We start from the raw sequence: 57,671 nt of genomic DNA, 5'->3' as shown, positions 1-57,671 counted from the left end.
CACCGGGTCGCGCGCGCCGCGGATGGGCACCGCGAGGTCGTGCTGCCGAGGCAGCGACTCGAAATCGGTGCCCAGCATCGTCGTCCCCGTCAGCGCGCCGTTTCCCGGCAAGCGGTTGACGTCGACTTGCGCGGGCGCATTGAGGATCGCGTCCGGCACTGCGTCGCCGGCCGGCGGATCCGCTGCCTGCGCATGGCCGAGCGGCGCCGCTGCGACACCGAGGGCCCAGATGAATCCTGTGCGGAACTTAGCGAGAACCGGCATCGTCGGGTCGCAGATAGGACAGGTAGCCGCGTTGATACCAGTTCTCTGGAATCTCGGTCGCGACGTATTCGCTGAAGTCCATCTTCGTAATCACGTTCGTGTCGACCTCGTCGAGGATGATCGCCTCGGCGAGACGCATGCCGCCCAGCGCGTTCACGTACTTGCGGTAGTACACGACCTTCAGCGGGCGCCCGCTGTCCGCGTAGAAGCGCCCCTTCACGGCGACCGTCTGCGCTTTGTCGATCCAGTAGTCGGCCTTCTGATAGATTGCTTCGCCATCCTTCGCGACGAGCAGCAGGTGCCAACACGCGCGTTCGTGTTGGTCGGCGTCCTTGATCGTTTCCTCGCCGACCAACGTCGCCGAGAACTCCTTGGCGAAGTTGAGCGTCAGCACGTCGGCGTTCGACGCCTGGCCCAGCAGCCGCTGCTGCGGCGAGATGCGCACGCTCGCCGACGAGACCGGGTCGTAGAACCACATCGCGTGGCCCGTCTGGAGCAGGATCTTGCCGGCGTCGCGCGCGGGCCTGACGTACTGGACGAGATTGCGGAACTGCCCCGTTTTCGGCTCTATCTTCGAGTAGACGTGCAGGAACATCGCGCTCTTGGCGACGCCGTGGTCGTATTCGACGAGTTGGTCGGAAACGCGGAACGCGACCTCGGGATTGCGGACCTGATCGGCGTGCGCGAGGATGTCCTGCGCGGCTTCGCCCTGGGGCGGAGATGCCGGCGCAGCGCCGGCTACGGTCAGGACAACGCATCCGACGAGCGCGAGCGCGCGTGCGACGACGATGGTTTTAGACATGGCGCAGTGCATCCACGATGGTTTTGCGGCCCGAGCGGCTCGCGGGCGCGAACGAGGCGATCGTCGCGACCACGACGAGCACGCCCCACGTGCCGGCGATCAGCGGCCAGTTGCCGTCGAGATAGAGGCGGAACGGCACCTTGTCCACGTTCGACGGCGGGGTCCACATCAGTCCGCTCGCATTGATGAGCCCGACGATCAGCGCGGCAGCGAGCACGCTCAGCGTGGCACCCGTCAGCCCCAGAATCAGTCCTTCGACAACAAACTGCGCCCAGATCTCGCTGCGCTGCACGCCTAGCGCACGGCAGGTGCCGATCTCGCTGGTGCGCTCCATCACGCTCATGCTCATCGTGTTGACGATCGTGAACAGCACGATCACGGAGATGATGATTGCGATGAACGTGAAGATGAACGCGAAGAAGTTGATGACCTGCTTGTAGAACGGCGTCAGTTGCTCGTAGTCGCGGATCTCGAGGTCGAGCCCGTGATCCTGGAACAGCCGGTTCAGACCGGCGCGGGCACGCAGCACGTCGGCCGTGTGGTGCAACTGGATGACAATGCCGGTCACCTTGTGCTCGCCGCGCCCATACAGCAGATCCTGCGCAAGCTTGAGCTGCATCACGAGGTAGTTGTCGTCGAGCTCCTTGATGCCCTCTGAATCGGCCCGGTCCACCGTCACGCTGACGACGTTGGGCGCGCCGCCCGCCGTCGCCGCGAGCACGTCGATGCGCGGTGACGCGTGCGCCGGCGCGGGGGCGGTCCTGCCACCGGCCTGCGCCTCCTGCGCGATGAGCGCGCTGAAGTCCTGCGGCGGCGCAATCGGCGCCGATGCGTTGCGCTCCGGCGGCGGCACGGGCCGGCAGCGCGGAATGTGCAGTTCCTTGCACAGGCCGAGCATCCGGCCGAGCCCCATGCCGACGATCGCGCTGTCGGCCGCCCTGAGCGGGGCACCGGGCGGCAGGTAGCGGAAGCCATAGTCGTTCCACGCCTGCATGCGGGTCCGGTCGGCTGGGACGATGCCCTCTCCGAAGAAGGTCTTCGACACGTCCTTGTCGTAGTTGCCGGCGATGCCGAACACGACCTGCATCGGCGTGGCGACCGCAATCATCGGAGCGAGCTCGGGATCGCTCTCGATCAGCTTCTGCACGCCCGCGTAGTTGCCTATGCCGTAGGCCACGGGATTCCCGGAACCGAAATCGGTGTAGCCCTTCTTGTAGACGGTCAGGTGGCCGACACGCTTGACGGTCGATGTCTGGAAATCGAGCACGATATAGCCGAGCAAGGCACCCAGCAGCAGCACGGCAATCCCGCCCATCGCCACCGTCATCAGCGTCATCAGCGATCGGCGCCGGTTGCGGAACACGTTTCGGAAGGCAATCCTTACCACTCTCATGACATCACCGTTTCGTCGATTTGATGGATCGCCCCGTCGAGAATCGTGATCGTCTTGTCCGCATGACTCATCAGTTTCGGATCGTGCGTCGAGAACACGAAGGTCGTCGAGAACGTGTGCTGCATGTCGCGCATCAGCGCGACGATGCTGTCGCCGGTGCGTGAGTCGAGATTCGCGGTCGGCTCGTCGGCGAGGATCAGCGACGGTTGCTTGACGAGCGCGCGGGCAATCGCGACGCGCTGCTTCTGCCCGCCGCTGAGCTGGTTGGGGCGTTGGCCGCGCTGCTCGTAGAGCCCGACCGCGTCGAGCATCGCCAGCGTGCGGCGCCTGCGCTCGGCCGCCGGCGTGCGGTGCAGCAGCAGCGCGTACTCGACGTTCTCGTAGGCGGTGAGCACCGGGATCAGATTGAAGTTCTGGAAGATGAAGCCGATCTCGCGCGAACGAAACGCGGTCAGCCGGCGATCCGGCCAGGCCGACACGTTCTCGCCGTCGAACGCGATGGTGCCGCCCGAGGGCCGGTCGATGCAGCCGATCAGGTTCAGCAGCGTGGTCTTGCCGCTGCCGGACGGCCCGACCAGCATCGTGAAGCGCCTGGCGGAAATGTCGAGATCGACGTTCTTCAGCGCATGGACCTCGACGTTGCCTTCGCGATACGTCTTCGATACCTGGTTGATTCTCAGAAACATGTCGACTTCCTCGTTGCAGTGACGACGTTGCGCAGGAGCGCGCGAGGTGCCGAGGCGCAACGCGTCGCCGGACTGGTTCACGCGGCCATCAGTTCGAGCAGCGGCGACGGCAAGGGCGGCAGATGGGCTTCCCAGTGCCGCGGGCGATGCCGCATCGAAAAGTTCGGCAGCACGCGCGCGATCTCGTCGCAGAACCGGATCCCGCCCTCGCCCATCTTGCGGATCTCCGCGGCCACCGTGCGCGCCGACGATCTGGCGATCGCCACCGGATCGAGCTGCACCGCCGCCGCGACGACGCGCTCCGCGAGATCGGGCGCGTCGGCGGGGATGACGCGCCCCGCCTGATCCGGCGCGTCGAGCAGATTTCGGATCCGCTCGTCCATCGCGATGCCGATCGACGGCACCTGCCCCGGCATCGCGCCAACCAGCGCGTGGAACCGCGAACTGACGAGCAACGCGCTCATGCGCAAGATGCCGACCATGCAGGCCGCGGGATGCTCGCAGGACATCAGCACGAGCGGTTGCGAGCAGAGCTGCGCGGACAGATCGCGGCAGGCCCGCCAGTCGACGCGTTCCATGCCGATCAGCAACGGCAGCGCGTCCATGCGCCGGCACAGCGTCTCGATCGCGCGCGCGAGGCCCTTGATGTAGTGCCGGTATTTCACGTCGATCTCCGGCGACGACGCGTGATAGAACACCGAGCCGTATCGCAACTCGGCGCACACGCCTGCCGCCGCGAGCGACGGATTGGGCCGCACGGGCCACCAGAACGGATTCATCGGACAGACCGTCAGCAGCGGCTGGCTGCCGTTCCATCCCGCGTCGCGCAAAAGGGCCGCCGACTCGTCCCGCGGCGACGCGGCGAAGCTCCATGCGGTGTCGGCGGCCTCGAATGCGCGCAGTCCAAGCGCCTGCGCGCGACGTTGCGACGGCGCGTTTCTCGTCAGCACCAGCGAGTGTGCGACGTGCTCTGCGACGAAGCGTTCGAGCGGCGTGTCCATGACCCCGATTTCGGCGCCGTACGCGACCGACGGCTTGCCTTGCCGCGCCGCCAACCCGAGTGCGCCCGCCATCGTCGCGGAAAGCACGTCCGAGAATGTGGACTTGAACATCGAGCCCTCGCAGGCGATCGCGGCATCGCTCGCTGCGACGCTCGCGGCCAGCACGTCGGGCAGATATCCATCGGTCGACACGGCATCGACGCCCGGCAGCACGTCGCCCGGCAACACCGCACCGAAATTCAGCGCGCGAAAACGCACCCGCTCCGTGCCGAGAAGATGGCGGATCTGGCGGACGATCTCCCCCGTCCGCATGTCGGCGCCGAGATTGCCCGCCCCGCAATAGCCGGCCAGCAGCAGCGACAGCGGCGCGCCGGGGCGCCATGGCGTGCCGCGCGCCGCCTGCGCATCCATTGCCGCGGGCGCGAGATGCGCCATCAGCATGGCCTCGGGATCCGGGGCCCGCAGGAATGCGATTTCACGTTGGTTCATACGATCCTCGATTCGCCGATATCGTGCGGCCCTGCCCGGGCCGTTCAACCCTTCATCGCCAGTGCCTGCGCCAGGCGGTCCGCGACGACGTCGATCGCTGGCGGCAGCAGGATCGAGTAGTGATTCGCCGCGACCGGCACGACCTCGACGCCGCGATGGGTCCGCGGGCGCCAGCCGTCGACGGGACTGACGCGGCGCGCCGGCTCCTCGGTGGCGAGGAAGAACAGGATCCCGACGTCGCCAGGCAGGCCGACATAGCGCTTGCGCGCGAGATGGTTGCGCCGGTAGACCTTGAACTGCTCGCGAATCTCGTCCTCGGTGTAAGCCGTCTCGGCAAAATCGCCGGTCTTCGTCTTCGTATAGGTCTGCCGGCACAGCCACTCGATCCTCTGCTGCTCGTCGAGCGCCATGATCGCTTCGTCGTCCTGCTTGACTGCCTGCTTCATGCGTCGCCGCATGTGCAGCAGGAAGTAGCGCCAGCAGGCTGCCGCGTCGACGTCGCGCCCCGGCTCGAACGGTGGGGATTCCGCATCGATCATGCCGAGCAGGCCGACCTCGCACCCCGACAGGCGCAGCAGCCGCGCAGTCTCGAACGCGAGCATGCCGCCGGCTGAATAGCCCGCCAGCCGGTACGGCCCCTCCGGCTGAACGCGGCGAATCTCGCGCGCGTGCAGGTGTGCCATCTCCTCGACCGACGCATCCCGGGCGCCGAAGCCGTCGTGATAGGCGTGGATGCCGAACACGGTCTGGCGCGGGCCGAGCCGTTCGACGAGCGGATGGAAGCTGCCCAACCCACCGCCGATCGGATGAAACAGGAAGAGCGGCGCGGCGGTGCCCATTTGCAGCAGCACCAGCGCGTCGCGGCCCGTCTCGTCGCGGCATCCGTCACCGGTCTCGTCCGCGGCCGACGGCGCCGGCTCGCTCCATTCCGGATGGCGGCCGATCAGTTCCGCGATCGTCGGACACGCGAAAAGCGACAGCAGTGGCATCTCGCTGCCGAACGCGTCGCGAATCCGTGCCACGAGCCTGACCGCCAGCAGCGAATGGCCGCCGATCTGGAAAAAGTTGTCGTGGACGCCTATCCGCGGGAGACCGAGAATCTCGGACCACATTTGCGCGAGACGCAGCTCCACGGCGGATACCGGCGCCACATAGGTCTGCGGCCGGATCCGATGCGCGGCGTCCGGCTGTGGCAGCGCGCCGCGATCGAGCTTGCCGTTCGCGGTGACGGGCATCCGTGCCAATTGCACATAGCTGCCCGGCCGCATGTAGTCCGGCAGGCGCCGCGCGAGCGTCGCGTCGATCTGCCGGAAATCGAGCCGCGCGGCACCGCGTTCGTCGAAGCCCTGAGCCGCTCCCGTGCGGGCCGGCACCACGTAGGCGACGATCTCGGCGCCCTGTCCCGCGTCGAGCGCCGTGATATGGCAACGCCCGACGCCGTCGCATGCCGCGAGATGGCGCTCGATCTCCCCGGACTCGACGCGATGACCGCGGATCTTGAGCTGGCCGTCGCGGCGGCCGACGAATTCGATGCTGCCGTCCGCCAGATAGCGGCCCATGTCGCCGGTGCGATAACAGCGGCCGCCGTCGCCGAGCGGAGACGGCACGAAGCGCTCGGCGGTCGCGGCCGGCATCCGGTAATAGCCGTCCGCCAAATAGCGCGTGATCACGCAGATTTCGCCGATCTCGCCGAACGCGACGGAGTGGCCGGTCACCGAGCGCAGCACCAGCCGCACGCCGTCGATCCCCTTGCCGATGCCGATCGGCCCCGCTTCGTCGATGCCGGTCGTCGCGATCCTGGCGTAGCTGGCGATCTGCGGCGTCTCGGTTGTCCCGTAGCAGTTGAGCACCTCGCAGCCGACGGCGAGGCGTGCGAGCCGGCGCGCGACGTCGGAGACGAGCGGCTCCCCGCCGAGGAACGCGTAGCGCAGGCTCAGGAGCACGTCGTCGACGTCTGAGAACTGCATGGTGTCCGCCAGCGACGGGGTCATGTGCGCGACCGTAATGCCCGTCTCGACGAACCAGCGCAGCAGCTCGCCGCCGATCCGCTCGTGCTCGCCCGGCATCGCGGCCAGCCCGCCGGACCAGAGCGCGGCCTGGATGTCGCGGAACAGCGGGTCGTGGCCGAGCCCGGACAGGACGCTGAACCGGTCGAAACGGTTGAGATCGAAGCTGCGCGCCTGCCAGTCGAGGAAATGGCTGAGCGCGAGATGCGGCGTCGCGACCGGGCGAGGCATGCCCGTCGTGCCCGAGGTCAGGACGATGTAAGCCAGGTCCCCCGGCTCGATGACGACCTGCGGCGGCGACGCGGAATAGCCGGCCAGCGACGCGTGCACCGCATCGGCCGGTGCGTCCTCGGCGTGCAGGGCGGTCGCGAATTCGCCGACGTAGCGGCACGCGGCCAGCGCGTCGTCAAGCGCGCCGTCGCGCGGCATCGCGGCGAGGTCGAGGCAGCCCGCCGGCCGGATCATCGACAGATAGGCGGTCAGCCGCTCCGGCGGGTGCGACGCATCGAGCACGACGATAGCCGCGCCCGCCTTCTGGACGCCAAGCATGGCCCACGCGAGCCGCGCGCAGCGCGTTGCGAACACCGCGACCACCTCGCCGCGGCCGATCCCCTGCGCGAGCAACAGGTGGGCCAGCCGGTTCGAATCGCGTTCGAGGTCGAGATAGTTCAGTTTCTCGACGCCGTCCGAGACCGCCACCACGTCGGGGATACGCTCCGCCCAGTGCGCAACGCGCCCGGCAACCGTGCCAGGCCAATCCGCGTCGTGCGCGGCAGGCGTGCCGGCGGCGCTCGCCGGCACGAGCGGTCCACGCGCCAGCGGGATCTCGACGATGCGCTGGTCGGCCAGATCGCCGGCCCGTTCGAGCAGGTAATGCAGTTGCGCGAGCAGGCTCTCCATGCGCGGCGCATCGAACAGGTCGGCCGCGTAAGTGATCGCGAGCCTCGTCTCGGGCGCGCGCCGGTCGATATAGAGCGTGAGATCGTATTTCGACGATTCGTCGGGCAAGGCCATGCGTTCGATCCGCAGGCCCGTGTCGATCGCGTCGCGCGCCGGAAAGTCGAGCGAGTTGATCATGACCTGTACGATCGGCTGCCGCGACAGGTCGCGCGGCGGCCGCAACTCTTCGACCAGACGCTCGAACGGCAGGTCCTGGTGCGCATAGGCGCCGAGCGCGACGCGCCTGGCCTCGCGCACCAGCTCGCCGAACGTCATGTCCGGCGAGAGCTTCGCGCGCAGCGCAAGGGTGTTCATGAAGAAGCCGATCAGGTCCTCGGTGCGCGCGTCGTTGCGGCCCGCAATCGGCGTGCCGACCACCAAGTCGTCGCTGCCGGTCCAGCGGAACAGCAGCAGGTAGAACGCGGCCAGCATCACCATGAAGAACGTGGCGTTCTGATCGAGCGCCATCCGCGCGACGACCTGCTCGATGTCCGCCGACAGCGGGATCGAGACCGTGGCGCCGCGGATGCTCTGCACGGGCGGCCGCTCGCGATCGCCCGGCAGGCTCAGGTGGGCCGGCATGTCCGCCAGTTCCTCACGCCAGTAAGCGATCTGCCGGTCAAGCGTGTCGCCTTGCATCCAGCTGCGCTGCCACGACGCGTAGTCGCCGTACTGCACCGCGAGCGGCGCCAACGGCGGATGGGCGCCTCCCGAGCTGCGATGCCGATAGGCGAGCGCGATGTCGCGCATCATCACCTCGACCGACAAGCCGTCGGCCACGATGTGATGAAGGTTGACGAACACGAGACTGTCGGCGTCGCCGAGCAACACCAGCTTCGCGCGGAACAGCACGCCGCTGCCGCCGCGCAGGTCGAACGGCTTGCGCAGCTCGGCCCGCAGCAGGCGCTCGACCTCGTCGCGCTGCCGCGCGTCGTCCGCATGACGCAGGTCGACACGCTCGATGTCGTAATCGGTCGGCGCATCGACGACCTGCGTCGCGCTGCCGCCCAAGGTGACGATCCGCGTGCGCAGCGTCTCGTGACGGGCAACGAGATCGGCGACGCCGAGCCGGAACGCGTCGACGTCGAGCGCGCCACGCAGGCGAAACGCGAGCGGAATCGTATAGGCCGCCCCGCCGACGTCGAGCTGATCGAGCAGCCACAGCCGCTCCTGCGCCAGCGAAAGCGGCAGGCTCGCAGCGCCGCCGGGCACGCGCGGTGCCGGCATGAGCGGCGGCAGCGCCAGGCTCGCGCGCCTGCGGCGCTCGCGGCCGATCGCCTCGGCCTGCGAGCCCAGTGTCTCGTGCTCGAGCAGCACCGACAGCGGCACTTCGACCTCGAGCAGGCGGCGTATCCGCGAGATCACCTGCATCGCTGTCAGCGAATGGCCGCCCAGTTCGAAGAAGTTGTCGAGCGCGCCCACCCTCTCGACCGCGAGCAGCTCGCTCCAGATCTGCGCGAGCGCCTGTTCGTCGGGTGTGCGCGGCGCGACGTAGTCGGCCTTGAAATCCTCGAAGCGCGGTGCCGGCAGCGCGCGCCGGTCGACCTTGCCGTTCGGCAGAAGCGGGATGGCCGGCAACGCGATCAGCGCGGACGGAATCGCGTGGCCCGGCAACTGCGACGCGAGCGCCTTGCGGATTCCCGCGACGGAGATGGGCGCCGTGCCGCCGCCGCGCGACGTGCAGTACGCGACGAGGCGCGGCGGGCCGCCGCCGGTGTCGCCGAGCACGGCCACGGCCTGATCCACACCGTCGCAGCGCTGCAGCGCCGCGACCACCTCGCCGGTATCGATGCGATGGCCTCGTACCTTGATCTGGTCGTCGCGGCGCCCGAGGAATTCCATCGTGCCGTCGCTGCGCCAGCGGCACAGGTCGCCGGTCCGGTAGAGCCGTTCCGCCGCGTCGAATGGTGACGGCACGAAGCGCTCGGCCGTCAGCGCGGGCTGATTCGCATAGCCGTGCGCGAGCCCGTTGCCGCCCGCATACAGCTCACCCGGCAGGCCGATCGCGACGGGCCGCATCTGCGCGTCGAGGAGGTACATGCGCGCGCCGTCGACGACGCGGCCGATCGGAATCGTGCGGCGGTCTGCCAGCGCGCCGCATTCCTGCATCATCGAATCCCAGAACTCGGATGTGCCGTAGACGTTCTTGAGCACGACGCCGGGCAGACGCCGGCCCATCCGCTCGACGAGATCGGGCGTCAGCGGTTCGCCGCTGCACGACCACTCGCGTACGTGGGTCAGCTTCGCGAGCAGGCCGGATTCGTCGTCGAGCAGCGCGCGCAGCAGCGACGGCACCAGTACGACGCGGTCGATCGGATGGTCGCGGACGATCGCCATCAGGCGCGCCGGGTCGTTGCAGGCATCGGCCGGAAACAGCACGACGTGGGCGCCGCGCGTGAGCGGCATGAAGATTTCCCAGAGCGAATCGATTGCGTTAATGGTGGTCTTGCCGGCGTAGACGGTGCCGGGATCGGCGCCGTCCCACATCAGGCGCGAGGCGATCGCGCGGTGTGTGCCCACCACGCCGTTCGGGCGGCCCGTCGATCCGGAGGTATAGAGCACGTAGGCTGGATCATCGAGACGTACGACGAGGTCGGGCGCAGCGGCCGGGTGACGCTCGATTTCCGCCCTGTCGGCATCGAGCCGCACGACGCGGATCCCGGGCACCTCGACGTGCCGCATGCCGCCCGCGTCGGTCACCACCGCGGCCACCCGTGCGTCCGCCATCATGAAGCGCAGCCGCGCGACCGGGTAGTCGGGATCGAGCGGCAGGAACGCGGCACCCGCCGACCAGATGCCCAGCAACGCGACCACCAGCTCGGCGCTGCGTTCGACACAGAGCCCGACCACCGAACCCGGCCCGACGCCGTGCGCGCGCAGATGATGCGCGAGACGGTTCCCGCGCGCGACCAGTTCCGCGTAGCCGAAAACCCGGTCGCCGAACACGACCGCCGGCTCATCGGGACGAAGCCGCGCCTGATCGCGCACCTGAACGTGCGCGCAGGCAGGCGGCTCGACCGGGCGGTCCCGGCCGCTCCAGTGCTCGACGAGCCGCCGCGCCTCGTCTTCCGGCGGCAGCAGCAGGTCGTCCAGCGCGCGCCCGGGTGCGGCGATCACGTCCCCGAGCAGACGCCGCAGCGTGTCGGACCAGATCTGTGCCGTGTCGGCGTCGATCCGGTCGGTGCGGTATTCGAGCGTGACGAGCGTCTGTTGGGGACGAACGTTCGACGCGACGATCAGCGACAGGTCCGCGCTGTTGTGATCGGCCGCGAACACCTCGCGCTCCGCGTACAACCCGTCGAGCGGATAGTGGTGCACCGGCGTGTCGTCCCAGACGAACGACACGTTGGGGCGGCCGATGTGGGCGCTGCTGCGGCCGTCGTCGAGACAGCGCTGCGTCATCTCGAACGGCACCTCGTTGTTGGCGATGCCGTTGAAGACCGCCTCGTGGACCTGTTTGAGCAGCGCGGCAAACGGTTCCGACGCCGTCACGCGCGCGCGGATCAGCACGATCTGCACGAAATTGCCGATCAGGCCGTGCAGCTCCGTGAATTGGCGGTTGGTGGTCGGCGTCGCGATCGTGAGATCGTTCTGGCGGCACAGTGCGCTCAGGAACCCGCAGAACACCGCGAGCACGACGACGTAGGGCGTCGTCGCATGCCGTCGCGCGAAGTCGATCAGCGCGGCCCGCAAGTCCCGGTCGATCCAGAATGCAACCTGCCGCACGTTCTGTCCGCTGCCGCCCCCCACCCGGTCGAGCGGCAGCAGCGTCGTCGCCGACGCGCCGGCGAGCGCTTCGCGCCAGAATTCGAGCGAGCGCCGGAATGAAGCACTCTCGCTGCGCTCGCGCTGCCAGACCGCGTAATCGACATAGGCGAGCGGCGACGCCGGCAACGCGGCCGGGCTGCCGCGGCGATGCGCGTTGTACAGCGCGACGAGATCGGCGAACAGGATGCCGAACGACCATCCGTCGAAGACGATGTGGTGCACGACGAAGAACAGTACGTGCAGTTGCGGTTCGAGCCTCAGCAGCCGGAAGCGCACGGGCGGCACGGCCGAGAGATCGAACGGTCGCGTGATCTCCTCGTGTGCGATGCGCCGCACGTGCGCGTCGCGCTCCGCATAGCCCGCATCCGTGGCGGGATACCGGCCGTCCAGGTCGACGACGGCCAGCTCGACCGGCACCCGCGACAGCACCCGTTGCACCGGCTGGTCGCCCGCCACCGTGAAGGTCGTGCGCAGCGCCGGATGGCGCGTCACGAGCGCCGCCAGCGCCGCGCCGAGGCTGTCGGCATCGAGCTCGCCGGCGAGCCGGATACCCTCGCCGAGATTGAACATGGTGCCGGACGGGTTCAGTTGCTGAAACAGCCATATCCCCTCCTGCGCGAACGACAGCGGGCCCGCGTCCGGATCCTTCGCCCGCCTGATCGGCGGCTCGGACGAATGCGGTTCCGGCACGGCCCGGATACGGCGGTTCAGGCGTTCGCGCAGTTCACTCGGTATGCTGCTCATGGAACGGTTCCTGTTGACTATTCGCGAGAGATGGACGACGTGGCGATCGTGCCGCCGGCACCCGCAGGCGGCTCCTGCGCGGGTGCCCAGTTCGGGGCCGGTATCCCGTCGCGGTCCGGCGCGCCGTCCCGCGTGATGGCGGTCGAGGCGGCGGCGTCGAGCGCGTCGCCCGCTTCGCCGACCTCGAGTTCCTCGAGCAGCTTGATCTCGATCGCCTGCGCCAGCTCGGCGATCGTCGCCGTTCCCTCGGCGCTGAACAGGTCGCGCGGATTGATGTCGATGCCGAAGCGCGCGCGCAGGCGCGGAATCATCTGCAACGCGAGAAGCGAGTGGCCGCCGAGCTCGAAGAAGTCGTCGTGGACGCCAATCCCGTCCACGCTGAGCGCCTCGCCCCAGAACTCGACGAGGATCGTCTCGAGCTCGTTGCGCGGCGCCAGGTATTCGGAGCCGATCGACGGACGCGGGTAGCGGTTGCCGGTCGTCTCGGTCGGCAGCGCGCTCTCGCTGATCTGCTTGGTCGGCGGCACGACACGGACCATGCCCGCCGGCACGCTGTCGTCCGCATAGGACACGCGTCGCGACACCAGCACGCCGTTGCGGCCCGTGGCGAGCAGGCGACGAAAGATCTCGATCCCGTCGGCCGTGCCGATGCCGAACGACGCGAGTTCCTTTTCCCAGATCGCGGCGAGCCGGTCCGGCAGCGGCGTGGTCACGGCCATGCCGATCTCGCCCCACGCGTCCCAGTTGATCGCGACGACGCGCTGCGCGCAACCGTGTGCGCGTTGGCGCGAATAGGCATCCATGTAGGCGTTCGCGGACGTGTAGGCCGCCTGTCCGAGGCCGCCGGTAATCGCGGCGATCGACGAGAACAGGGCCACGAAGTCCAGCGGCGCGTCCGCGAACAGCGTCTCGATGACGTCGATGCCGTGCACCTTCGGCGCCAGTATCGGCATCAGCTCCTGACGATTGCGCAGGATCATCGGCCCGGTGCCGGCCAGCCCCGCGAGATGCAGCACGCCGTGCACGTCGCCGAAGCGCGCGCGGGCGCGCGTGACGAGATCGAGCATCGCGGCGTGATCGGCCGAGTCGGCCTTGCCCACCAGGATCTCGCCGCCGGCCGCCTCGATGTCGCGGAGTCGCGACACGATGCCGGCGAGCCGTGTATCGCCCTGCGCGTCGGCGAGCAGCGCAGGCCAGTGCTCGCGGTCGGGCAGGCCGCTGCGGCCGACCAGGATCAGCTTCGCCTGATAGTCCTTTGCGAGCCAGTGCGCGAACGCGAGACCCAGGTCCCCAAGACCTCCCGTGATCAGGTAGACGCCATTGCGCCGGATCGGCACCGCCGCCGCCGGCACCGGCGCGACGTCGATCGCTTCGTAGGATGGCAGCCACCGATTGCCGCCGCGATAGGCGACGACGTTCGCCTGGGTGCGCGCCACGCACTCGCGCAGCAGCAGATCGATCACGGCGTCGACGCGCCCGGCCGCGATATCCTCCGTCGCGAGGTCGATGAAGCGCGAATTCACGCCGACCAGCTCCAGCGAGGCGACCAGCGCCGGCCCGAATGCGAGTGCCGAGGCCGGCCGCGGCACTTCCGTGCCCAGCACTTCGAGCGCGTCGGCGCCGATCACGAGCAGATCCGTCTGCGTGTCCTTGTCGTGCCGCGCCAGTGCCTGCAGGGCGTGAAGCAGCCCGAAGAACGCGCGATCGAGCATGCCGTCGATGCCGTCCCGTGCGTCCGTCGCGCCGGGCAGGCTCCATGCGTAGACGATGCGGTGCGGCACGCGCCCTTCCGCCTGGAGATCGGCGAGCAGTTTCACGAAATGTTCGGGTACGCCGGGTGAGGCCGTAAAGTTCGATTCGCCGGTTCTCGCATACGCGTCGCCGGGCTCGACAACGGCCACATTCAGCCCGCGCCCGCGCAACGTTTCCGCGAGCCGCGCGCAGAGCGGGCCGCTGTTCGCAAAGACCAGGCACTGCGGACGCTCCGCGAGCATCTCGTCTATCGGGACGTCAACCGGCAGCGCGCGCGTCCAGACCTGGCCGTACAGGCTGTCGAGTGCCTTTGCCGCCATGCCGGCCTTCCTCGGCCGCAGCGTCGCGCCGTCGGACTCGTCACGGATCGCGGCCCAGTAGCGTTCGCGCACGAAGTGCGTCGGCGGCAACACCACCTTGCGCGGCGCCATGTCATCGAACAGGCGCCGCGGATCGAACGGCACACCCGCGAGGATCAGTTGCGCGACGGCCTTCAGCAGCGCGGCGCCCTCCTCCTCGCGGCCGTCGGGGCGCGGCATCGACGACACGACCGTCACCGGCGAGCCGTTCGGCACATTGCGCTGCGCAAGCGACGCGAGCGAGCGCCCCGGCCCGACCTCGAGCAGCAGGTCGATGCCGGCGTCGCGCAGCAGTGTCTCGAAGCCGCGAGCGAAATGAACCGTGCCGCCCAGCTGCCGCCCCCAGTACTCGGGCGAGGTCGCTTCCTCGGCGGTGATCAGCCGGCCCGTCACGTTCGACGCGAACGGAATCGTCGGCGCATGCAGCGTGATGGCGTCGAGCAGCGCGACGAAGTCCGGAATCGCCGGCGCCATCATCGACGAATGGAACGCGTGCGAGGTGCGCAGGTCCGTACAGAACAGGCCCTCGCCGCGCAACCGCCCCTCGGCTGCATCGACGGCTGCGGCGGGTCCCGATATCACGCAGGTATCCTGCGCATTGATCGCGGCGATCGCGACGTCCGGCCCGAGCAGCGGCGCGACCGCGTCGGGACTCGCCGGCACGATCGCCATCCTGCCGGGCGGCATCGCCTGCATCAGCCGGCCGCGCTCGCAGACCACGCGCAGCGCATCGTCGAGCGTGAAAACGCCGGCGACGCAGGCGGCCACGAGCTCGCCGATGCTGTGGCCAAGCATCGCGACAGGCTCGACGCCCCAGGCGCGCCAGAGCGCAGCCAGCGCGTATGAAACCGCGAAGATCGCCGGCTGGGCCAGCGCGGTGTTCCGCAGCGCCTCGTCAGCGGCGGCGAGGCCGGCCTCGTCCGGAAACAACACGGCGCGCAGCGCGACCCCGCCGACGCGCTCGATCTTGTCCAGGCATTCGTCGAGGGCGGCGCGAAACGCGGGTTCCTCGTCGTAGAACCCGAGGCCCATGCGGACATGCTGGGTGCCCTGCCCCGGAAACAGGAACGCGACCTTGCGTTCGCGCGTCTGGCACTCGCCGATCACGAGCCGCTGGCGATCGCCGGTCTCCAGCGCGCTCGCCGCCTCGTCGAGATCCTTGACAACCGCGAAGCCGGCGTAGCGATGCAGGGTCCGCCCCTGCGCGAGCGTCCACGCAACGTCGCGGACGTCAAGGTCGTCATGCTCGCGCAGGAAGGCGGCGTGCTTGCCCTGCATCGCCGTGCGTGCATCGGGACTCTTCGCCGAGACCGGCAGCAGCCACCACTTGCGGCGGCGTCCGTCGCGCACCGTCGGCAGCGGCGCCTCCTCGACGATCACGTGCGCGTTGGTGCCGCCGATGCCGAACGCGTTGACGCCGGCGCGTCGCGGCACGGCGCCCCGCGACCAGTCGGCCAGCGCCGCGTTGACCCGGAACGGCGACGCCGCGAAATCGATGTTCGGATTGGGCGTCCGGTAGTTCAGGCTCGGCGGCAGCTGCTGGTTCTCCATCGACATCACGACCTTGATCAACCCGGTGATGCCGGACGCATGGTTCAGGTGCCCGACGTTGCCCTTCACGGAACCGACGCGGCACTCGGGTGTCGCGGACGACAGCGCCGTATAGACCTGGGTGAGCGCGGCGATCTCGATCGGATCGCCGAGGATCGTGCCCGTGCCGTGTGCCTCGACGTAATCGACCGTATCGGGGGCAACGCCGGCCGCGGCCAGCGCCTCGGTGATCACGGCGCTCTGGCCGCGCACGCCCGGCGCGGTGAAGCCGAGTTTCTCCGAGCCGTCGTTGTTGATCGCCGTGCCGCGGATCACGGCACGGATATTGTCGCCATCGGCGATTGCGCGGTCGAGCCGCTTCAGCACGACGATGCCGACGCCGTCGCCGAAGATCGTGCCGGTGGCGTCCGCGTCAAACGGACGGCAGTGCCCGTCGCCGGAAACCATGCCGCCCTCGGTGTAGAAGTAGCCGGCCTTCCGGTAGCTGCTCTGGATCGAGACGCCGCCGGCGAGCGCGACGTCGCACTCGCCCGACAGCAGGTTCTGGCAGGCCAGATGGACCGCCACGAGCGAGGTCGAGCACGCGGTCTGCACCGTGAGCCCCGGGCCGCGCAGGTTCAGCTTGTACGACACGCGCGTGACGAGATAGTCGTTGGCGATGCCGGTGGCGAACAGCGTCTGAAGCGCATCGGAGGTCGCGAGCTGCTCGTAGTTGGAAAAGGCCACTTCGAGCTCGTAGTAGCTGAGCGCCGCGCCCGCGTAAACGCCGATCGCGCCATCGAAGCGCTCCGGATCGCAGCCCGCGTTGTCGAGGGCCTCGACCGCGCATTCCATGAAGATCCGGTGTTGCGGATCGATGTACTGCGCCTCGTTCGGGCTCAGGTTGAAGAAGCGCGCGTCGAAGCGATCCGCGTCGTCCAGCACGGCCGCAGCCTTCACGTAGCGCGGCGAGTCGATGTACTCGTCGTCGACGCCCGCCTCGCGCAGCTCCTCGTCGCTGTAGAACCGGACCGATTCGACGCCGTCGCGCAGGTTGCGCCAGAACGCGTCCACGTCCGGCGCGCCTGGAAAGCGCCCGGCCATGCCGATGATGGCAATGCTGGATACGTGTTCGTCGTCGGGAAGATCTCGGCTGTTCATGGCGCTGGTCCTTTTATTGGCAGTGGGGGCAATGGCTCGTCAAAGCGGTTTTCCGAGCACGAGCACGGCGTTCAGTCCGCCGAAGGCGAACGAGTTTTTCATCGCGTAGCGCAGGCGTGCCGCGCGGGCGACGTTCGGGACGTAGTCCAGATCGCATTCGGGATCGGACTCGCGGTAATGCGCGGTCGGTGGTGCGATGTCGTCACGCAACGCCAGTGCCGCGACGAGCGTTTCCAGTGCGCCCGAGGCACCGAGGCTGTGGCCAAGCACCGCTTTGCTCGACGAAATTTGCAGGCCCGCGGCGCGCGCGCCGAACACGCGGTGGATCGCGCGCGTCTCGCTGATGTCGCTGATCCGCGTGGCAGCGCCGTGCGCGTTCAGGTAGTCGATGGATTCGGCGTCGAGCCGTGCGTCGCGCAGCGCGCGCTGCATCGCGATCACCGCGCCCTCGGTGTTGGGCGCCAGCATCTCGCCGGCATCGGAACTCATGCCGAACCCGACGATCTCGGCGTAGGGCCGTGCGCCGCGCGCCAGCGCGTGCTCGCGGTCCTCCAGCACGAGCATCGCGCTGCCCTCGCCCAGCACGATTCCGGACCGATCGCGCGAGAACGGCCGACACGTGTCGTGGCTCAATGCCCGCAGCGACTCCCAGGCCTTGATGGTCGCCACGGTGAGGCAGGATTCCGCCCCGCCCGCCACCGCGATCGGCGCGGTGCCGGCGCGGATCATCTGGAACGCGAGCCCGATCGCGTGCGTCGAGGATGCGCAGGCGCTCGCGATCGAATAGGTCGGCCCCATCAGTCCGGCGTCGATCGAGACCTGGCTGGCCGGCGCGCTGTGCAGCACGCGCGGCACGACGGTGGGATGCACGCGCTCGCGGTTCATGCCGTACAGGCGCACGTAGGTGTCCTCGATCGTCTGCTGGCCGGCCACGGCGCTGCCGACGATCACCGGCGTCTCGCGCGCCAGCTCCTCCGTCAGCTCGAAGTCGGCATCGGCCAGGGCCTGGCGCGCCGACGCGACCGCGAGCTGCGACACGCGGTCGAGCAGTTGCATCCGCCGCGCGTCGAAATGCGCTTGCGCGACGAAATCGACGACTTCCGCGGCGTGCTTCACGTTGAGGCGCGCGGTCGGCACGAGGCGCATGTCGGCAATCCCGGAGCGGCCGTCGACGATCGCGCGCCAGAACGCGTCGACCGTCAGCCCGACCGGCGACGTGACGCCGGCGCCCGAGATGACGACGCGCCTCATTTCGCGTCCTCGGACAGCACGTCCGGCGCCGGCCCGGCCGCAGGCACGCCCAGCCACCCCGGAAAGCGCGGCGCGTCGGCGTCGCCGGCCACCACCGTCGCAGCGCGGCGGCGTGCTCCGGGAAACTGGTCGAGATCGATCAGCGTGTCGCCCGAGCGGAAGTAGCGGTCGTCGTGCGAGACGACCAGCACGAGCCGACCTCGCGCGCGAAGGTCCGGCAGGATCTTCTCGTAGAAGACGGCCTTGAACACCGGGTCCTGGTCCGCGGCCCATTCGTCGAACAGATAGGCCGGGCGTTCGTCGAGATAGCTCGTCAGCAGTGCGAGCCGCTTGCGCTCGCCGAGCGACAGCGCGGTGACCGTAGACAGCCGGCCGCCGGCGACGGTGACCTTGTCGTGGATGCGCAGGCTCTTCAGCAGCATGTCGACGCGGGCGTCGCACGCCTCGCCGGGCGTCTCGAGCACCCGCTCGAACAGGACGAAATCGCTGAAGATCGCGGAAAACTGCTCGCGATAATGCGCCCGGTTCGCCTCGGTCACCGGCGTGCCGTCGAGCGTGATGCAGCCTTCGTCGGGCACATACAGGCCGGTGACGAGCTTGGCCAGCGTGGTCTTGCCGCTGCCGTTGCGTCCGACGATGAACACCACGTCGCCGCGCCGCAGGCGCAGGTCGATCGGCCCGAGACGGAATGCGCCCTGAGGGCCGCCGTCCGTTCCCGCATAGCGGTAGACGATGCCGTGCAACGCGATCTCCTGCCACGGCACGCTCGGGTCATGGCCGGCCGTCCTATCCGGCTTCGGATCCGCCAGCGTGCGCGTAGTCAGAGAGAAGCCCATCTGCTCGATGCGCTCGTAGGCAACGCCCGCGTCGATCAGGCCCGGGATGCTGCCGACGATATCGCGCAGGGGCCCGATCATGTAAATCAGCGACAGCGCGTACTGCACCACCGCGCTCTGTGCAAGCAGCCGGCCGTGGATGTCGAAGATCACGAGACCGAGGGCGAGGAAGAAGATCGTCTGCGAAAAGCCCTGTCCGAAGTTGAATACGACCGACTGGCGCTGCCAGGCCTTCTTCAGCTCATGGGCGTTGTCACGGAATGTGTCGAGCATTTGCGCCCTGCGGCGCGCGTTGAGCTGCAGCTCCTTGACGCCGTAGACGAGCAGGTCGAACGTGATTGCGAGATCGTCCCATGCGTGACGGGCGACGCGCATGCAATGCGCGATGCGGCGAGACACCCACTGATGCACGACAAGGCCGATGCCGACCATGCCGAGCACGATCCCGAGGCGCTCCGGCGACATCACGCCGAGATAGCAGAAGCAGATCACGAGAAACACGAGGTTTGCGAAGATGTTGACGGTATTGGGAACGGCCTCGCCGATGCGCGTCACGTCGGCCGCCATCGAGGCGAACAGCCGCGAATGCCCCGTGTGCTCCAGCTTGTCGAGCGGCGCATCGACGATCTGGCGGGCAAGGTTCACGCGCAGCGTCATCACCGCACGGCGCGTGATCAGCGCGAGGATCGAGCGCGATACCACGCGCGTGGCGATCACCAGCACGCCATACAGCGCGAAATGCCACCACCTGACGCCGGCATCACCCTCCATCGCGACGAACATGGACACCAGGATGCCCATGGTCGCCACGCCACTCAGCGCGCTTCCGATCGAGGCCAGGGAGAACAGAACAGGCCCTTCTCTAATAAGCATTCCGAAAAGATTCAACATTGCTGCCTCGTCAAGATCACCTACGGGAAGCCGACTGAACGTCGGGCCGCCGATGCTCAGCCCTGTGGTGCCGGCACCTGTCCGCTCCCGCGCGCGGCGCGCAGCGCGTCATGGAACGGGACGGTCGCGTCGAGGAACGCCTTCGGGTTGTCCTGCATCACGGCGTGGCCGGCGCGCACCTCCCGCAGCGTGCCGTCGCGCGCCGCGCGCACGCTGCGTTCGGCAGCATCGCGAGCAAGCACGCTGGACATGGTCCCGCGCACCAGCAGCAGCGGGCAGGCCAGCGCGCGCAGCTTGTCCCACGCGGCCGCACTGCGCGCCGGGCTCTGCAGGTCGGCCGGCGCGAACTCGCCGAACACCGGGTCCACCTTCATGACAAAGCCGACGCCTGCGACTTCGTCGAGCATGTCCTGCGCGAAACGCGCCGCGATGTCCGCCGACAGCAGCGGCCGGGCCCGGGTCGCGGCATCGACAAACTGCGCGTGGCTCTCGAACACGCGTAGATTCGCCCCCAGATCGGCACACACCTTCTGCAGACCGACCGGATTGAGTTCTGGCGCGAAATCCACGAGCACGACCGCACGAACCCGGCCGGGATACCGCGAGGCCAGGCTGAGCGCAATGTCGCCGCCGAGCGAATGGCCGACCAGCACGAAGTCGCCGAGCCTCAGCATGTCGACGACATGGTCGAGATCGCCGACGAAACTAGGCAGCGTGTATTGCGCGATCGGGTCCCGGCTGGAATCGCCATGCCCGCGCAGGTCCACCGCATAGATATCGTCGTAGCTCGTGAGCGCAGCGGCATAATCGCTCCAGCTGCACGACGACTCGCCAAAGCCGTGAATCAACAGGCACGCGGTGGAGCCAGCCGGCCCCGCGCCGCTGCGCCGCCAGTGTCTGATGTGCGAGACACCGCCGTCGGGCAAGGCGAGTCGAATGGAATGGGAGATCATGGGCATCGTGGGGTCAGATGAGTCGTCGAACGCTGATCAGAGTCGTGCATCGTGCGGGTCCTGTGTGCCGGGTGAACCTGTGGCCGGGCCCGCTTCGAGCCCGCGGCGAACGTGGGCGTCCGCGTCGAACTGCTCGGCGATCTCGTCGTCGCGCGCGATTTCATTGTCGAGATCGAAGTTCGCCGCGTCGATCACGCCCATCTTCTCGAACGCCTCGCGCACGCGTGGCCCCCACAGCCCGATGCCCTTGACGATCGGCACGATGCGGGAGAACAGCGAAACGTGGAACTGCCTGCCGGTGGCCGACTGCTCCTCGAGACCGAGGCACTCACGGATCGGCAGGCCGAACCGCTCCCAGACCTCGCGCTGGGTGCAGCTCTGCTGCATCTGATGACAGCCCTCGATCAGGAACGCCTCGCGCTCGTCGAGTTCGGCCGAGGTGAGTTGACGGTAGTAGTCCTGCAGCGCAGTGCGCCCGAACGCGACGTGGCGCGCCTCGTCCTGCATCACGTAGGCGTTGATGGTCGCCGCCAGCGTGTTGTCCGAGAGATCCCGGATACGCTGGAACGCGGCCAGCGCGAGCCCTTCGATCAGCACCTGCATGGTCAGATAGGTCATGTCCCAGCGCGCGTCGTTGAGCCCCACGTCGAGCAGGCTGCGCAGCCCGGCCGAGATCGGATAGGCAGTCTCGAACCGGTCGCGCAGCAGCTTCGAATACACCTCCAGGTGCCGCGCCTCGTCCATCGCCTGCGTGGCAGCAAAGAATTTCGCGTCGAGGTCCGGCGCCGATTGCATGATTCGCGCCGTGGCGATCAGCGCCGCCTGCTCGCCGTGCATGAACTGCGAGATCAGATAGGCCTGGCTGTGCCGGCGGATCTCGATCTTCTCGCTGGCCGACAGGCGCTTCCAGATCGGCATGCCGAAGATCGGGATCGACGCGTCGTCGAGGCCGAGCGGGTTGTCCTCATCGAACTGCTGGTCCCAGTCGATCCGCAGCGCCGCGTCCCACTGGCGTCGCTTGCCCTTCTCGTACAGCGCAAGCAGTGCCTCGCGATCGCGGTCGTATTGCCAGGACAGGCACATGTCGGCGCGGCCGTTCACGTGCCAGCGTGTCTCACTCAACGGCACTTCGTAGTGGAATTCGATGGTCATGAATACGTGTCCTCGATGCTCGACGGCCGGCGGCATGCCGATCCGTGCAACTTCATCCCAGTGCATGCCTGCGTGCGGCGCCGCGCCTCGCGCTCGCGCTCAGCGCCTCCCGATCGTCGGATGCGGCCTGCATCGCGCGGGCAAGATCGCGGATCGTCGGGAAGCGCGTCAGCGTGTCCAGCCTGACGATGTGCCCGAGCCTCTCGGCGATCCTGTTCCGGAACAGCGCGATATCGGCCGGCTTGCCGACGTTAAGCAAGGTGTCCGTCACGCCCGCTGACGGCAGCGCCACGATTCCCTTCCAGATCGACAGCAGCGACGCTTCCAGTTCGGTTTCGGGGTACACCTCCGCGCCGGGCCGCAGCCCCGCCGCGGTCACGCCGCCGAGCGAGCGGCTCGCGGCCTCCGCGGGCTCGCGGCGCGCCGGGCGTCTCGGCGCCGCCTCGATCCAGTAGCGGGTCGGCTCCCACGCATAGGGCGGCAGCGACACCAGCGACGGGACGAAGCCGGCAACGGACGCACGATAGCGCAGCGCGCCGCCGGCGCCGAACCAGTTGGCCAGTGCGTCGTGTAACGGATGCCGGCCGCCGCCCCATGCCGCTTCGGCCGGCAGTGCACCGGTGCCGGCCGAAGCCGGCGCAAGCTCGCCGCCGCAGTCGAAGCTCACGTACCTTGCACCGGCATCGTCCGCTTCGTCCGTCACGTGGAATTCGGCATCGGGGCGAACCGGTGACGACGCACCGCCCAGCAGCGCACGCACGGCCGCATGCAACGGCAGCGCGCCGGCGGCCACCGCGGCCGCGAAACGCCCGCTGCCGGTACCTTGCAGCACGGACGGCATGACGCCGCCCGCCTTCAGCACATGAACGATGCCGAGCTGGACCGCCAGCGCGGCAACGCCGGATTCCGCCGCCTCGGGGGCGATGCCGTCCGCGACGCGCCACGCGATGCCGAGCGTTTCGAGGATCTCATCGCAGCGGCGCAGCACCGAGACGAACAGCGGATCGGCGCGGCAGGCGTCGCGGACCATGACGAGCCAGCCGTGCGACGGCACGCCGAAGCGGAAGACCGCGCGCACGTGCCCCGCCCGCGAGCAGGCCGGCGGCCCGGCCGTCGTCGCGAAGCTTTCGAGTTCCGCCGCGAGCGCGCCGAGCGAGTTCGCGACGAACGCGCGGCGATATGGCAGCGGCTCGCGCCGCGCGATCGACGTATAGGCGAGATCATCGAGATCCGGACACGTGCCGCCGCACTGTGCCTTGAGCCATTGCGCGACCACGCGAGCCTGCCGTTTCAGCGCATCCGGCGTGCGCGCCGACAGCGCGAAGAGCCGCGGCAGGCTGGAGCCGATCTCGACGCGGGCTCGAGGGATGCGGCGCGGCGCGTCCTGCAGGATCAGATGTGCATTGGCGCCGCCGAATCCAAAGCTGCTCACACCGGCAGTCCGCCGATGCTCACGGCACGGCCACGGACGATGCGCGTGCACGACCTCGATCGCCGATCCGGCGAAATCGAACGCGCGATTCTGCGGGCTGGCGTGGAGCGTGCCGGGAATCTCGCCGTGATGCAGGGCCAGGGCGACCTTGACGAGACCGGCGATGCCGGCCGCGGCCTCGAGATGGCCGATGTTCGATTTCACGGCACCGATCAGGAGCGGCGCGCCGGCATCGCGACCGGCCCCGAACGCACGACCGAGGGCCGTCATCTCGACATGGTCGCCGAGACTCGTGCCGGTGCCGTGCGCCTCGACGTAGTCGATGCCGGCCGGCGTCACGCCCGCCTGGACCGCGGCCGCGCGCAGCATGCTTTCCTGCGCGCCCGGGTTCGGCGCGGTCAGGCTGTTGGATCGACCGTTTTGCCTCACGGCGCTGCCCGCGATGACCGCGTAGATTCGGTCGTTGTCGGCCAACGCGCGCTCGAGCCGCTTGACGACCACCACCGCGCAGCCCTCGCCGCGCACGTAGCCGTCGGCCAGCGCCGAGAACGGCTTGCAGCGACGATCGGGAGACAGGATGCCGGCGAGGCTCAATGCGTCGGTCACTTCCGGGCTCAACATCAGGTTGACGCCGCCGACCAGCGCGAAACCGCACTCGCCGGCGCGCAGGCTCGCGATCGCCAGATGCGCGGCCGTCAGCGACGACGAACAGGCCGTGTCGATCGCGAGGCTCGGACCGACGAGATCGAGGTAGAACGACAAGCGATTCGCCGCGACTGACAACGCGTTGGCCGAGCTCGAATAGCTGTCGACCGGACAGGCTCCAGAGAAAATACCCTGGCTGTAGTCGCTGTGCGAAATGCCGACGAACACACCGCCGTCCGTCTGCCGGATATCGCCGGCACGCATCCCCGCGTCCTCCAGCGCTTCCCAGGCCACCTGCAACAGCAGGCGCTGCTGCGGATCCATGTGCTGGGCCTCCTTCGGGGAAATCCGGAAGAAGGCGGCGTCGAACTGGTCGATGTCGTCGAGATAGCCGGCCTGCTCGCTTGCCGTCGCGTACGCGTTTGCTGCGCCGGCCAGCCGCGGACGGTTCGAGGGGCGGCCGGAGATACAGTCGCGCCCCGCGCACAAGGCTTCCCAGAACGCGTCCTTGTCTCGCGCACCGGGCATCCTGCACGCGATCCCGACGATCGCAAAGCTCTCCCGGAGCGCCGCCGCTTCACGCGGCACCGGCCTGGCGGACGACTCGCATCGCTCGGTCGGAACGGACAACGCGTCGTTGCACAGATGGGCGGCCAGCGCCGAAATGGTCGGAAATTCGAAGAAATCGGCCGGATCGAAGGGCCGCTGCAGCAAGGTCGACAGCGCGTCGGCGATGCGGACGACCGCCACCGAATCAATACCGAAATCGAAGATCGGCCGGTCCAGTTCGATCGCATCGACGGGACAGCCCGCCCGCGTCGCCACGGCCTCCGACAGCCAGCGTTCGAGCGTGGGAGTGTTCACGTCCGGCGCCCCTGCACCGCGTGAGCGCCTGCTTTGAACGCGTACAGCGTTGGCAAGGCGCCCTCCGCGTACGCCTGACGGCAGGCCTGCCGCCTGAGCTTGCCGTTGAAGGTCTTCGGCACGCCGCCCGGCGCGACAAGCGCGATGCCGTGAAGCGCCACGCGAAACCGCCTGAATACGAACTCCCGCGCAAGCGCGGCCAGTCCCGCTGCCTCGTCTGTCGATCCGGCATTGACCTCCTGGACGAGCGCGACCCGCTCGTATCCGTCCTCTTCCACCACGAACGCAATGCCTCCGCCGAGACGGAAACGCCGGTCGAGCGACTGGACGTGATCCTCGACGTCCTGCGGATGAATCTTGCGACCATTGATCACCATCACGTCCTTCAGACGCCCGGTAATCAACAGTTCGTCGCCATGCATCCGCCCGAGGTCGCCCGTACGCAGCCAGGTTCCCGCAGCCGCCCGGGCCCCGTCCGGATCGTCGTCCGTCCGCGCGAGACGCGCCGCGAACGTGTGGTTCGTCAACTCGGGCGAATGCCAGTAGCCGGCGGCGACAGACGCGCTGCGCACCCAGACTTCGCCTTCTGCACCCGGCGGCACCGGCGAGCAATCGACGGGATCGACGATCGTGATCGTGGTGGACGGCGCACATGGCCCGCAAGTCACGCGTTCGCGCTGCTGACCCTGCGTGCCGTCGTGATGGTGCGGTGCACGGTCGCCGACGATGCTCGGCTCGCGATCAAACCGGCAGGCCGCGACCAGCAGCGCCGATTCGGCGAGGCCGTAGCACGGCATGAAGGCACTCGACGCGAATCCGCTGTCGGCGAAGCGGTCGCGAAAGCGCGTCAGCGTCTCGCTGCGCACCGGCTCCGAACCGTTGAACGCGACCTTCCACGTCGAGAGGTCGAGACGCGTTTTGGCGACCGTCGAGACGCCGCGAACGCAAAGGTCGTAAGCGAAGTTGGGGCCACCGCTTACGGTCACGCGGTAGCGATCGATCATCCGAAGCCAGCGGATCGGCCGCTGCAGGAAGTGCGCGGGCGACATGAAGATGGTTTCTGCGCCGCCGAAGAACGGCGTAAGCATCGTGCCGATCAGCCCCATGTCGTGATAGAGCGGCAGCCAGCTTGCGCACCGCAGACGATGGTGGAAGCCGCCGAACGCCTCGTGGATCGACGCCATGTTCGAAAGCAGATTGCCATGGGTCAGCATCACGCCTTTCGGCTTTGACGTCGATCCCGACGTGTACTGCAGCAGCGCCAGCGAATCGCCGTCGATCGCCTCCGGCGTCCAGCCGGTCGCGAGGAGCGCATCGGTCGCCAGCCAGCGAATGCCGCCCAGCACGGGCGAACTCGCGATCGTCGGTGCCAGCTGGTCCAGGTATGCACCCGTCGTCAATGCGATCTCCGCCCCGCAATCGGCCGCGACGCGTTCGAAATGCGCCAATTCATCGGTCGTCACTTTCCGCGACGGCGGATAAATCGGGACGGCTACCGTACCCGCACAGACCGCGCCGAAGAACGCCTTGATGAATTCGAGTCCCGACGGATAAACCAGCAGGACCCGCGCGCCCGCGGCCACGTCATCGCGCAGTGCACCGCCGATCCGGTTCGCCGCGCTCAGCAACTGGGCCGACGTGAGCCGCTCCTCGGCGTCCTCGCCATCCGCGAGAAAGATGTAGGCCGGCGAATCAGGTTGATCTTCCGATGCCCGTTTCTCGAGCAGTTCTCGCAAGTTCATTACGGCACACAAATAGGTATGCGAATTAATATCCTGGCTCCGGGGACGACGAACGCAAACCCGCGATCATGCATCGACCGTGTGTTCGTTGACCGCCACCGTTTTCAGGGCGCAAGCCGTCCCGGCATCGAATGGCCGATGCCGCGAACGCGTTTGCGGCAAATCGCCGACATCCGCGGTTGTGACGGCCCCGATCCAAACGGAACGGGAAACCGGCAGGCACACGGTGTCGCGATTCGGCCGCAGTCAGCATGACGATATCTACCGCAAACGCATGCTGCCGTATTGGCACAATACGAATTTGCTACAGGAAGAACCAGTACACACCGAAATCAGACTATATCCGTCTGATTAAATTTGATGATTTCCCACGCTGCGGCACACCTCAATTCAATTCACGGCGCGCAATTTGGGAAGCAAGAGACTCGGCTGACAATTCAAACCCATCCCCTGTCGCCGACAGATTCAGATTTGAACGGATTGATCTCTCATGTTTCGGATATTTCTTCCTACTAATTTGAAATGAGTCTATTTCGCCATTCAATTTTACGTCAAGTAGGTGAAAACCCGAAACATATTGTGGTGCATTTATATGCAAACAACTTTCCGTAAAATTACAATTTGTCGACATCCAAATAATGGGACTTATATCACCCGCCACCTCTCGACCTATTGATATGGAAGATAATTTATTCATTTTCCTTTTGAAGAGTTTACTCGTCGTAAACTTCCGGAAAAATTTGGTAACGGATGATTAGCCTGTCAGGAATGCCAGGAATAGGACGTCAACCATCCAATCGGTATTGGGAGCGGCAATGAACCGGCATGCCGCCTGGCTGCTTCCGCTTTGGCGAATCGCTTTCATCCGAATCGACGCAAATCGAATGCGGCGTCGAACAAGCGCGGCAAACATGCCTGGAAAATCACCTTGACTTTGCCTTCTGGTACGCATAGTTTTCGTATCCGTAAACAAACCGAACGCTCATGTCGCGTGAAATGCCACGGGCATCCGAATTTTCGCGCGCGCAGATGATGATTTAACCGTGTCGCCCGGCTGATAATCTCTCACCTCAGCAATTTCAAATTGGAATTAAGAACGGGGCGTCATACCCGGGATACCGGCTGTTCACAGCCGACCCTTTTTCAATTCTCGGCGAGGAATATCTTGAACCTGCAATACAACTTCTCGGGTGGCCCCGGTGCGCTTCCCTTACCGGTACTGATGCAGGCGCAGGACGCCATCCGGGAGATTCCGGGCGTCGGGCTCTCGGTGCTGGGAATTACGCACCGCTCCCCATGGTTTCGAGACGTGGTCGACGAATGCGAGGCGAATATCCGCCACCTGCTCAAGGTTCCGGACGACTATCACGTGCTCTTCCTGCAAGGCGGCAGCACTTTGCAGTTTGCGATGCTGGCGATGAACTTCTCCGAAATCGGTAGTCGACCGCCCGCCTACGTCTCGTCGGGCTACTGGAGCCGCAAGAGCGTACTCGATTCTGGCATCGCGTCGCGCATGTCGGTTGCCTGGGACGGCGAGCCCGGCGGCTTCCGGCGTATCCCGCAGGCGCACGAACTGGAGATTGCGCCAGGCGCCGCCTACCTGCATTACGTGTCGAACGAGACCGTGGAGGGGCTGCAGATCTTCGACCACCTGAGCCGCGGCGATACGCCGATTTTCTGCGACATGTCGTCGGATTTCATGTCTCGGCCGGTCGACGTCGCACGTTACGCGATGATTTACGCCCATGCGCAAAAGAATCTCGGACCGGCCGGCATCACGATCGTCATCCTGCGCAACGACCTCGTCGAGCGGGCCCAGGCCGGACTCGCGAGCATTCTCGACTATCGCACGCACATCGACGCGCGCTCGATCTACAACACGCCTCCGGTATTTTCGATCTATATCGTGCTGCTCGTCACGCGCTGGATTCGCGAGAGCTTCGGCGATCTGACACAGCTCGATGCATACAACCGGCAAAAGGCGAACCTGCTGTACCAGGTACTCGACGCGAGCCCCGGGTTCTACGTCGCTCACGCCGAACCCGACTCCCGTTCGCGGATGAACGTCACGTTCAACTGCAGCACGCAGCAAACAACCGCGCAGTTCCTGCAGGAGGCGCGCACATCCGGCTTTCACGGACTCGACGGCCACCGCTCGATCGGCGGGGTACGCGCATCGCTGTACAACGCCGTCACGGAACAGGAAACCAGCGCCCTCGCGCGGTTCATGACGTCGTTTCGAGACCGCCACGCCTGAACGCCACCGCATCCCAATATCCGCAGAGAGGTGAACGCATGATCGAGATCAGCGATTTCGTGATGCAGCTTGTCGCGAGCAAAACCAGGAGGCTCGTGGACACGAACTGGTGGAACGTCCCCCTCGACGAACTCGGCCTGACGTCGATCGACCTGGCCGAAATTCTCTTCGACATCGAGGAGCATTTCAACGTCGAGATTCGGCTCGATCATTTGCGGCACGATATCCACGGCATGCTGACGCTGCGACAGATCACGGAATCGCTCGCGTCGCTGCTGCCGCCCAAGCTGAACTCGACGCTCACGGCACGATGAAGACCGAGCTTGCGCCGCAAGGCATCGCGTGGCCCGCATTGCGCGAGCGAATGCAGGAGATGAAGGCGCACGACTGGGACGTCCATGCGGGCCGCCTGCCGCTCCACGCCTATTACGCCGGTGCGGAAACCATGCGGGTAGCCGAAGAGGCGTTCATGATGTTCGTGCATCAGAACCAGCTCGCTCCCGGTACGTTTCCGAACCTCGCATGTATGGAGGCAGAGGTCGTCTCGATGGTCTGCGCGTTGTTTCACGGCGGCGACGGCGCGACGGGATCGGCGACCTCGGGCGGCAGCGAAAGCATCATGCTCGCGCTGAAAGCGGCACGCGACCGCGCCGTCGCCGTTCGCGGCGAGATCTCGAGCGGGCGGCGCAACATCGTGATTCCGGCGTCCGCGCATCCCGTCTTCGACAAGGGTGCTCGCCTGCTCGGCCTCGACGTCGTCCGGGTCGGGCTCGACGCCGCATTTCGATGCCGTGTCGACGCGATGGCGGATGCTATCGACGAGAACACGATTCTGCTCGCCGGATCCGTGCCGTCTTTGCCGTTCGGCAGCGTCGATCCGATCGAAGATATCGCGCAACTCGCGTCGGCGCGCGGACTCTGGTGCCATGTCGACGCCTGCATCGGCGGCATGGTCGCACCATTCGCGAGCGAGCTTGGTCATACCGTGCCGCCTTTCGATTTCCACATCCCAGGCGTCACGTCGATATCAACCGATCTCCACAAGTTCGGCTACGCGTTGAAAGGCATTTCGCTGATTCTCTATACCGACGCGGACCATGCGCAGTACCAGGCGTTCGCGTTCCAGAACTGGCCCAAAGGACGATACGAAACGCCGACCCTGCTCGGCTCGCGATCCGGCGGACCGCTGGCATCGGCATGGGCGGTCATGCAGTATCTCGGGCGCGCCGGATACGCCGGCCTGACGCGGCGCCTGATGCGGTTGCGCGGCGACTACCTCGAACGCATCGCCGACATACCTGAACTGACCGTGCTTGGCACGCCGCCGTTGTCGGTGCTCGCGGTAGCGTCGCCGAGTCTTGATATGTTCGGGCTGGCCTCCGAAATGACGGCGCGCGGGTGGTTCATGAGCCTCGTGGCCGAACCGCTAGCGTTCCAGCAAACACTGACGCTGGCCCACGAGCGAACCTTAGACGAATACTGCCATGATCTGCGTGAAATCATTAAGAAAGGTACCCAGGCACCGGACTCAGCCGTAGTACCGACAAGGCGATGGGAAATCACGACTTATTGAGGCGTAGGTCCCTTGCGCTGGCGTCTCTACGGGGGTCTTCAAGATTCCGGCGAAAACGTACGAATTGCGCTCTGGCCAATGTACAGCTGTCGAGGCGGTCGCCAGATTCGGTTCCACTGCTATTTTTCCAGTGGCGCTCTGCGCGAAGCAGAACTTGCCAAGTATCTGAGCCGACAACGCTATCGCAGCAACTAGTTGTGAAGCTTCAATAGGTTGTATCGATGGTTCATCCGGACTGAGTCTGGGAGACTGGAAGTCGCCAAACACCCAACCTTCCAGGAACCCAGCCGGATGAACACCCATAAGAATGCCCGACTCACTTTCGCGCGTCGACTTGAGATGGTTCAGGAGATCACCGAATTCGGTTCAAGCGTGCCGCAGGCCGCGGCCGATCATGGCGTGACAGCGCCAACCGTGCGCAAATGGCTGGGTCGCTATCTGGCCGGTGGTGCAGCAGCGCTGGCTGACGCCTCGTCGCGTCCGGCGTGCTCCCCACGTTCAATCGCTCCGGCAACTGCCTTGCTGATCGTGGAATTACGCCAGCAGCGCTTGCTACAGCGCCAGATCGCCCGACAGGCAGGCGTGTCTGTCTCGACCGTCAGCCGCGTGCTGGCGCGTGCCGGACTATCCCGGCTGAGCGACCTGCAACCACGTGAACCCGTTCAACGCTACGAACACGAGGCGCCAGGCGACTTGCTGCACATCGACATCAAGAAGCTCGGTCGAATCGCGCGTCCTAGCCATCGTGTCACCGATAATCGGCGCGATACGGTGGACGGCGTGGGTTGGGAGTACCTGTTCGTCGCCGTGGATGACCATGCCCGGATTGCCTTCACGGCGATGCATCCCGACGAGACGAAACGCAGTGCCGTGCAGTTCCTGCGCGACGCCGTTGCGTGGTACGCCGGGCTCGGCGTGCAGGTGCGCCGGTTACTGACCGACAACGGTTCGGCGTTCCGTTCGCACGAGTTTGCTCGGGCCTGTCAGGAACTGGGTATCCGACACAAATTTACGCGGGCGTATCGTCCGCAGACCAACGGTAAAGCTGAACGCTTCATCCAGTCGGCTTTACGTGAGTGGGCCTATGCATGGGCGTACCAAAACTCGGCTCATCGCATTGAAGCCTTGGCGAGTTGGCAGCATCACTACAACTGGCATCGGGCTCATAGCGCCATCGGCGGCATTGCGCCGATGGCGAGACTTCCCGCGTCGAGAAACAACCTCTTGACGCTTCACAACTAGTCCGCACCCGTAACAACGGAGTCAGCTGGAACAGCTAATCCTGATGGCGTTCAGGGTCGACGCAGTCATCTCCGACGACGGTCATAGCTCTTCCCACAAAAGGTTGGACATTAATCGATGGTTTCATATAGAGGGTCGACGCGAAGGCACGGGAGGTTTGCACCAGTCATCGTGACGAAGCTCATGGTTCCCGAACCAGTAGCACACGGGATGTGACTACCAGTCCCGTCCTTGTCGCACGACGCTTGATTATCATCGTTTCGAAACACGTTGCCAGCATAGGTCCAATCCGTATCGTCCGGATTGCTTGGAGACATTGTGCATTGATAGTCGAACATGATGAACTATTTGATCCGGATACTCGACGCTATACTGGGTCGGAGTCCGTCAGCACGATCCGCCCATGCGCCGTCACCATGCTCTTACCCTGTCATCGCTGCCAAACTCGCCGATGGAGCGCTCGAATCTGATCTGGGCCCAATCGGGCTTACCCGCAGCCGCCCCCTTTTCGAAGACAAACCTCGCGGATACACTCAATGTCAACGAGGAATGGTTAGTCGTTCCTATTTCGTTGGGTATTCGCTCCCTCCTGCCAAATACTAAGCATGACACATTGTCCTTGGGCATCGACGGGCGCTTTTGCTACGCTCGTTTCGACGCCTGACCGGCGTCAAAAAAAGCATTGAAAATTTAAACGCTTAAATTTTACTGGAGCCGACGGGTTCGGCCTCCATGTTCAGGAGGATGACGATGGACAGACGATCGATGTTGCGCTGGAGCCTCTCGGCCGCGGCGCTTGCCGGCCTCGATTTCGCCGGCGCGGTGCCGGCGCTTGCCGCGCTGCGCGGGTCGGCACCCGGCTCGTTCGCCATGGGCGCAGACGTGTCGACGCTGCCGCAGCTGGAGGCGCACGGCGCGAGCTTCTTCGACCGCAACCAGGCCGGCGACTGCCTCGCGATCCTGCGCGCGCACGGTGTCGATTCGATCCGGATCAAGGTCTGGAACGATCCCGGCAATCCGGCCTTCTACCCTTCCAACCAGAGCGAGCCGGCCGGCTACAACGACGCCGCGCATGTGTGCGCGCTCGCGCGGCGAGCGGCGGCCCTCGGGTTGCGCGTGCTGGTCGACTTCCACTACAGCGACTGGTGGGCCGATCCGGGCAAGCAGTATCCGCCGCACGCGTGGGCGGGCAAGAACCTGGCCGACACCTGCGCGCTGCTGGCCGCGTACACGACCGACGTCCTGACGCAGCTCGCGCGGGCCGGCGTGCGTCCCGAATGGGTGCAGATCGGCAACGAAATCACGGGCGGCATGCTGTGGCCACTCGGCAAGTACGACCAGTGGGACAACCTCGCGCAACTGCTGAAGACCGCGCATGACGCCGTCAAGGCATTCGATCCCCGGATCAAGGTGATGCTGCACATCGACAGCGGTGGCGACAACGCGAAGAGCCGCTGGTGGTTCGACAGCGCGACGCAGCGCGGTGTCGCCTTCGACGTGATCGGCCTGTCGTACTACCCGCAATGGCAGGGCTCGCTCGACGACCTGCGCAACAACGCGAACGATCTCGCCGTGCGCTACGGCAAGGAACTGATCGTCGTCGAGACGGCCTATCCGTGGACCACCAGCGACGGCGACAGCGAACCGAACACGATGACGAACACGGGCTCGACGACGTTCCCGCCGTCGCCCGCCGGGCAGGCGCAGTTCCTCGCGGCGGTGACCGACATCGTGAAGGGCATTCCGGGCGGACGCGGCAAAGGCGTGTTCTGGTGGGAGCCGGAATGGATTCCGACGCCCGGCGTGGGGTGGAAGATCGGTGCAGGCGATCAGTGGGACAACAACACGCTGTTCGATTTCCACGGCAACGCGCTCCCGTCGCTGGATGCGTTCCGGCGACGCTGACGACATGCCGGCCGCTGCGTGACATTCGTGCGCGGCGGCCGGCCAGAAGTGCGTCGCTTTGCATCAGCCCGGCATATCGCAGCGTCCGCCCGCAACGCCGGTACCCGGGTCGCGCGCCGCGCGCAGCAGCGCCCATGCCGCGAGCGCCAGCGCCCCGCAGCACAGAAACGTCGCGCGGTAGCCGAACAGGTCGAGCAGCGCGCCGGACAGGATCCCCGACACGATCGACCCGACGCGTGCGGTGCTGAAGAACATCGCGGTCGCGGTGCCCGGCCGCGTCGGCATCATGTCACACGCGCGCGTCATGCCGAGGCACGACGTAATCGCGACGACACACGCGCTCAACAACTGAAGCGGCAGGACCGCGCCGACATGCGGCACCGCCGCGAGCCCCGCGAAATAGATCGCGTGCACGGCCGCGCAGCCGGTCAGCCAGCGGGCCTTGTCGAGCCGGGTCGAGCGGATCCCGAGCCACAGCATCATCGGGATCTCCAGCAGTGCGGCCATGCCGAGCGCAGCCGACACGTCCGCCGGCGAGCCGCCCAGCCCGCGCACGACGTACAGCGGCAGCACGATCATCGTCGCGTTCGCCGCGAGGCCGATCAGCGTCAGTGCGGCCAGCGTGCGCATGACGACCGAACGCGGCGCGGTGGGTTGCGAAGAAGCCGCCGCCGGCGCGCCGACGGCGCACAACGCCGATACCACAGGGACGGGCCGCGCGGCCGGCTCCGGAATCCGCATCACGATCGCCATGCACGCCGCGAAGCCGAGCGCGGCGGCCACGAACAGACCGGAGAAGCCCGCTTGCGCGAGGATCAGCGCGCCGAGCGCCGGCCCGAACACCCACGCGACGGACAGCATCGTGCGCAGCGCGGCCGCCGCGAATTCGCGCTCGGCGTCGTTCGCTGCCGGCAGCACCGCGCGGGCGAACGAGAAGATGTGCGACAGCGACACGGCGCCCGCGCCGAGCAGCAGCGTGCCGGTGACGATGACGGGCGCCGGCGCGCGCAGCCGGCACAGCAGCGCGAAGCCGAGTGCGGCGGCCGCGAGCGACGCGACGAGCAGCGGACGATGCTTCGCATGGCGATCCGACCAGCGGCCCGCCCACGTGCTCGCGACCACGCCGCTCGCTGCGATCAAGGTCATGAACACCCCGGCCATCCAGGGCGACATGCCGGCCGCCTCGACGCCGAACAGCGACAGAAACGGGGCGGTAAACGACATCGCGACGCCCAGCATCAACGCGGCGGCGGACAGCGCGACGAAATGCGGAATCCGGACCAGGCCGGCAAACCGGGATCGCATGACGTCAGTCCGGCACGATCCACGCCGCGACGTCGACCGCGCCGATCACGGGCCCGCCCAGTACGAACGTCGCGTCTGCCGGCGCGGGTGCCGGAACAGGCGTTTCGCCGTAATTGAGCGCGAACGTCAGGCGGCCGCGCCGGCGCAGTCGCACGCCGTCCGGCAACGCCCGCACCGGCAACCCGGCCTCGCGTGCGCTGCGGGCGATCACCGCCCGCAGCACGGCCGGATCGAAACAGGCCGGCGCATACGTCACGCGGCCGTGCGCGACGAGTGCCGGCACGCCGTCGTCGAATGAGGCGAGCACGTCGACCTCGCCGGTGTCCTCGACGTGGTCGCGCCACCTGACGGCATGCCCCTCCACACCGTCGACAGTCACGCCCGGCGCCAGCGACGGCCGCAGCGATTCGACCTGTTCGATCCGGGCCGGCAACACGTCGCGAAGCCTGCCGGGCGCGAGCCCCGGCACGATCGCGAACTCGGCGGTCCGTGAGCCGCTGCGCGGGCCGAACAGCCAGTGCGCACCACCGCGCGCCGCCTGCTCGACCAGGCCATCCGGCACGACCGGCAATGTCGGCGCAACGACCAGCGCGTAGCCGTCCAGGTCCGCGTTCGCCGCGACGAGGTCGACGTCGAGCCCGAGTTCGCGCAGCGCGCGATACCAGTCGAACACATGCTGCTGATAGTCGAAGTCCGCGCCGTGTGGCTGGATCCGGATCATCCAGTCGGCTTCGTAGTCGAACAGCAGCGCCACGCGCGCGGGCACGGGGCGAGCGTTCGTCAGCGCAGGATCGAGCGTCGCGAGCTCGGCGGCGACCCGTGCGACTTCGCGCCCGCCAGCGGACAACCGGTCGTCCGGCGTATTCAGCCCCGAGTGCAGTTGCTCCTGCGCATGCGGATATTGCCGCCAGCGGAAATACGACACGAGTTCCGCTCCGTGCGCGAACGCCTCCCAGGTCCACAGCCGCACCGCCCCCGCGTGCGGCACCGGATTGTGCGGCCCCCAGTTCACGGGGCCGGCCTGCTGCTCCATCACCCACATCCGCCCGCGGCCGATGCCGCGATACAGGTCGTGCGAGAACGCCGACACGTCCGGATGCCCGGTGCGCGCCCAGCGATGCTTGTCGCGTTCGTCGAGCGGCAGCACCTCGGTGCGCGGCACCGGATAGCTGTCCCACGCGGCGACGTCGAGACCGGAGCGGGCGAATGCGTAGTGATCGAATTCCGTGAAGAAACCCATGAAGTTGTGCAGCACGTCGCGGCCCGGCGAATGCGCGCGAATCCGCTCGACCTGCAGCGCATGGAACCGCGCGACCTCGTCCGACTGGAAGCGCATGAAATCCAGCCGATGGGCCGGATTGGCGTCGGTCGGCGTGTGCCGCGGCAGTTCGATCTCGCTGAAGCTGCGGTACTCCATGCTCCAGAACACGTTGCCCCATGCGCGGTTCAGCGCCGCGATCTCGCCGTAGCGCGCGGCCAGCCAGCGCCGGAAGCCCGCGAGCGCGGCCAGCGTATAGCTCGGCAGCGTGTTGTGGCAGCCGAGCTCGTTGTCGGTCTGCCACGCGATCACGGCCGGATGCGTGCCGTAGCGATGCGCCATCGCGTCGACGATCCGCACGCAGTGCTCGCGATAGACCGGGCTCGACACGTCGTAGTGGCGCCGCGAGCCGAATTGCCAGACCGCGCCGTCCGCGCCGACCGGCAGGATGTCGGGATGGCGGTCGACGAGCCACTTCGGCGGCGACGCGGTCGGCGTGCCGAGCACGATCCGCAGGCCGTGCCGCGCGAGCGTGTCGATCGCCTCGTCGAGCCACGCCCAGCAGTAGCGTTCCGGCTCCGGTTCCATGCGGCTCCATGCGAATTCCGCGATCCGCACGCAACGCAGGCCGAGTTCGGCCATGCGGCGCGCATCGCTCGCCCATTGTTCGCGCGGCCAGTGTTCGGGGTAATAGCAGACGCCGAGGCGCATCGCGGTGTCCTTGCCGGCAGGAGAAAAGGTCATCGGGTCATCCTTTGGTCGCGCCGAACGTCAGGCCGGCGACGAAGTGTTTCTGCATCGCGAAGAACATCGCGACCGACGGCAGCGCGGCCAGCACCGAGCCGGCCGACACAAGAGTCCAGGCGGTCGTCCACTGCCCTTTCAGCGCGGCGACGCCGACCGTGATCGGCGCGGCATCGTCGCCCTGCGTCAGGCACAGTGCCCAGAAGTAGTCGTTCCAGACGAACGTGAACACGAGGATCGCGAGTGCCGCGAGCGCGGGCCGCACGAGCGGCAGCACGACGCGCAGGTAGATCGTCCATTCGCTCGCGCCTTCCACGCGCGCGGCCTCGATCAGCTCGAACGGCAGCTCGCGGATGAAGTTGCGCAGGAACAGCGTGCAGAAGCCGGTCTGGAACGCGGTATGGAACAGCACGAGCGCCCATACCGTGTTGTACAGCCCGATGCCGAGCATGATCTGCCGCACCGGGATCATCAGGATCTGGATCGGCACGAAGTTGCCCGCGACGAACAGCCCGAGCAGCACCGCGTTGCCGCGGAACCGGTAGTTCGCGAGCGCGTGCCCGGCGAGCGACGCGAGCAGGATCGACGCGACGACCGACGGCACCGTGATCAGGATGCTGTTCACGAAGTAATGAAGCATCGGCGTCTGCATCAGCGCGGTGCCGTAGTTGTCGACGAGCGCGAAGTGCTGCGGCCAGCTCCAGTAGTGGCCGGCCGCGAGCTCGTCGCTCGATCGGATCGACGTGACGAGCACGGCCATCAACGGCGCGAGCCACAGCGCGAGCGCACATGGCAGGGAGACGCCATACAGCCAGCGCGACGGCCGGCTCCAGCGGGAAACGGGCATGGGATACATGAGCGTTGGGCTCCGGTGCGGGATCAGGATTCGGTGCGCACGAGCTTGCGCAGTTGCCACGCGATGTAGACGAGCATGATCGCGAACAGCACGACCGCGATCGCGGCCGAATACCCTTCGCGGTAATACTTGATCGCCTGGTCATACATGAAATATGCGAGCACCGTCGAGCTGTCGAACGGGCCGCCGCCCGTCATCACCGAGATCAGGTCGAAGCTGCGCAGCGCACCGATCACGGTCAGCACGATCGCCATGAACGTCGCGGGCCGCAGCTGCGGCAGGATGATGTGCCACAGCAGCGTGAAGCCGCGCGCGCCCTCCATCCGCGCGGCCTCGACGATCTCGCCGTTCAGGCCGGTCAGCCCCGTGAGGTAGAGGATCATGCAGAACGGAATCTGCGGCCACAGCGCCGCGGCAATCACGCCGTAGGTCGCGTAGCGCGGATCGCCGAGCACCGGGATGCCGTGGCCGACGATCAGCTTCAGCAGGCCGAAGGTCGGGTCGTAGAACCACGAGAACACGAGCCCGACGACCACGCCCGGCAAGACGAACGGCGCGAAGAACAGCGATTTCACGAGGCGGATCCCGCGCACGTTCTGGTTCAGGTACAGCGCCAGCGCGAGCCCGAGCGGCGGCGCGGCGAGGAACAGCGCGAGCCACGCGAGGTTGTTCTTCAGCGCGACGTAGAACGTGTCGGATTGCACAAGTTCGCGGTAGTTGCCGAGACCGATGAACACGGGCGGCGTCATCCCGTCCCAGTCGTGAAAGCTGAGCCAGATGCTGCTGACGATCGGATACAGCACGAACACGCTGAACAGCGCGAGGCCGGGCAGCACGAACAGCAGCGCCGCGCGGGTGCGGCGACGCGCGAGCGATGCGCCGGTGCGCGGCCGGCGGCGCGCCCCTCGCGGCAATACGTTATCGGACAGGCTGAGTGACATCGGGGAACCCTCGGCGAAGCGGACGGAGCGGTATCGAGGGCCGGCGCAACCGGCCCGTTCGACGCGCGCTACTTCTTGTAGATGCGCTTGCGCGTCTGCTCGAGGCGCTGCAGGATCGCGTCGAGCTGCGTCGGGTCGGACAGGAACTGCTGCATCGCCTTCATCCCCTCGTCGGCCATTTCCTTCGTCATGTCGCGGTCGTAGAACTGCGCGATGCCGCCCGTCGTCGTCGCGAGCGTATGGAAGCCGATCTTCGAGATCGGATCCTGCGGCTCGGGAGCCTTGTTGTTCGACGGCAGCTGGCCCATGCCCTTCGAGAACTCGCCATTGATCGCGGGCTGCCCCATGAACGCGAGCAGGCGGCGGGCATCCGTCTTGTTGTGCGCCTTCGCCGGCACCACCAGCACGTTGACCGGGCCGTCCTCGGCCAGCGGCATCGATGCGTCGATCACCGGGAAGCGGAAGAAGCCTATCGGGTTGCGCGCCGCACTCAGCAGGCCCGCCGAGTACCAGGTGCCCATCAGCGTCATCGCGGCCTGGCCATTCACGATCAGCGGGCTCAGCGAATCGACGTCGTAGGACAACGCGTTGTCGATGAAGTACCTGTCGTCGATCAGCTTCTTCCATGCCGCATACACGGCGCGCACGCGCGGATCGGTATAGGCAACGTCGCCCGCCATCAGCTTCTGGTGGAACGCGTAGCCGTTGATCCGCAGGTCGAGATAGTCGAACCACGCGGCGAGCGTCCACGCGTCGCGCGCGGCCACCGCGATCGGCGCGATGCCGGCCGCCTTCAGCTTGCGGCACGCGTCGAGAAACTGCGCCCAGTCGGCAGGCTCGCCGTGAATGCCGGCCTTGTCGAACAGGTCCTTGCGGTAAAACAGGCCGTACGCGTCATAGCCGAGCGGCAGGCTGTAGACCTTGCCCCCGTAGGTCGACGACTGCTTCACGGCCGTATAGGTATCGTTCCAGCCGTTCCTCTGCCAGTCCGGCGTCAGGTCCTCGATCAGTCCGCGCTTCGCGAAATATGCGAGCCGCTCGCCGTTATTCCAGCTCACCACGTCAGGCGGATCGGTCGCGAGCCACCCGGACATCTGCACCTTGAACGCCTCCTCGCCGACGTAGCTGACCTTCAGGTCGATGTCGGGATTGGCCTTGCGGAACTGGTCGAACGCGTTCTGCCACGTCGCGCGCTGGTTGCCGCGCGCGGCGACGTTCACCTTCAGCGTGCCCGCATCGGCCGAGCCGGACGCGACGAGCGCGGCGACGGTCGTCAGGGCGAGCAGCAGTTTGCTCGGGCGAAATCTCATCGTTGTCTCCTGGTTTTTGCGTGGTATGCGCCGCGCGCGGGACGCGCGGGGAATCGGTGTGCCGCTACACGAACGTCGGCTCCGCGTGCACGGCCGGTAACGCCGTGCCGGCCTCGTCGAACAGGTGGCAGTGTTCGGCCGGCACCTGCAGCGCATGCCGCTCGCCGCGCCGCAGCGTGGTCTGCCCGGGCAGCTTCGCGAGCAGCGGCGTGCCGCCCGGCTGGTCGAGGTGGACATAGGCCGCCTCGCCGAGCTGCTCGACGAGTGCGACTTCGCGAACGATCGATGGCGCGTCCGGCGCGGCACCTGTACCCACCGCCAGGTGTTCCGGCCGAATGCCGAGGGTCAGCGGCATGCCTGCCGCCATGCCGCGCGGCAGCGCACGGCCTCGCAGCACCAGCCGCTCTCCCGTGCCGTCGAGCGCCAGCCGGCAGGCATCCGGATCGTTCGATGCAACGGTCGCCGGCAGGAAGTTCATTCGCGGCGAGCCGATGAATCCCGCGACGAAGCGGTTCGCCGGCCGGTGATACAGCTCGAGCGGTGCGCCCACCTGCGCGATGCTGCCGAAGCGCGCGACGTCGTCGCCAGCGTGCAGCAGCACGATCTTGTCGGCGAGCGTCATCGCCTCGATCTGGTCGTGCGTCACGTAGACCGAACTCGACTGCCCGAAGCGCGCGTGCAGGCGTGCAATCTCGACGCGGGTCTGGCCGCGCAGCGTCGCATCGAGGTTCGACAGCGGTTCGTCGAACAGGAACACGCGCGGCTCGCGCACGATCGCGCGGCCGATCGCGACGCGCTGCCGCTGGCCGCCCGACAGCGCCTTCGGCTTGCGATCGAGCAGCGATTCGAGTTGCAGCACGCGCGCGGCCTCGGTCACGCGCCGGCGGATTTCATCCTTCGGCACGCCGGCGATCCGCAGGCCGAAGCCGATGTTGTCGAACACCGTCATGTGCGGAAACAGCGCGTAGCTCTGAAATACCATCGCGACGCCGCGCTCGGCCGGCGGCGTGTCGTTCATCCGCTCGCCGCCGATGCACAGCTCGCCTTCGCTCACCTCCTCGAGCCCGGCGATCATGCGCAGCAACGTCGACTTGCCGCAGCCCGACGGCCCGAGGAACACACAGAATTCGTGTGACGCGATCTCCAGGTTCACGTCGCGCAGCACCGGCGCATGATCGCCGTAGCGCTTGGATACATCCTTCAATGAAATGGCGGTCATCGATGGTCTCCGTCGGCGTCACGCAGCAGGCTGCGCAAAATTTAAACGCTTAAATTTTTGTGGCGCCACGCGCCGGATTCGCCGTACCATGATGTCTCCTGTTCATCGGCGTCGATACGCCAGCGCGTGCTTCGCGCGCCCGGCCGCTGTCGAACCGTCGAATTGCCTGTTCGGGGTGTGTCGAGAAATTAGCGCACCGATTATCGCTGCGCAACTTGTGGGACGCTATCCCAATATATGCATCAGCATCCGTTTTCCCCGACCCTGCCGGCCTCGGCCGGCCATAGCCGATGGTGACGCTCGCCGAAGTCGCGCGCCGCGCGAACGTAACGGCCGCGACCGTCTCGAATGTGCTGCGCAACCCGCAGAAGGTCAAGACGTCGACGGTCGAGCGCGTGATGGCGGTCATCCGTGAGCTCGGCTACCGGCCGAACCTCACGGCCCGCGCACTGGCCGAAGGCCGCACGCCCACGCTCGCGCTGATGCTGTCGAACATCACGAACCCGTTCTATCCGGAGTTCGTGCTGGCAGCCGAGCGCGAGGCGCGCAAGCGCGGCTACTACCTGCTGGTCACGAACACCGACGACGATCCCGCGATCACTCGCAGTTACCTGGAACGCATTGCCGGCACGCTCGCAGCCGGCGCGATCGTGATGAACACCGATCTCGCCGAATCCGAGCTGGCCGACCTCGCGCGCCATGGCGCAGCCATCGTCCTGTGCATGTGGGAGCACGTGCCGGCGTCGCACACGCTGCCCTGCGTGACGGTCGACTTCGCGGCGGCCGGTGCGCTGGCTGCCACGCACCTGTCCGGGCTGCGGCACCGGCGCTTCGGCGCGCTCGTGGGCAAGGGCTCCGGCGGCCCGCAGTCGGTGCGGCTGCGCGGCTTCGTCGACGCGCTCGTGGCGCGCGGCCATCCCGAACGTGCGGTCACGACGCGGTCGACGCACGATTCGATCGAGGGCGGCTACGACGCCACCATAGCGCTGCTGCGCGCGCATCCGGATCTCACCGCGCTGTTCGCGACCAACGACCTGATGGCGATCGGTGCGCTGCAGGCGGCGGCCGACCTGGGCCGGCGCGTGCCCGACGACCTCTCGGTCGTCGGCATGACGGATATCCAGCTCGCGCACCAGTTCCGTCCCGCGCTGACGACGGTGCGGTTCCCGACGCCGCTGATCGCCGCGCATGCGATTGCCATGGCGCTCGAGATGATCGAGGGAGAACCGCCAAGCGAAAGCACGCGCGTGTGCGGCACACCGGAACTCGTGGTCAGGGAATCAACGGCCGTCGCACCGACGCGCCGCAAGGCGACATCGGCGCGACGCTCGAATTGAAGCTGTCGCGCCGGGCCCGTTCAGACTCTTCAGCCCATCGAGCGGTAGCCCGAGCAATCGGCGCTCACGTCGCGACCACCGCTGCTACAACCTGCCAGCGATCGATCCGGGCAGCTATGCCCGAAGCGCAATGAACCGAGGCACGGAAATCACGGTCGGGTGACGCCTTTCCCGGATCGCACGATTCGACTCGTGATCATGCTCTTTTGACAGGCGGCTTACGGCGTTCGCGCACCGGTACCGTTCCCTGTCGCGCCCTCGAGTCGTCTTTTTAATATACGACATCATATTTCTAAGGCGCAATTTTCACCTCTACCCCTCGTGTTCAGCGCCCGTCTCGTTCTCTACAAGACAAACCCGGAAATTCTTCAAATTTCAACTGTACGTCAGTTATACAAGAAGATTACGGAATCCTTTTCATAGGGTAGTCACGTACGCGAAATTCGCATGTTCCGCGTATCATCATGACGACATATGACAATAGATGTCATACCACTATTGCCGTATCGACATCATCTAACAACCAGGATGGAGACAGCCGTGACCGCACCCGACCGCAACGGAAAACCCGACGACCTCAAGCAGAACACGGCGCACCGGGTTACCAGACGACATTTCCTCGGGTACTACGGCGTCATGATGGGCAGCGCCCTGCTCGGTGCGTGCGGTGGCGGCATCGACACGCCAGCCCCGACCGACACCCGCTCGCCGGGCGGCACCACCACGCCGACCGATCCGATCTGGGGGCCCAACGGCTCGGCAACCAACATCATCTCCTCGCTGAACGGAATCACGCAGTCGGCCTTCCGGGCCACGGATTTCCAGGTCGAGGCCTATGGCGCACAGCCCTGCTCCGTCATCGCCCAGACGAGCCCCTACACCGACGCGACCAAGTCGCCGCTGAGCCCCGGCGCGGGCGCGACCCAAGGTGCTGGCGCGTTCGATTCGCGTCCCGCCTTCCTGGCGGCGATCAGCGCATGCGCGGCGGCCGGCGGCGGCCGTGTCGTGGTACCAGCGGGAGCCTGGTATTGCGCCGGGCCGATCGTACTGCAGAGTAACGTCAACTTTCACCTTAGCGCGAACTGCACGATCTTCTTCAGCCCCAACCCGGCCGACTACGCCAAGGACGGCCCAATCAATTGCGGCGCGAACGGCAACCTCTTCTACAGTCGCTGGCAGGCCAACGACTGCCTGAATTTCGGTGCGCCCGTCTATGCGCGCAATGCCAGCAACATCGCGCTGACTGGCGAGGGCGCCACGTCGATCCTCAACGGCCAGGCAATGACACCGTTCGTCGGCTCCGGCAACACAGCCACCTGCTGGTGGACCTACAAGGGCACCACCGGCGCCTATGGCTGCGCGAGTTCCTCAACCCCTTCGCAGGCCTACGCCAACCCGAATAACGTCGACCTGAAGACGGCGGTGCCGGGCATCTCCGCATCGTTATATGCGCTGCTGACCAATCCTGCGACGCCCTGGCAGCAGGATCAGAACTATCTGCCTGCGCTGTCGGAAGCCGGCGTGCCGGTCGCACAGCGGATCTTCGGCCTGGGCCACTACCTGCGCCCCTGCATGGTCGAATTCATCGGCTGCACCAATGTGCTGATGGAGAACTACCACACGCAAAACACGCCGTTCTGGCAGCACCATCCGACTGCTTGTACCAATGTGGTGATCCGCGGCGTGATGGCCGATAGTATCGGCCCGAACAACGATGGTTTCGATCCCGATGCCTGCAACAACGTGCTGTGCGACGGCATGGTCTTCAACACCGGAGACGATTGCATCGCCATCAAGTCGGGCAAGGATCTCGATACCGAATACGGCTCGGCGCGCAACCACGTGGTGCAGAACTGCACGATGAACAGCGGCCACGGCGGCATCACGCTCGGCAGCGAGATGGGTGGCGGCGTCGAGAACATCTACGCACGCAACCTGACGATGCTGAACCAGTTCTGGGCGACCAACTCGCTGAATATCGCGATCCGCATCAAGACCAACATGAACCGGGGCGGTTTCGTCCGCAACTTCTACGTCAACGGCGTCACCCTTCCAAACGGCGCGAGCCTGACGGGCGGCGGCTACGGCAGCAAATTGCTGGTCGGGAGCCCGATCAACGGCACGGTGCCGCTCGGTGTAGCGACTGCGGCGGCAGGCAATCCTTCCGCGTCACAGGGCGGCCTGATCACCTTCGATTGCGACTACCAGCCGGCGAGTGACGCGATTCGAACGCGCCCGGCGCAGGTGCAGAACGTCAACATCGCCAATGTGACAGCCAGCAACGTCACCCTTGGCAGCAAAACCGGGTCGTGCTTCCAGGCGATCGTTGCACAGGGCCCCGTGGCCTTCGACTACAACGGCCCGGCGCCCACCCCAACGATTCCAGCCATTACCGGCGTCACGATCTCGAACTGTGACTTCGGCTCGCCTACCGCCGCCGGACCAGCCAGCGCTACCGTGCCTGGTCCGATCTACGCCTGGAACGTCAACGGCATCACTCTACAGAACGTCACGATCGCGGGCCAGCTCTACAACACCACCATCACCGACCTGCGCTGATCCGCACGGATTCGCGCAGGTCGGTTGTTCCGAGCAGCACCCGGGGTCCGCTCTGGACCCCGATCGATGTCGGCCGCCGACCGGCAGCAGTTCACTGTCCGCCTGCTGCCGCACACCGTCCGAACTAGGTTTCCCCCTCCTCCATTTGAAGACAAGGAAAAACCTGATGAAAGGGAAAATCAGCATCCGCGCGACACTGGCGCTGTCCACATTCGCGGCGCTCGCCGTGCCAGCAGCTGCCCAGGCCGAGACGTGCACGCCGCCATGGAGTAGCGTGCCGAGCACGAATACAACCAACCTGCAGAACGCCATCAAGCAGTGTTCCGGTAGCGGCACCAGCAGCAGCCCAGGCTTGGTCGACCTGACCAGCAACAACGGCATATCGACGGCAGTTATCACAAGCGTGAACCTTTCCAGCAACATCGTACTGAAGCTCGAGAAGGGCTTCACGCTGAAAGGTTCGCCGTCGCAACCCTCGAGCAGTGCGATGTTGGCAGGCAGCAATCTCAGCAACGTCACGATCACCGGCACCGGTGCGATCGATGGCGACGGACAGGACTATTGGCCGGCAGCAGTCGGTCAAAACAACACACCCCGGCCGAAGCTGATTGCCATCACCGGCTCGAATCTGCAGATCGGCTCGAACTTCACCGATGCCGGGAAATCGCAGTCGATCATCAGCCTTCCGAGTTCGACCAACGCCACCGACAACGCGCTGATCATTCGAAATTCGCCGAAAGAACAACTGGTGATCGAATCGGGCTCGAAGAACGTCACGATCGACGGCGTGTGGATCTACGCGAACCCGAAACGCAATTCCAGCGGCAACGATCTCGCACCGAACACCGACGCGATCGACATCATTGGCACCCAGACCGCCACGATCAAGAACTGCTTGCTCGATACCGGCGATGACGATATCGCCATTAAATCCAACGCGGGCGGTGCGGCCACATCGAACGTCAACATCAATCACTGCGTGGTCGGCGGCGGCCACGGCATCTCGATCGGCGGACAGGAAGCGGCAGGCACCACGCTCGCAAGCCCCGGTGTATCGCAGGTGACGGTCGACACCGTTCAATTCAGCGGCACCGACTATGGCTACCGGATCAAGACCGACCAGACTGCCAAGGATAGTGGCGCGACCACGGGCGTGACCTACCGGAACACTTGCATGCGCAACGTCCAGCAGCCGTTCCTGTTCACCTATACCTATGCGTCCGGTACCGGCGGCGCCCTGCCGATCATCGCGAATGTGAGCATCGACAACGTGATCGCTACCGCCACCAAGACCCAGGGCGCCATTGTCGGGCTCTCGAACAACCTGATGGGTGTGCCAAAATCGGGTGACACCGGGATCCGCATCACCAATAGCCAGATCAGTGGCGGCGGGGCCTTCTCGGTTACGGATGGCGAACTTCAGGTAGGCGACCATAGCAGCGTGACGACCTCGACCAGTTCGAACGGCACGGTGGTACCAATTACGGACAACGGTCCGACCTTGTCTTGCCCAAGCAGCATCACCATTCCGACGCAGATCTAAGAAACCCTAACAAAATGAACTGCGAGGGGCTGCTACCCCGTCGCTTACTCCGTGAACCTCTTCGTTGTTTCTCCGATGAGGAGGCCACGGCCAAACCTATACTCAATGTCGAACTGTGGCTACTCATCCAACCGCTGTTGCCACTACCGAGGCCGCGCCGGACGCGATACCCCGTCAGCAAGCCGCTCGACGATCGCGCCTTGCTGGCGGACCTCCTATTCGCGCTGCAGTCCGCTGCTCCCTGGGAAATGCTTCTTCAGGAAATGAGATGTGCTTCGGGCATGAGCTGCTGGCGCAGGCTGCGCGATCGGCAACGTGTCGATCGGCGAGACCACGAAGATGGCGTGACGGCATTACCTTGCGTCTTCAGTGCGATCAAAATCGTCACCTACATGCCATTCTTCTCGACGTGGTTGCCGAGCCAGCTCAACGGGTGTGCGGTATTCAAATTCTACGATTGCGCGCCTCTCCCGACGCTGTGCCGGACGACCGAAGTTGTCCGGCTCCGTAGCCGCATCCACCGCTTCCTTTACTTCACCTAGAGCCCCATGAACACGAAAACACTCATGCGTGCCGTTGCGGCGGCTGCGTTCGCGCTGGCCTCCTCGCTCGCGCACGCCGCGACGTATGCGTACGTATCGAACAGCGACAGCCGCGACATCTCGGTGTTCGGCGTCGACACGTCGACCGGCGCGCTGCGCGCGATCGAAACCGTGCCGGTCGACGGCACCGTGATGCCGATGGCGTTGTCGCCCGATCATCACCGGCTGTACGCGGCGCTGCGCTCGACGCCCTATCGCGTCATCAGCTTCGCGATCAATCCGCTCGACGGACGGTTGATCGAACTCGGCCGCTCGCCGCTCGCGGACAGCATGGCGTATGTGTCGACCGATGCGTCGGGCCGCTACCTGTTCTCCGCGTCGTATGGCGGCAACCTGCTCGCGGTCAACCGGGTCGGCGAGAACGGTGTCGCCGGCGACGTGCAGCAGACGATCACGACCGGCCCGATGGCGCATGCGATCCGCCAGTCGCCGGACGGTCGCTACGCGTTCGCGTCCGTGCTCGGCGCCGATGCGTGGCTGCGCTTGCCGTTCGATGCGTCGAACGGCAAGCTGACCGATGCTGCCGAACCCGCGTACCGGCTGCCGGCGAAGTCGGGCCCGCGCCATTTCGTGTTTTCGTCGAACGGGCGCTTCGCATACCTGATCGACGAGCTCGATGGCAAGCTGCACGTGATTGCGCTGTCGCAAGGCGGCGCCGATGCGCGGCCGATCCAGACCGTATCGATCCTGCCGCCGGATTTTCATGGCGACAAGCCGTGGGGCGCCGACCTGCACCTGACGCCGGACGGGACATTCCTCTACGCGTCGGAGCGTACGTCGAGCACGCTCGCGGCGTACCGTGTCGATGCAGTGTCGGGCAAGCTAGCGCGGATCGGCACGTTCGCGACCGAGCAGCAGCCGCGCGGCTTCGCGATCGATCCTTCGGGCGCGTATCTGCTCGCGGCCGGGCAACTGTCGCCGACGCTCGCGGTGTACCGGATCGACCGGCACACGGGCCATCTCGACGCGATCGGCAAGTATCCGGTCGGCAAGGGCGCGAACTGGGTCGAGATCGTCACGTACGACGGGACGAACTGATCTGCTTGCGACGGAACGGGTGGCATCGCACACGTGCCGCTCGCTTCGCAAGGTTCGCCCGCATGCGATGCCGGGTCCTGCATCGAAATTGCGCGCGATCGACTCAAGTTGAACAAGTCGCTGTCGTTAACCGACAAGGGATAACTTCGAGAGTCGATTCACCATGCGCGATCTGAAGGTAAAAAGCAGTTTGCTCGCCGTGCTGGCCGCGTTCGCCGCGATGATCATCGCCGGCGGCATCGTCGGGGTCGTTGCGCTCGGCAGCGCGAACACGAACGCGAAACGTCTGCACGCGATCGCGGCGCAGACGTCGCTCGTCAACGATGCGTACAAGGACAGCACCCGCACCCGATCGGCGCTCGTGCGCGCGTATTCGGCATTGAAGGAACACAACGACCCGGCGCAGCGCGACTCGGCATTGCAAAGCGCGCAGCGCACCTTCGACCTGTCGGCAAAGGAAACGCAGGCGTTCAAGGACGCCGCGCCGATCGGCAGCCTCGGTGCCGGCCTGAAGCAGGCGCTGGTCGAATCGTCGACGCATCTCGCGAGCGTGCTCGCCCGCGCGACCGACGCGCTGCGCAGCGGCGATACCGCCGCGTATGCCGAGATCAACGACAAGGAAATCACGCTCGCCGGCCAGGTGTATTCGGCGAACGTCGAGAAATTCCAGCGCACGGCCAACCAACTGGCGGAAGACACGATCGACGACGACAACGCCGCATACGCGCGCATCATCGCGATGGTCGGCCTCGGTGTCGCGCTGGCGCTCGCGCTGATCGCCGCGACGCACTTCGCGCTGCGCGCGATCGTGTCGCGGCCGCTCGCGAATGCAGCCGCGCTGCTCGACCGTATCGCATCGAACGATCTGACCGTGACGGTGCCCGATGCCGGCCGCAACGAAATCGGCCAGTTGTTCGCGGCGATGAAGCGGATGCAGGTCGGACTCGCCGCGACCGTCACCGGCATGCGCGACAGCAGCGACGCAATTCACACGGCGGCGCGCGAGATCGCCGCGGGCAATCTCGACCTGTCGAGCCGTACCGAGCAGCAGTCCGCCTCGCTCGAGGAGACGGCCGCAAGCATGGAAGAGCTGACGTCGACGGTACGCCAGAATGCGGACAACGCGCAGCAGGCGAGCACGCTCGCGGCGAGTGCGGCGGACCTCGCGCAGCACGGCGGCGAACTGGTCGGCCGCGCTGTCGACATGATGGGCGTGATCAACACGAGCTCGCAAAAGATCGCGGAGATCACCGGGATGATCGACGGCATCGCGTTCCAGACCAATATCCTCGCGCTCAACGCGGCGGTCGAGTCGGCGCGTGCGGGCGAGCACGGGCGCGGCTTCGCGGTCGTCGCGGGCGAGGTGCGCACGCTGGCCCAGCGCAGCGCGAGCGCCGCGCGCGAGATTCGGCAACTGATCGGCGCGTCGATCGACGATGTACGCGACGGCAATACGCTCGTGACGCAGGTCGGACAGTCGATGGACGAGATTGTGTCGTCGGTCCGGCGCGTGGCGACGATCATGACCGAGATCACGACGGCCACCGTCGAGCAGAGCGCGGGCATCGACCAGGTCGGCCAGGCGGTCACGCAGATGGACCAGATGACGCAGCAGAACGCGGCGCTCGTCGAACAGGCGAGTGCCGCCGCGACCGCGCTCGAGCATCAGGCCAGTTCGATGCAGGCCGCGATGTCAGCCTTCAGGATTCCGCGAGCGGCGTGAACGGGATGACACACCGTTCATATCAACGAAATCGGCGGGTATTCGTCCCGCGAAGCAAAGTCTAGCCGTCCTAGGCCAATGAAAACCCCTTGACGAGGCCGGACTCGAATTATCCTGCACAACCCCTTACTGTCATGCCGTTGAGTCGTTTCCGCTTGACCTGCCCCCCTCAATAAGGCCAAAGAGCTTCTAGCAAAGTCCCTTTAAACCGACTCCTAGAAAGCGGCAGGAGCATTCGCGGTTGCCCGATGTTTCGCCGCAAACTCTGACGGCCAAGGTAGTTCAGTGCGCTGTGCGGCCTTTGCTCGTTGTAGTTCTGACGCCATGCCGCGATGACAGCCCGAGCGTGCGCGAGTGTCGTGAACCAGTGCTCGCTAACGCATTCGTCGCGGAACTTGCCGTTGAACGATTCGATGTACGCATTCTGCGTCGGCTTGCCCGCCTGAATCAACTTCAGTGTGACGCCGTTCGCATAGGCCCACTGGTCAAGCGCGCGGCTCGTAAATTCGGGGCCCTGGTCCGTTCTCAGCGCCTTGGGATAGCCACGGAAGCGAGCTACACGGTCCAATGCCCGAGCGACATACAAACCTGAGATGCAATGGTCGTCGACGATGTCGACAGCCTCTTTCGTGAAGTCGTCGACGACGGTCAGGCACTTCACGCGCCGGCCGTTCAAAAGCGCATCCATTACGAAATCGATTGACCACACCTCGTTGGGCGCGCCCGGCAACGCCAGTTGCTCCCGCTCGATCATTACGCCGCGGCGCTTGCGACGGCGCCGCACAGCCAGTCCTGCCTCACGGTACAGACGATAGATGCGCTTGTCGTCTAATTGCTGTCAATAGGTCCTGCTCCTAGATAAGGTTCAGACCAGCCGTTTCCTTGTCGTCTTCGTGGTCGCTTTCGCGCCACAACGTGCCGTTAGATGGTCGCTACAACGTTCCGATGTGATTGCCGCGGTTTTTCCGCAAAGCGCGTCAAGGAATCGTTGCGGCGACGTAATCAGCCTGAATGAACCAGTGCGACAGTTGCACAAGCGAAGCGAGTTACGAGCGCAGGTACTCGATTATCCCGGGTTGAATTCCTTCCCCCTTCTCCACATTGAGAGTAATAGCGTGGCGAGTTTGCGCGCGGTTGCGACCAGCGCTTTGCGCAAGCCGATCCTGGGGATTAGTGATTGCGCCCAGTGTCGGAGTGCGCAGTCGCGCTTGTGACGCAGTATCAAGGCCGACGCCGCCTCGAACAGCATGTGTCTGGTGAGCCTGCAGCCTGTCTTGGATATTCCACCGTTGTGGTCCACCTCGCCTGATTGATACTTCTTTGGCGTCAGCCCGAGATAAGGGCCAATGTCGCCGACACGGCGGAGTCGTTCCGGATTGTCGACTGCAGCAGCAAATGCGACTGCCGTTGTCACGCCGACGCCCGGAACGGTCATCAGGCGTCGACAGACATCACTTGCGCGTGCAATTCGCTGGAGCGCGCGGTCGGTTTCGCGAACTTGCCCGTCAATATGCCTCCAACTGTCGAGCAGGATACCGATCACCCCGCGGATCAGTGATGTCGATGGCGTACACTCTTCGACGAGCCTCTCGAAAGTGCTACGTGTTCCTGGAGGCAGCACAACGCCGAAGGTTTTGAGCACACCCCGGATCTGGTTGTACAAGCTGGTGCGCATACTGATCAGTTGGCTACGCGCGCCGAGGAGTAGTCGGACTTCATGGCTGGCAATACTCTTGTGATTTCGACCGCGCGATACCAGCCACTACGCGTGAGTTGCGCGATGCCATAAGCGTCGTTGCTATCGGTCTTGTTTAGCTGCGTTGCGAGCGCGGCATGGACATGGCGAGCATGAATGCAATCGACAGAAACATTCCTTTCGCGCAACCCGTGATAGAACCACACCGCAAGCGGCCCCGTTTCCATACCAACGCGTTTGGTTTCAGGAGCCTGCTGCTTGATAGTGTCGGCGATGGCCTCAGGATTCGAAGCTACAGTTCCACGCCAGACCACGCTGCCGTCCCTGTCCACTACGCATACCGCTGTCGCCTTCTGCGAGACATCGAGACCCACATACGTTTCCATGGCAACCTCCACCGTTAGCCGGAGAGGCAATTACAGCATGTGATTGGCGTGCGTGCCTTCGCGTTCCACCAGGGTGTGCAGTCGGCGGTTGTCGCCGCCCCGAAGACGGGGCCGCCCGAGCTCCTGATCGAACTCTATTTCGCCGGCGAAGGGGTCGATGAATCAAGGGTAACGGCAATTCGCGAAAGGACCAGGACGTCGCGGGTACCAGGTTCTAAGTGCATCTCGACGAGCAATATCGCGAGAGTATGAGCAGTTCCTCAAGAATGGCGTCACTGGCCTCCGGGTCGAGTACTACGAATCACCGTCGAATCTTTCGCGCGAAAGGCGCTCGCCGCGCGTGGCATCTCGTTGTCGGCCGCATTCATCGAATCCTCGAGCACACGATATCAAAACGGCTCCGACGCTTGCGCACGACGTTGGATCAAGGGATCTGTCGCCTGGCACGAACTCTGATGGTCGTTTGAGGAGAGCGCGGTCAACTGGCTTCCACCTCACGGTCGAGAGTGCTGATGGCAAACCGAAGTCGTCCATCAGCGTTCCAAAAAAGCTGCGTTGTCCGGCTTTTACGCGACTTGACTGACAACACTGTCAGCGATCTGTGCGTCTTGCACGGCGACGCCGGTCAGGTCCGCAATAGTGATCTGAGCAGCGTTCGAGTCGTCGCGCGCGCGCCCGGATTTCGCGAGTACGTCGCCGAGTTCTCGCAACGCATCCTGCTGGATCAATCCAGCGGACAACGCGTGCGAGATTTCCCCGTACTTGCTGCATTGCTCGATCGAATCGACAACGATCACGCTTGCGCGTGCGACGATCTGCGGATCCAGTTCTTGCTTCCCGTGTCCGTCTGCGCCAACCGCAGTGATGTGCGTGCCGTCGGAGATCCATTCGGACTTCAGCAGGGCTTCGCGCGAAGGCGTTGCCGTAACGATCAGGTTAGCGTTTCGTGCAACCAGTTCCGGAGTGCTGTGCAAGTGCACGTTGAACCCCTGTACGGACATGTCCTCCGCAAACCGGGCGGCTTGATCAGCGTCGGGTCCCCAAGCGTGAACCTCGCGGCAAGTCGTAATCGGCTTCAGGTACTCAAGTTGGAACCTTGCCTGGTCCCCCGTACCGATGATGCCGATACCGCGCACTTCCCACGGCGCCAGTACGCGCGCGGCAAGCTGGCCGGCGATCGCCGTGCGTACCGAAGTCAGCCACCCGCCATCCTGCAGCAAGCCGACAGGTTCTCCGGTTTTGGCGGAGAAGATCATCACGAGGCCGCTGTTGGTGGGCAAGCCCACTGCAGGGTTGTTGTAGAAGCCTGCCGACACCTTGACGGCGAAGGTGTCTGCGCCGTCGACGTATGCGGACTTGACGCAGCAATCGCCATTGGCTGCTTCAAAGAAGAAGTTCTGAATCGGCGGTACGAGCACCGCTTTGCGCGAGTAAGCGATGAACCCCTTCTCGATCATGCGAACCGCACGGTCAGCGTCGAATCGCGCGATGATTTCTTCTTTGTTCCAGATCTTCATTTGACGGCCTCGATGAATTTTTCCAGCATGATGTTTCGACCGCAAAGGACAACCGCCACTGCACTTCCTTGATACTCGGGCGCGAGCTTCAGCATCGATGCCAAAGCGACGCCTGCCGCGCCCTCCACCATCCAGCGGTCGGTCTGCGCGACCAACTTCATTGCCGCTTTGATTTCTTCCTCGGTCACGAGACTGGTGTCCGTGATGACTTCCCGGCTGATGTCGAACGTGATGCTGTCCGGCTCTATCCCGCCAGCCGTACCATCCGAGATCGTGTCGAGTTCGTCGCTCTCGACAATTTTCCCGGCCTGCAGGGAGCTGTAGAGTGCTGTCGAATTTTTCGGCCAGCATCCCACCACTGCAGCTTTCGGAATCAGGCGCCGAATTACCGTGCCCACGCCGGAGATCAGGCCGCCCCCACCCACCGATGCAAACACTGCCGCGATATCCACGCTCTCGTCGCGGGCTTGCTCATGAATCTCGATGCCAACCGTGCCTTGGCCTGCGATGACGTCGATATCGTTGTAAGGGGATACAAACTTCATCCCTTTCAGTTGCGCCTGGCGGGCCGCTTCCAGTTCGACGCCAAGATTCGTGTCATCGAGGGTGATGACCTCCGCGCCGAGTGCGCGAATGGCGTCGAGCTTAACGGGCGATGCCGTGCTTGCTGCGTAGACCGTCACCGGCACGCCTGCAAGCTTTCCCGCCAACGCCACACCCTGACCATGGTTCCCACTCGACACGGTGAGAACACCATTGCGGCGCGTCTCGTTGTCGAGCAGTCGCACCTTGTTCGTCGCTCCGCGAAACTTGAACGAGCCGGTATGCTGAAGGTGATCGCACTTCAGATACACCTGACATCCGGTCAGTTTCGACAACATGGGACTGAACGACAGCGGCGTGACTGCCACCTGCGGACGAATCGCGAGATGCGCTTCTTCGATCCTGTCAAACAAATCTTCCGTCACCCTTCACCTCTCAATTCTTTCAGGTAGTTAAAAATCGTTGCGCGTCCAAGTGCGAGCACCTTCGCGACATAGTTCGCTGCACTCTTGCCGTTGAACGCGCCTTCTGCATACAGCGCTGCAACGAGTTCCCGTTTGTGCTCCCGAGTAAGCATCGACAACGCGAGCTTGCGATCGTGCAGCCAGTGATCAAGGAAGACGTTCACTCGGTCCTGCCAATCGTCACGGAACAGCTTCTCTGGCTGCGGCTGCAACACCGCGCTCGATACCAACAATTCAAGTGCCTGCTTCGCCTGGTCGAGTGCCGCCAGATGGAAGTTGATGCACATGACGCCGATGGGCTCGCCTGCTTCAGTCCGTAGTACGGCGCTAATCGATCGAACCTTGCGACCGTCCCAGCCTAGCTTTTCGTATGGCCCGATCACGTTCTCTTGCGCGTCAAAGCCGATTTCCTCAAGTGCCGAATCGTCACCGATCTCCCGCTTTGACAGATTGTTCGCGACATGTACAACTGTTTGCGTCGCCAAGTCGTGGAGCACGACCTCCGTATAGGGGGGGAAAAGCTGTGCAATGGCATCGGCAACCGCGCGATGTGGGGCGAGTTGCCCCATCCCTGCCTGTCGCCTCCCGCCCCTCGTTGCGCCGGTCTTCTCCCGCTCGCTCGCTTTACCAGTAAAACCGCCTGCCGAAGTTTGTGCTCTGCTCATGTCCGTGTGTCCGAATCTATGTGGACCCGACGCAGCGCACGGTTGTCGACTTTCAGTGCACGGCCAGATCCACGGTGAAGTACTTTTTCAGAAGCTGCTGGTAGGTGCCGTTGCGTTTGAGCTCAGCAAATGCACCATTGAGCGCTTCACGAAGTTCGTTGTCGCCCTTGCGCACGGCAAGGCCAACGCCCGTCCCGATGATTTTCGCATCATTGACGGGACTGCCAGCGAATGCGAAGTCTTTGCCGTTGGGATGGTTCAAGAATCCGAGACTGGCGGCCGTTGCGTCCACGAACGTCGTGTCGATACGACCCGAGACGAGGTCCGCATATGCGTTGTCTTGCGTCTGATAGCTCACAACATTGACATTCTTCAGCGCCCACATCTGCTTGGCATACTGCTCCTGAATCGAGCCCTGCAGGACGCCAACGCTGTGTCCGGCAAGCGATTCAGGCGTCGGCAGGAGCTTGCTCCCCTTGTGAGCGACGAGCTGCGCGGGTGTCCGGTACATCGGCACCGTGAAATCGACCTGTTCGGCACGCTTGGCGTTGATATTCATTGCGGAGTCGATCGCATCGAACTTGCGCGCCTGCAACGCAGGGATAAGGCCATCGAAGGCGTTCTCAACCCACACGCACTTGGCCTTCAGTTGCGCGCAAAGCGCATTTCCAAGGTCGATGTCGAAACCTTGCAGTTGTCCCGACGTCGCCTTCGATTCGAACGGAGGATAGGCCGCTTCAACACCGAACCGAATGGTCGTGATCTCTTTCGCGCTCGCTTGCACCCCAAACGCCATCATTGCCGACATCGCCACTGCGTAGACTGCTCGAACTCCGTGCGTCCTCATTGCTATCTCCTCTGACAGGTTTGGCTTCACGAAACGTTCGACACCGCGGACGCTTGGCGCACTCGGAACAGCTTCCGCATGCCTGGCGACCTTGCCGTCGCCACTGTTTGATTGTGGTGTACTTTTTAGTCTAAACTAGATTTCACGATCCAACAAGGCGAACGAGCTACATGCAAACCATCCCGTGATCACGGCCAATAATGGGGTCGGGTCGTTGCGTAGCCGTTGTCGTTTGAAGAACGAATATCGAACTCGATCAGAGGTGCCCCCATGACTCGACTGAACATTGACTGGCAACGCGATGGCCGCCAGGTCTCCTACTTGGAACTGCCAAGTTCCACCAACACGAGCGCGTGGCAAAATCTGCGCATTCCGGCTTTCTTCCTTCGGCAGGGGACCGGACCGACAACTCTGTTGCTCGGTGGGAGTCATGGTGACGAGTACGAAGGTCAGATTGCGCTGTCGAAGCTTGCTCACATGCTCAATCCGCGGGAGATCTCGGGCTCAATCCTTATCGTCCCTTCGTTGAATCTGCCCGCGGCGCTGGCGGGAACCCGGCTGTCGCCGGTGGACGGTTGCAACTTGAATCGGGAATTTCCCGGGAATGCACGAGGGTCGGTCACACAGCGCCTTGCACATTTCCTCTCGTACGAGATCGTTCCACGTGTTGATCACGTAGTTGACCTCCATTCGGGCGGTCGAACGTTACGTTTTCATCCGTGCATGTTCGTTCACGAGCAATCAGACGAATCACGCACGGCCGCATGTGTTGCCGCGGCACGAAGTTTTGGGGCTCCCTTCACGGTCCTTTTGCGTGAAGACCATGCTGACGTAATGATCGACGATGTCGTCGAGAGAGCCGGAAAGCTCATGCTTGCTAGCGAACTGGGTGGCAGTGCGCTGGTCGTGCCCGAGACAGTTGATCTGACATACGACGGCCTGCATCGACTGTTGCGACACCTTGGTCACCTCCCGCAGGCGAGCGAGAACCAGGGGCCCGCTCCGGTCTCGCGGGTCTTGTACGTACCAGGGCCGGAATTCACACTACTGGCCGACGATACGACGCTCTTCGAACCGCGAGTCGCCCTAGGTGAATCGGTTCGGAAGGGAGACGTTCTAGGTGTTCATCACTACATCGAGCGTACAACGCCACCCGTACCGGTTCGTTCACCTGAAAGCGGCGTGTTACTTTGCCTGAACGGTCAGGCACTTGTCCGGCGCGACGACACAATCGCGATGATTGCCGTGCCCTATGCACAGTGAGCGACTGCCGAATTAGCAAATCGCAACTGAAAGATGATCGATGCCATCCTACAAACCAAAGAAGTCAGCCAAAGATCTGCGCTCTCTTGAGCGTACTCCACTGCTTCGCGGAGAATTTCCACTTCCATCGTTTTCTTTCCCTGGACCGGCCAGCCTTTCGTAGACATCTTCGAGCCATAATTTACGGCAACCGAGGAGGTCAGTATGAGCGGCAAGCG

Annotated in this window: 37 protein-coding genes and 2 pseudogenes (1 of these 39 running past the window's edge); 12 read left to right on the top strand and 27 right to left on the bottom strand. The window is 65.3% G+C overall.

Features of this window, described 5'->3' with window-relative positions; genetic code table 11:
• The 13 genes from DIE11_RS31305 to DIE11_RS31245 form a co-directional block, all read right to left on the bottom strand.
• Window positions 1-264, bottom strand: the start of a protein-coding gene (locus DIE11_RS31305) for a hypothetical protein (RefSeq protein WP_124488372.1). The gene continues 1,170 nt to the left of window position 1, outside the view; 264 of the gene's 1,434 nt are visible here — the first part of the coding sequence; the start codon lies at window positions 262-264; its stop codon lies beyond the left edge, outside the window.
• Window positions 248-1,066 carry an outer membrane lipoprotein-sorting protein gene (locus DIE11_RS31300; RefSeq protein ID WP_124488371.1) on the bottom strand — a complete coding sequence of 273 codons (819 nt, stop codon included), beginning with the start codon at window positions 1,064-1,066 and terminating at the stop codon, window positions 248-250. The genes DIE11_RS31305 and DIE11_RS31300 overlap by 17 nt, the downstream gene beginning before the upstream one ends.
• Window positions 1,059-2,402 carry an ABC transporter permease gene (locus tag DIE11_RS31295; protein ID WP_260430303.1) on the bottom strand — a complete coding sequence of 448 codons (1,344 nt, stop codon included), beginning with the start codon at window positions 2,400-2,402 and terminating at the stop codon, window positions 1,059-1,061. The genes DIE11_RS31300 and DIE11_RS31295 overlap by 8 nt, the downstream gene beginning before the upstream one ends.
• A 53-nt stretch (window positions 2,403-2,455) precedes the next feature.
• Window positions 2,456-3,145 (bottom strand): ABC transporter ATP-binding protein, encoded by a 690-nt coding sequence (locus DIE11_RS31290; protein WP_124488369.1) that lies wholly within the window; start codon window positions 3,143-3,145, stop codon window positions 2,456-2,458.
• Window positions 3,146-3,222: 77 nt separating this feature from the next.
• A complete protein-coding gene (locus tag DIE11_RS31285; protein WP_124488368.1) occupies window positions 3,223-4,635 on the bottom strand; it encodes a polysaccharide pyruvyl transferase family protein in 1,413 nt (470 codons plus the stop codon).
• A gap of 44 nt (window positions 4,636-4,679) precedes the next feature.
• Window positions 4,680-12,092 (bottom strand): non-ribosomal peptide synthetase, encoded by a 7,413-nt coding sequence (locus DIE11_RS31280; protein ID WP_124488367.1) that lies wholly within the window; start codon window positions 12,090-12,092, stop codon window positions 4,680-4,682.
• Between the two features lie 17 nt (window positions 12,093-12,109).
• Window positions 12,110-16,894, bottom strand: coding sequence for a type I polyketide synthase (locus DIE11_RS31275; RefSeq protein WP_124488366.1), 4,785 nt, complete (start codon window positions 16,892-16,894; stop codon window positions 12,110-12,112).
• A gap of 39 nt (window positions 16,895-16,933) precedes the next feature.
• Window positions 16,934-18,145 (bottom strand): beta-ketoacyl synthase, encoded by a 1,212-nt coding sequence (locus DIE11_RS31270; protein WP_124488365.1) that lies wholly within the window; start codon window positions 18,143-18,145, stop codon window positions 16,934-16,936.
• Window positions 18,142-19,872, bottom strand: coding sequence for a cyclic peptide export ABC transporter (locus DIE11_RS31265; protein WP_124488364.1), 1,731 nt, complete (start codon window positions 19,870-19,872; stop codon window positions 18,142-18,144). The genes DIE11_RS31270 and DIE11_RS31265 overlap by 4 nt, the downstream gene beginning before the upstream one ends.
• A gap of 56 nt (window positions 19,873-19,928) precedes the next feature.
• Window positions 19,929-20,825, bottom strand: a complete 897-nt coding sequence (locus DIE11_RS31260; RefSeq protein WP_124488363.1) for an alpha/beta fold hydrolase — start codon at window positions 20,823-20,825, stop codon at window positions 19,929-19,931.
• 36 nt (window positions 20,826-20,861) lie between these two features.
• Window positions 20,862-21,977, bottom strand: coding sequence for a ferritin-like domain-containing protein (locus DIE11_RS31255; RefSeq protein ID WP_124488362.1), 1,116 nt, complete (start codon window positions 21,975-21,977; stop codon window positions 20,862-20,864).
• Between the two features lie 52 nt (window positions 21,978-22,029).
• Window positions 22,030-24,918: a beta-ketoacyl synthase N-terminal-like domain-containing protein gene (locus DIE11_RS31250; RefSeq protein ID WP_185633850.1), complete on the bottom strand. Its 2,889-nt coding sequence runs from the start codon at window positions 24,916-24,918 to the stop codon at window positions 22,030-22,032.
• The gene (locus tag DIE11_RS31245) at window positions 24,915-26,660 is read right to left on the bottom strand and encodes a fatty acyl-AMP ligase (protein WP_124488360.1); all 1,746 of its coding nucleotides are present in this window, start codon (window positions 26,658-26,660) and stop codon (window positions 24,915-24,917) included. Before DIE11_RS31245 ends, DIE11_RS31250 begins: the two co-directional genes overlap by 4 nt.
• A gap of 1,165 nt (window positions 26,661-27,825) precedes the next feature.
• On the opposite strand from DIE11_RS31245, the gene serC reads away from it, so the two are divergent.
• The 5 genes from serC to DIE11_RS31220 all read left to right on the top strand — a co-directional run bounded on the left by serC (window position 27,826) and on the right by DIE11_RS31220 (window position 33,637).
• Window positions 27,826-28,917 (top strand): 3-phosphoserine/phosphohydroxythreonine transaminase, encoded by a 1,092-nt coding sequence (gene serC, locus DIE11_RS31240; protein ID WP_124488359.1) that lies wholly within the window; start codon window positions 27,826-27,828, stop codon window positions 28,915-28,917.
• A 38-nt stretch (window positions 28,918-28,955) separates the two neighbouring features.
• Window positions 28,956-29,231, top strand: a complete 276-nt coding sequence (locus DIE11_RS31235; protein WP_124488358.1) for an acyl carrier protein — start codon at window positions 28,956-28,958, stop codon at window positions 29,229-29,231.
• Window positions 29,232-29,281: 50 nt separating this feature from the next.
• Window positions 29,282-30,490, top strand: coding sequence for an aspartate aminotransferase family protein (locus DIE11_RS31230; protein WP_260437215.1), 1,209 nt, complete (start codon window positions 29,282-29,284; stop codon window positions 30,488-30,490).
• A 291-nt stretch (window positions 30,491-30,781) separates the two neighbouring features.
• Complete coding sequence (locus DIE11_RS31225) at window positions 30,782-31,732, top strand: IS481 family transposase (RefSeq protein ID WP_124488356.1); 951 nt, start codon at window positions 30,782-30,784, stop codon at window positions 31,730-31,732.
• A gap of 750 nt (window positions 31,733-32,482) precedes the next feature.
• A complete protein-coding gene (locus DIE11_RS31220; RefSeq protein WP_124488355.1) occupies window positions 32,483-33,637 on the top strand; it encodes a glycosyl hydrolase 53 family protein in 1,155 nt (384 codons plus the stop codon).
• 63 nt (window positions 33,638-33,700) lie between these two features.
• On the opposite strand, the gene DIE11_RS31215 is transcribed toward DIE11_RS31220, so the two are convergent.
• The 6 genes from DIE11_RS31215 to DIE11_RS31190 form a co-directional block, all read right to left on the bottom strand.
• Window positions 33,701-34,942, bottom strand: a complete 1,242-nt coding sequence (locus tag DIE11_RS31215) for a sugar efflux transporter (RefSeq protein ID WP_124488354.1) — start codon at window positions 34,940-34,942, stop codon at window positions 33,701-33,703.
• Window positions 34,943-34,946: 4 nt separating this feature from the next.
• A complete protein-coding gene (locus DIE11_RS31210; RefSeq protein WP_124488430.1) occupies window positions 34,947-36,911 on the bottom strand; it encodes a beta-galactosidase in 1,965 nt (654 codons plus the stop codon).
• 37 nt (window positions 36,912-36,948) lie between these two features.
• On the bottom strand, window positions 36,949-37,800 hold the full coding sequence (locus tag DIE11_RS31205) for a carbohydrate ABC transporter permease (RefSeq protein ID WP_124488353.1): 852 nt from the start codon (window positions 37,798-37,800) through the stop codon (window positions 36,949-36,951).
• 23 nt (window positions 37,801-37,823) lie between these two features.
• Entirely contained in the window at window positions 37,824-38,741 is a 918-nt protein-coding gene (locus tag DIE11_RS31200; protein ID WP_124488352.1) for a carbohydrate ABC transporter permease, read from the bottom strand.
• A 68-nt stretch (window positions 38,742-38,809) separates the two neighbouring features.
• Window positions 38,810-40,051 (bottom strand): ABC transporter substrate-binding protein, encoded by a 1,242-nt coding sequence (locus DIE11_RS31195; protein ID WP_124488351.1) that lies wholly within the window; start codon window positions 40,049-40,051, stop codon window positions 38,810-38,812.
• A gap of 64 nt (window positions 40,052-40,115) precedes the next feature.
• Window positions 40,116-41,270 (bottom strand): ABC transporter ATP-binding protein, encoded by a 1,155-nt coding sequence (locus tag DIE11_RS31190; RefSeq protein WP_124488350.1) that lies wholly within the window; start codon window positions 41,268-41,270, stop codon window positions 40,116-40,118.
• A gap of 290 nt (window positions 41,271-41,560) precedes the next feature.
• On the opposite strand from DIE11_RS31190, the gene DIE11_RS31185 reads away from it, so the two are divergent.
• The 6 genes and pseudogenes from DIE11_RS31185 to DIE11_RS31160 all read left to right on the top strand — a co-directional run bounded on the left by DIE11_RS31185 (window position 41,561) and on the right by DIE11_RS31160 (window position 50,072).
• Window positions 41,561-42,607, top strand: a complete 1,047-nt coding sequence (locus DIE11_RS31185) for a LacI family DNA-binding transcriptional regulator (RefSeq protein WP_124488349.1) — start codon at window positions 41,561-41,563, stop codon at window positions 42,605-42,607.
• A gap of 636 nt (window positions 42,608-43,243) precedes the next feature.
• Window positions 43,244-45,166, top strand: coding sequence for a glycoside hydrolase family 28 protein (locus DIE11_RS31180; protein ID WP_260430307.1), 1,923 nt, complete (start codon window positions 43,244-43,246; stop codon window positions 45,164-45,166).
• A 166-nt stretch (window positions 45,167-45,332) separates the two neighbouring features.
• Complete coding sequence (locus DIE11_RS31175) at window positions 45,333-46,709, top strand: glycoside hydrolase family 28 protein (RefSeq protein ID WP_059620076.1); 1,377 nt, start codon at window positions 45,333-45,335, stop codon at window positions 46,707-46,709.
• Window positions 46,710-46,738: 29 nt separating this feature from the next.
• A pseudogene (locus DIE11_RS37240) lies at window positions 46,739-47,023 on the top strand (transposase); the annotation flags it as partial.
• 234 nt (window positions 47,024-47,257) lie between these two features.
• Window positions 47,258-48,349: a beta-propeller fold lactonase family protein gene (locus DIE11_RS31165; protein ID WP_124488346.1), complete on the top strand. Its 1,092-nt coding sequence runs from the start codon at window positions 47,258-47,260 to the stop codon at window positions 48,347-48,349.
• 163 nt (window positions 48,350-48,512) lie between these two features.
• Window positions 48,513-50,072, top strand: coding sequence for a methyl-accepting chemotaxis protein (locus DIE11_RS31160; RefSeq protein ID WP_124488345.1), 1,560 nt, complete (start codon window positions 48,513-48,515; stop codon window positions 50,070-50,072).
• A gap of 215 nt (window positions 50,073-50,287) precedes the next feature.
• On the opposite strand, the pseudogene DIE11_RS31155 reads toward DIE11_RS31160, so the two are convergent.
• The 7 genes and pseudogenes from DIE11_RS31155 to DIE11_RS31125 all read right to left on the bottom strand — a co-directional run.
• Window positions 50,288-50,904, bottom strand: a pseudogene (locus DIE11_RS31155) (IS3 family transposase); the annotation flags it as partial.
• A gap of 234 nt (window positions 50,905-51,138) precedes the next feature.
• Window positions 51,139-51,753 (bottom strand): IS110 family transposase, encoded by a 615-nt coding sequence (locus DIE11_RS31150; RefSeq protein ID WP_260430306.1) that lies wholly within the window; start codon window positions 51,751-51,753, stop codon window positions 51,139-51,141.
• Window positions 51,753-52,154, bottom strand: coding sequence for a transposase (locus DIE11_RS31145; protein WP_124488343.1), 402 nt, complete (start codon window positions 52,152-52,154; stop codon window positions 51,753-51,755). The genes DIE11_RS31150 and DIE11_RS31145 overlap by 1 nt, the downstream gene beginning before the upstream one ends.
• A 566-nt stretch (window positions 52,155-52,720) precedes the next feature.
• Window positions 52,721-53,671, bottom strand: coding sequence for an ornithine cyclodeaminase family protein (locus DIE11_RS31140; RefSeq protein ID WP_124488342.1), 951 nt, complete (start codon window positions 53,669-53,671; stop codon window positions 52,721-52,723).
• Entirely contained in the window at window positions 53,668-54,639 is a 972-nt protein-coding gene (locus DIE11_RS31135) for a threonine/serine dehydratase (RefSeq protein WP_124488341.1), read from the bottom strand. Before DIE11_RS31135 ends, DIE11_RS31140 begins: the two co-directional genes overlap by 4 nt.
• Entirely contained in the window at window positions 54,636-55,343 is a 708-nt protein-coding gene (locus DIE11_RS31130) for a transcriptional regulator (protein WP_409364591.1), read from the bottom strand. Before DIE11_RS31130 ends, DIE11_RS31135 begins: the two co-directional genes overlap by 4 nt.
• 52 nt (window positions 55,344-55,395) lie before the next feature.
• Window positions 55,396-56,190, bottom strand: a complete 795-nt coding sequence (locus tag DIE11_RS31125; protein ID WP_124488340.1) for an ABC transporter substrate-binding protein — start codon at window positions 56,188-56,190, stop codon at window positions 55,396-55,398.
• A 270-nt stretch (window positions 56,191-56,460) separates the two neighbouring features.
• Here DIE11_RS31125 and DIE11_RS31120 point away from each other — a divergent pair, with 270 nt between their 5' ends.
• Window positions 56,461-57,453, top strand: coding sequence for a succinylglutamate desuccinylase/aspartoacylase family protein (locus DIE11_RS31120; RefSeq protein WP_124488339.1), 993 nt, complete (start codon window positions 56,461-56,463; stop codon window positions 57,451-57,453).
• Here the strand turns inward: DIE11_RS31120 and DIE11_RS36755 are convergent.
• Window positions 57,441-57,671 (bottom strand): hypothetical protein (locus DIE11_RS36755; RefSeq protein ID WP_221622475.1); only part of this gene is annotated, 231 nt, incomplete at its 5' end. The genes DIE11_RS31120 and DIE11_RS36755 overlap by 13 nt on opposite strands.

Source organism: Burkholderia sp. Bp9012, assembly GCF_003853825.1.
GTDB classification, from domain to species: domain Bacteria; phylum Pseudomonadota; class Gammaproteobacteria; order Burkholderiales; family Burkholderiaceae; genus Burkholderia; species Burkholderia diffusa.
Note: the sequence above shows the minus strand (reverse complement) of the source record. Positions and strands in the feature narration are given on the sequence as shown.

What these genes read in the sequence shown, in the direction of transcription:
- DIE11_RS31125 (WP_124488340.1), bottom strand. Translation starts at nt 56,190, where the DNA reads ATGAGGACGCACGGAGTTCGAGCAGTCTACGCAGTGGCGATGTCGGCA.
- DIE11_RS31290 (WP_124488369.1), bottom strand. Translation starts at nt 3,145, where the DNA reads ATGTTTCTGAGAATCAACCAGGTATCGAAGACGTATCGCGAAGGCAAC.
- DIE11_RS31205 (WP_124488353.1), bottom strand. Translation starts at nt 37,800, where the DNA reads ATGTATCCCATGCCCGTTTCCCGCTGGAGCCGGCCGTCGCGCTGGCTG.
- DIE11_RS31295 (WP_260430303.1), bottom strand. Translation starts at nt 2,402, where the DNA reads ATGACGCTGATGACGGTGGCGATGGGCGGGATTGCCGTGCTGCTGCTG.
- DIE11_RS31280 (WP_124488367.1), bottom strand. Translation starts at nt 12,092, where the DNA reads ATGAGCAGCATACCGAGTGAACTGCGCGAACGCCTGAACCGCCGTATC.
- DIE11_RS31120 (WP_124488339.1), top strand. Translation starts at nt 56,461, where the DNA reads ATGACTCGACTGAACATTGACTGGCAACGCGATGGCCGCCAGGTCTCC.
- DIE11_RS31275 (WP_124488366.1), bottom strand. Translation starts at nt 16,894, where the DNA reads ATGAACAGCCGAGATCTTCCCGACGACGAACACGTATCCAGCATTGCC.
- DIE11_RS31145 (WP_124488343.1), bottom strand. Translation starts at nt 52,154, where the DNA reads ATGGAAACGTATGTGGGTCTCGATGTCTCGCAGAAGGCGACAGCGGTA.
- DIE11_RS31165 (WP_124488346.1), top strand. Translation starts at nt 47,258, where the DNA reads ATGAACACGAAAACACTCATGCGTGCCGTTGCGGCGGCTGCGTTCGCG.
- DIE11_RS31195 (WP_124488351.1), bottom strand. Translation starts at nt 40,051, where the DNA reads ATGAGATTTCGCCCGAGCAAACTGCTGCTCGCCCTGACGACCGTCGCC.
- DIE11_RS31215 (WP_124488354.1), bottom strand. Translation starts at nt 34,942, where the DNA reads ATGCGATCCCGGTTTGCCGGCCTGGTCCGGATTCCGCATTTCGTCGCG.
- DIE11_RS31245 (WP_124488360.1), bottom strand. Translation starts at nt 26,660, where the DNA reads ATGAACTTGCGAGAACTGCTCGAGAAACGGGCATCGGAAGATCAACCT.
- DIE11_RS31210 (WP_124488430.1), bottom strand. Translation starts at nt 36,911, where the DNA reads ATGCGCCTCGGCGTCTGCTATTACCCCGAACACTGGCCGCGCGAACAA.
- DIE11_RS31175 (WP_059620076.1), top strand. Translation starts at nt 45,333, where the DNA reads ATGAAAGGGAAAATCAGCATCCGCGCGACACTGGCGCTGTCCACATTC.
- DIE11_RS31140 (WP_124488342.1), bottom strand. Translation starts at nt 53,671, where the DNA reads ATGAAGATCTGGAACAAAGAAGAAATCATCGCGCGATTCGACGCTGAC.
- DIE11_RS31190 (WP_124488350.1), bottom strand. Translation starts at nt 41,270, where the DNA reads ATGACCGCCATTTCATTGAAGGATGTATCCAAGCGCTACGGCGATCAT.
- DIE11_RS31130 (WP_409364591.1), bottom strand. Translation starts at nt 55,343, where the DNA reads ATGAGCAGAGCACAAACTTCGGCAGGCGGTTTTACTGGTAAAGCGAGC.
- DIE11_RS31235 (WP_124488358.1), top strand. Translation starts at nt 28,956, where the DNA reads ATGATCGAGATCAGCGATTTCGTGATGCAGCTTGTCGCGAGCAAAACC.
- DIE11_RS31225 (WP_124488356.1), top strand. Translation starts at nt 30,782, where the DNA reads ATGAACACCCATAAGAATGCCCGACTCACTTTCGCGCGTCGACTTGAG.
- DIE11_RS31185 (WP_124488349.1), top strand. Translation starts at nt 41,561, where the DNA reads ATGGTGACGCTCGCCGAAGTCGCGCGCCGCGCGAACGTAACGGCCGCG.
- DIE11_RS31200 (WP_124488352.1), bottom strand. Translation starts at nt 38,741, where the DNA reads ATGTCACTCAGCCTGTCCGATAACGTATTGCCGCGAGGGGCGCGCCGC.
- DIE11_RS31160 (WP_124488345.1), top strand. Translation starts at nt 48,513, where the DNA reads ATGCGCGATCTGAAGGTAAAAAGCAGTTTGCTCGCCGTGCTGGCCGCG.
- DIE11_RS31260 (WP_124488363.1), bottom strand. Translation starts at nt 20,825, where the DNA reads ATGATCTCCCATTCCATTCGACTCGCCTTGCCCGACGGCGGTGTCTCG.
- DIE11_RS31180 (WP_260430307.1), top strand. Translation starts at nt 43,244, where the DNA reads ATGATGGGCAGCGCCCTGCTCGGTGCGTGCGGTGGCGGCATCGACACG.
- DIE11_RS31285 (WP_124488368.1), bottom strand. Translation starts at nt 4,635, where the DNA reads ATGAACCAACGTGAAATCGCATTCCTGCGGGCCCCGGATCCCGAGGCC.
- DIE11_RS31270 (WP_124488365.1), bottom strand. Translation starts at nt 18,145, where the DNA reads ATGAGGCGCGTCGTCATCTCGGGCGCCGGCGTCACGTCGCCGGTCGGG.
- DIE11_RS31255 (WP_124488362.1), bottom strand. Translation starts at nt 21,977, where the DNA reads ATGACCATCGAATTCCACTACGAAGTGCCGTTGAGTGAGACACGCTGG.
- DIE11_RS31300 (WP_124488371.1), bottom strand. Translation starts at nt 1,066, where the DNA reads ATGTCTAAAACCATCGTCGTCGCACGCGCGCTCGCGCTCGTCGGATGC.
- DIE11_RS31220 (WP_124488355.1), top strand. Translation starts at nt 32,483, where the DNA reads ATGGACAGACGATCGATGTTGCGCTGGAGCCTCTCGGCCGCGGCGCTT.
- DIE11_RS31230 (WP_260437215.1), top strand. Translation starts at nt 29,282, where the DNA reads ATGCAGGAGATGAAGGCGCACGACTGGGACGTCCATGCGGGCCGCCTG.
- DIE11_RS31265 (WP_124488364.1), bottom strand. Translation starts at nt 19,872, where the DNA reads ATGTTGAATCTTTTCGGAATGCTTATTAGAGAAGGGCCTGTTCTGTTC.